Below are 54,462 nucleotides of genomic sequence, written 5' to 3'. Positions count from 1 at the left end.
CTCCGCCGACATGGGCGAACGGGAGCGCGAGTTGTGCTTGCCGAACGCGATGTCCGCCCAGCGGGGCAGCCCGAGGAAGTCGCAGACCGCGTCGAAGGAAGGGCGCGGGTCGGCGAAGAAGTCGTCGCTGTCGATGACGTGCATGCGGTCCCGGCCGACCAGCGCCTCCAGGCGCTCCAGCTGCTCGATGTAGCGGCCGCGGGCCAGGTACGCGTTGTGCTGGAGGTGCTCGCTGGCGTACGACGCGGAGCTGATCATCCGCTCCCGCTCGCCCGCCGTACGGGACTCCTCCAGCGCGAGCGCCCGCTCGAAGTCCGCCTCGGTCTCGTAGCCGCGGGCCAGCTCGTGCGAGTGCGCGGAGTAGGCGCGCTCCACCGGGTCACGCAGCAGCACCAGCAGCTTCACCGAGGGCAGGTCCCGGGCGATCCGTTGCCCGGCCAGCGGATGGAACATGTAGTACGGGCTGGACTCGCCGGTGATCCCGCGTACCCCGATCTGGGCCTTCACCGCCTCGGCCTTGCCGGTGGTGGGGAAGTGCCCGAGGTACCAGCTCATCCCCCGGTGGTAGTCCATGTCGAAGTAGTGCACGCCCTTGTGGTAGGCGGGCGGCAGCACACCGGGATGCTGCGACAGCGTCTTGAACAGCGAGGTGGTGCCGCAGCGCTGCGCCCCCACGATCAGGAATCCCGGCACCATCCGCGAACCGGCGGTCAGCCGGCCGACCGTCCGGCTCACCGACTTCACCGCGCGGAGCGCCTGCTCCTTGGCCAGCGTCACGTCCCCACTCCTCACTCTCACCCGGCCCGGCGGGCCAGGTGTTCCTCGACGGCGGGCAGCAGCCAGGTGTCGACGTGCCCCAGTCGCGCACCCGCCTCCGCCTGCCGGTCCCGCAGGTAGCGCGCCGCGAGCTCCACCAGGTAGAGCACGGCGACCAGATCGGCGCCCCCGCCGGTCTGGTCGAACGGCGCCAGGGTGGCCCCGGCGCCGGCGATCAGCGCTCGGGCCGCCTCGACCGGTTCCACCCCGTCGTGGCTCATCGCGCCCTGCACCGCCAGGTGCAGCGCGTCGTACCCGGCCGGCACGTCCGCCTCGAACCGCTCCCAGTCCCAGACCAGCACCCGGCCGTCGGCCAGCACGGCGCTGTTGCCGCCGTTCCAGTCACCGTGCCAGGCGCCGAAGGCCACCACCGGGTCGGCGTCCGCGACGGACTTCAGCGCCGCGCGCAGCCGCCCGGCCTCCGGCCGGGGTCCGAGCGCGTCCACCGCCTCGGTGAGCCGGGCCGCGTGCCCGCTGGCCGCCCAGGACTGCCGGCGTACGCCGAGACAGCCCGCGACCGCCACCATCGCGTCGCGTTCGGCCGCCTCCGCGGCGGCCGGGGTGGCCCGGGGCAGCCGCACCGGCAGCGCCTCCTGGACCAGCAGCGCGTGGCCGTGCCAGTCGCCGTGGTGGCGTACCCCGGCCAGCACCACCGGGCCGAGCGGCACCTCGGCGAGGCGGCGCAGCGCGTCCGCCTCGGCGTGCACCAGCGCGCGGGTCAGCGGGTCGACGCCGAGCTTGGCGTACCCGAGGGCCCGGCCGTCCGGGGCGAGCAGTTGCAGCACCGGCTTGCGGTTCGCCCGGGCCGGCCCGATGTGCAGGCTCACCAGCGCCGGCTCGCCGAGCACCTCGGTCAGGTGCGCGTCCAGCCCGCCGCCGTCGACCACCAGCCGGTCGCGGAACACCAGTGGGCCCAGCCCGAGCCGGAACGCCGTGGACAGCCCTTGCCGGACCAGCTTGGCCTTGCGGCCGACCGCCTCGGTGGAGTGCCGGACCGCGCTCGCCGCCGCCCGGCCCGAGCCGGTGGGCACGAGCAGCCGGGGGCGGGACGCCGAGGGCACCACCACCCAGCCGGCGCCGCCGCGGCGCAGGCTGGGCTCGGCCGGCGCGGGCCAGATCAGCCCGGCCAGTTCACCGAGGTACGCGGCACGGCCGTCGCCGTCCGGGGGTACGCGGAACACCATCAGCTGTCACCGGTCTTTTCCAGTCGGGCCCGTAGCCCGGCGATCGTGCCCTGGGGTGGCGCCGGCGCGAGGGACCGGCGTATCCGGTCGTTGCGGGCCAGCAGGGCGACAGTGATCAGGGCGTAGGCGAGTGTCGCTTCCATCGCACCGTAGGTGAACTGGAAGAAGAGCATGAGGATGAGGATGAGCGTGCCGGCGATGCCGATCGCGCTGTGGTCGCGGCGGTAGCGCCAGATGCAGTAGATGAAGAAGGCGTTGTAGCAGATCGCGCCGACCCAGCCCTGACCGACGAGCAGCGCCCAGACCTGGCCGTTGCTGCCCAGTTCCCGGTTGCCGCACTGCTTGCAGTCCTCGGACTTGCCGATGGCGATGGACCGGTTGCTGCCGATCAGCGCCCGGTTGCCGCCGTACCCGAGGATCGGCGAGTGGTTGGCCGCGGCGACCGCGCCCTGGGACAGCGTGGTCCGGATGTCGTCGCTGTGGCCGTTCTGGAGGCGTTCGTCGAAGGTGCGGCCGAGCGGTGTGGCGACGATCAGCACCCCGATCAGCCCGACCGCCAGGGCGAGCCCGCCGAGCACCACCATCCGGCCGCGCAGCGCGAGCCGCAGCGCGACGTAGGCGGCGGCGATGCCGAGACCGATCCAGAGGCCCCGGTTCAGCGAGTAGACGATCGGGAAGATCGCGGCCAGGGCGATCGCCACGCCCGCGGTACGGCGCATCGGCTTGCCCAGCACGACCCAGCCGACGATCAGCCAGACCAGCAGGATCGCGGTGTTCTGGCCCCACGAGTTCGTGTAGGTGAACGGCGCGGACGGGCGGGGCGAGCTGGCCTCCCCCTCGATCACCTGCTGCACCTGGGCGAACTTGATCTCCATGAGCGAGGTGACGTACGGGTGACCGGCGATCGACTGGGGCAGGACGAATCGCAGCGGCGCGACGAACGTGAGGTTCGGGAAGAGCGAGCCGATCCAGCCGCCGAGTACCACGACCACGCCCATGAACCCGAACAGGCGGACCATCCGGCGCTGGGACAGCTCCCGCTCCCGCAGGTTGTAGACGTAGAGCATGGTCACGGTCATGGCGACGTAGTTGGCGAGCCGGATGCCCCAGCCGATGTACTTGCCGCTGCCGCCGGGGGGCAGCGTGTTCGGCGCGGTGAGGTCGAGGGTGAGCACGGACAGGAACACCCAGAGCAGCAGGACCATCCAGATCCCGAAGCCGGGCGGCACCCGGATCGGGCCCCGCTTGCGCATCTGCACCACCATCGGCACCGCGAAGATGACGAAGACGAAGCTCGACACGCCGAGCACCCACCACAGCGGGTACAGCAGGAAGACCGAGATCAGCGGCCATGCCGTCGGCAGCCGCCACGACCAGCTCTCCGGCCGTACCGTCACCGGCCGCAGGCGGTTCCCGTCCGGCGGCGACACCGCTCCGACCGGAACCGTCCCGCGCGCGGTGCGGGGCGGGGTGGCGGTGCTCATTTCACGGTGACCTTGGCGGTGGTCGGCGCGTAGATCACCCACGCGTTGCCGGGCTGGGGGTGCAGGAGATCGCCGCCGGTGTCGGCGAGCGTGCAGACCATGCCCAGGCCGGGCTTGCGCCACCGGCCCTTCGCGCTGTTCGGCCCGGACACCGCCAGCACCGCGCCCTCACCGAAGACGTTCGCCGAGGGCAGCGAGCGCGGGGACGGGTTGCGGACGTCCAGCGTGCGGTACTCCATCGTCAGCACGATGACGGAGGCGGCGGTCACGGTGACCTTGCCGACCTTGCCGACCCAGACGGACTTGGCCTGGTCGTACCGCCAGACCATCGGCGGGCCGCCGGAGACGGTGACGGTGAGTTCGGTGGCCGGCGCGAGGTCGCGGGCGGCGAGCGCGTCGCCCTCGCCGGCGTGGTCGATCGGCGGGGTGGGCGGCTGGCCGCCCTTCGGGGCGGCCTTGAGCAGCGCGGCGGTCGACGTGTAGTCGCCGGAGAAGACCTTGCTGTCGTCGTCGGGCGTCACGCCGTCGAGGTCGGAGTTCTCGAACTGGGTGAGGAAGCCGGTGGGGCCGCCGTCGTAGCCGACGAACGGGCGCAGCACCGCGAGCGACCGGATGTCGACCGGCCGGATCTCGGTGACCGGGCCGATCTTGGTGGCGTCCTTGGAGTGGAACACGGCGGTCAGGTGCAGCGTGTCGGACTCGGCGAACTCGGCGTAGACCAGGTCGGCGGCGTCCAGGCCGGCCGGGGTGGTCGCGGGGCTCACCCGCAGCGGCACAGCGACCGCCTGGCGGGTGGCGGCGGCCGGGGTGCTCACCGGCGCGCCGGTCAGCGGGCCGGTGGGCAGGGTCGGCGAGGCACTGGCCGATGACGGCGAGGCGGTGACGTCGCCCGGGTCCACCACCTGGACCTTGCCCGGCTTGGGCTCGGGCTCGCTGCACCCGGTCCCGACGCCGAGGACGACGGCGGGGGCGATGGCGGCGCGGAGCATCTGCCGGCGGTTCACCCCAGGTCCTCGCCGGAGTCGAGCGCGTAGCTGCGGCCGTCGCCGTCACCCCGGGAGCGGTACGTGCCGCCGGTGCCGTTGAGCGGCACCGGCTTACCCGGCATGCCCTGGTTGCCGGGGTTCGGCGGCGGGGTGGCCTTGCCCGGTGCCGGCTTCGCTGGGGCGGGGCGGGACGACTGCATGCGCGGCAGCACCATCGTCGACTCGGCGGACGGGCCGGGGCTCGGCCGGGGCTTGGGCCGGTTGGCCGGTGCCACCGGGGTGCTCGGCGCGCCCGACGTGCCCGACGTGCTGCTCGCACCGCCCGAGGACGCCGGCCGGGCGGCGCCGGCCACCGGGGCGGGCAGGCGCGGGGCCAGCACGGCACCGATCACCGGCGCGTTCACCTGCTCGAACTGCTGCAGGGCGGCGGTGATCTCACCGCTGCGGGTCTTGCCCGCCTCGGCCACCATGATCACGGCGTCGACGTACCGGCCCAGGGCCTGGGCCTCCACGGCGAACGTGGGCTGCGCGGTCTCGATGATCACGTGGTCGAAGCGCGCGGACAGCTCGTGCATGATCTCCAGCAGACCGGCGACCGGCAGCTCGACCTCCGCGTCCAGGTCGCCCGGCACCAGCACCCGGAGCTGGCCCAGCCCCGGCACCGGCGCGAGCGCCTTGAGCGGGGGTACGTCGCGGCGCAGCACCGATGCCAGGTTGTGTCGGCCCTCGGCCACGCCGGTGATGGCGCCCACCGTCGAGTCGGGCTTGGTGGTGATCAGCGCGACCTGCTGGCCGGTACGGGCGTACGCGGCGGCGAGGTTGGCGGCGACGAATCCGGCGGCGGTGCCGGCCGAGGCGTCGCAGATCAGCAACTGGCGACCGCGCCCGCCCTGCGCCGGTTCGGGCACGGCGGACAGCAGCACGTTGCGCAGCCGGCCCAGCTCGCGGGAGACCCGGTGGGTGGCCGGCAGGACGGCCAGCGACGGCGCGCGCACCGGCAGTTCCAGCAGCAGCGGCAGGCCGACCCGGTCGGAGATGTCGCGACCGCGCCGGATCCGGGTGTCGAGCCGGTCCAGCACCAGCGCCAGCACGATGCCGAGCAGCAGGCCCGCGCCCATGCCGCTGGCGAGGTTGAGCGTGCGGTTCGGTGAGCTGGGCGAGTCGGGGAGACGGGCGTCGGAGATGATCTCGCCGGGGTCGGAGCCGGCCGAGACCAGCGGGCTGAGCCGGTTGTTCAGGCCGGTGATCTGGCTGGTGAGAAGGCTCCGTTCGGCCTCGGCCCGCTCCCGCTCGGGCGAGTTCGACGGCGACGCCGCAATCCGCCCGGCGACGGCACTGAGCTGCTTCTGCAGCTCGGCGATCTGCTGCTTGAGCGCGGTCGTCTCGTTCTCCAGCGCCTTCTGCGCGGTGGCCTTGCGCAGGTCCAGATACGCCTGGGCGAACGCGTGCGAGCCCGACTGGGCGCCCTCGGGGCTGTTCCCCTCGTACGCCACCTGGAGGATCTGGCTGTTCGGCGGTACCTTGACGGTCACCGACTTGACCAGCTGGTCGGCACCGGTGTCGACCTTCATCAGCGCCTTGGCCCGCTCGGCCACCACCAGCGAGCGGACCACCTGGGCCTCGGTGTCGAGGTTGACCTTGGCGTTGGGGTTGCTCTCCGCGCCCGAGCCGAGCGGGCGCACCAGCAGCGAGGTGGTCGAGGTGTAGCGCGCCTCCTGGATCTGGTTCAGCGCCAGCCCACCACCGAGACCGAGGGCCGCGGCGAGCAGCAGGATCCACCAGCGGCGGCGCAGCCAGCCCAGGTAGGCCATCAGGGCAAGACCGTCGGCGTCGCTCTCGGCCAAATGGGGTGAGGGCATCAGAGTCTGTCGCTCCCTTTCGACCGAGCCGGGCAGTCCACGGCACAGCTGGACCTGACCGTGGCCTTGAGTGTCCCCGATCCGAACGACGAGGGAAAGTCTGCTCACGTTCCGGTAAGCCTGCCCGGGTGTGGGCAGCCCGCGTAGAAATGGCCGATCGGCGCTGACCATTCGGCGGGTTTCCCGGTGTCGGGCCCGACCTGTCCCCGGATAAGCCGGCGTCGCCGACGGCTCTCGTGCGGAGCGGTGACGGAATCCTGACACATCTCACTTTCTTCCGGTGGCCCGCCCCGGCGGCGCGGGGCGAACCGGGCTGACCTGGACGGTGGCCGGCCGGTGGGCATCCCGGTGACGGGAATCGAGAGGTGAGCCGACCGGCGAGCCAGGATCCGTCCAATGGCCCCTTCAGTTGCCCATGGGCGCGCCAGTAGGTTGTCAGGACGCGTCCGAGGGGCATTCACAAAAATCCGGACGCGTCATCCGCGTACGGGAGGACTTTTGTGGTGAGCGGGTCAACCGAGGACTCGGGGCAGGTCCTGCTGGTGGGTTCCAGTGGCGGGCACCTGGCCCAGCTCCTGGCCCTGGAACCGTGGTACCGGGATCGGCGCCGCGCATGGGTAACCTTCGACACCCCGGACGCGCGCTCGCTGCTCGCCGGTGAGGACGTGGTCTGGGCGCACCACCCCACCACACGCAACGTCAAGAACCTGGTACGCAACGCGTTCCTCGCGCTGAAGGTGATCCGGCGGCGCCAGGTCGACGCCGTGGTCACCACCGGCGCCGGGGTCGCCCTGCCGTTCGTGGTGGCGGCCCGCATGCGCAAGATCCCGACGGTCTACATCGAGGTGTACGACCGGATCGACAGCGCGACGCTCACCGCCCGGCTCTGCCGTCCCTTCCTCTCCGCGATGCTCGTGCAGTGGGACGAGCAGCGCCGGATGTACCCGGAGGCAACCGTCGTGGGGAATCTGCTCTGATGGCGCACATTCCGCAGCAGCGGGACCGGCGTTCCGCGGCACCGTACGTGCTGGTCGTGGTCGGCACCGACGTGCACCGCTTCGACCGGCTGGTCGGCTGGCTGGAACGCTGGCACGCGGCGCGGCCCGAGGTCCGGCTGGTCCTCCAGTACGGCCACAGCCGCACCCCGGCCCTGCCCGAGGCCACCCCGTTCCTCGGCCACGAGGAACTCCAGCGGGCGATGGCCGAGGCGACGCTCGTGGTCAGCCACGGCGGCCCGGCCACCATCACCGAGGCGCGCCGCAACGGCCACCTGCCGATCGTGGTGCCCCGCGACCCGTCGCACGACGAGCACGTCGACAACCACCAGCAGCTGTTCTCCCGTCGTCTCGGCGCGGCCGGCATGGTGCGGCTGTGCGAGTCCGAGGCCGAGCTGCTCGCCGCGCTCGACGAGGGCCTGGCCGACCCGAACCGGTTCGTGCTGGCCGCCGACCCGAACCGCCCGGACCCGCGCGCCGAGGCGGTCGCCCGGGTCGGCGCGGTGATCGACGAGCTGGTGGCCCGGCGGGTACGACAACGAGCCGTCGGGCGTCGCGGATGAGCGCCCCGGATCCGGCGACGCCGCGGGTCCTCTTCGTCGGCGGCCTCGGCCGCAGCGGCTCCACGCTGCTGGAGCTGCTGCTGGCGCAGAGCGCCGACGTGTGTGCCGTCGGCGAGGTGGTGCACCTGTGGGAGCGGGCGCTCGGCGCCGACGAGCGGTGCGGCTGCGGTGAGCGGTTCACCGCCTGCCCGTTCTGGCGGCAGGTCGGCGACCAGGCGTTCGGCGGCTGGGCCGCTGTCGACCGGGACGACGTGCTGGCGCTCAAGGACCGCGTCGACCGGACCCGGCACATCCCCCGGCTCGCCAAGGAGGCGCTCCCGCCGGAGCAGCTGGCCGACGTGCGCCGCTACGCCGACCTGTACACCCGGATCTACCGGGCCGCGCTGTCGGTGACCGGCGCCCGGGTGGTGGTGGACTCCAGCAAGCACGCCTCGCTCGCCTTCGCCCTGCGCTGGGCCGAAGGGCTGGACCTGCGGGTACTGCACCTGGTCCGGGACAGCCGGGCAGTGGCGTACTCGTGGGGCAAGCAGGTGCGCCGCCCCGAGGTCGTCGACGGCGAGGACTTCATGCCGACCTTCTCGCCGTTCGAGGTGAGCAAGCTGTGGACCGCGCAGAACGCCGCGTTCCACCTGCTCGCCTCCCGGGCGAAGGTGCTGCGGCTGCGCTACGAGGACTTCACCGCCGACCCGGCCGGCACCGTACGCCGGGTGCGGGACTTCGCCGGCCTGCCGGACGACCCGGCGGCGCTGCGCATCCTGTCCGGCGCCGACGAGACCGGTGCGGCGCCCGAGCCGGCCGCGCCGTTCCGTGCGCACAGCGTCGCCGGCAACCCGCTGCGGTTCAGCGGCGGGCCGTTGACGGTGCGCCGGGACGAGGCGTGGCGGGACCGCCTGCCGCGCCGCAGCCGTGCCGTGGTCAGCCTGGCCACGCTTCCCCTGCGGGTCCGCTACGGCTATCTGGGCCAGCGGGGATCCGACGAGTCCGTGGAGAGAGCATGAGTGGGCCGAGCATCTCGGTCGTCGTACCGACGCGGGACCGTCCGGAGCTGCTGCGTGCGGCGCTCGACGCCATCCTCAGCCAGGCCCACCCGGGCCTGATCGAGGCGATCGTGGTCTACGACCAGTCCGAGCCGGACCGGTCGCTGGAGACCGACCGGGGTGACCGCCGGATCCGGGTGATCACGAATACCCGTACCGCAGGGCTGGCCGGCGCGCGCAACACCGGCATCGAGGCCGCCACCGGCGACTGGGTGGCGTTCTGCGACGACGACGACGAGTGGCTGCCCGGCAAGCTGGCCGCCCAGTTCGGGGCGCTCGACGCGCACCCGGACGGCGCGCTGGTGAGCTGCGGCATCCGGGTCAGCTACGACGACCGTACGGTGGACCGTTCGCTGGACCGCGCCCGGATCTCGCTGGAGGCGCTGTTGCGCGACCGGCTCACCGAGCTGCACCCGTCCACGTTCCTGATCCGCCGCGCCGCGCTGCTCGACGCGATCGGCCTGGTGGACGAGCAGATCCCGGGCAGCTACGCGGAGGACTACGAATTCCTGCTCCGCGCCGCCCGCTACGCCCCGCTGGTGAACGTGGAGAGCCCGTACGTACTGGTCCGCTGGCACAAGCGGTCCTACTTCGCGCAGCGCTGGGAGACCATCTCGACCGCGTTGCAGTGGCTGCTGCGCCGCTACCCGGAGTTCGCCACGGTGCCGCACGGCGAGGCGCGGGTGGCCGGTCAGATCGCCTTCGCGCAGGCCGCGATGGGCAACCGGCGCGACGCGGTCCGCTGGGCCCGGCGCACGCTGGCCCGCAACCCGAAGGAGCCGCGCGCCTACCTGGCGCTGGCGGTGGCGAGCCGGGCCGTGCAGGCCGACCGGGTGCTGCGCACGCTGCACAAGCGCGGCCGGGGCATCTGAGCCGTACGCGAGACGGGCGGGCGACCTCGGTCGCCCGCCCGTTCTCGTTCCGCTGTGATCAGGCCGTGCAGAAGGACTTCCACGCCTGGATGCTCGGCTGGTCGAGCAGCCGGAAGTCGCCCTGGCTGACCGTCTGGTTGTAGTACGCCACGAACTCCGGCCGCTGACCGTTGAGGAAGCTGGTCATCGACCGGATCCAGGCCGCCCGGCCGGTGCCCCCGTCACCGGGCACCAGGTCGCTGCCGGTCTCCGCGACGCCCCACGGCTTGCCCAGCGCCTTCGACTTGCTGATCATGGGGCCGTAGATCTCCTGCGGCGAGGCGTACCGCTTCCACTTCTTGCCCCAGTTGTAGCAGTCCCAGCCGAGCGCCTCGATCACGTCGCCACCCGGGTAGAACGCGTCGAAGCTGCGCCCGGACTTCGAGTCGAGCGTCCAGCACATCAGGATCAGCGTGTTGATCAGCTTCGGGTTGCCCGTCCGGTCGGCCAGGCCGGCGATCCGTTTCCACGCCGTCCGGTACGCCGTCGTGCTGAAGGCGCCGCGCTCGACGTCGTCCTCCGGCTCGTGGAAGTACGACCAGTAGACGTTGTGCTCGCGCGGGATCGAGGAGAACCAGGAGGTCAGGCGGGAGTCGAACTTGCCGGTGTTCACCTCCTGCGGTGACGCCTTGAAGGACACCACGACGGTCCGGTCCACCACGTCGGCCCGGCTGCCGGACCACGCCGGCGGCAGGCCGGGGAAGAAGATCCGGGCCATCCGCAGCTTGCCGAAGGTCTGGTCGGACCGGGCCAGCGCCTGGCCGAACGTCTCCCCGCTCTGCACACCGATCGAGGCGCCGGGCAGCGTCAGTCGCGTACCGCTGAAGGCCGGCCCGGCGTCCGCGGAGGCCGACGGACGCGCCGAGGGCTTGCCGCCGAGACCCTGGTCGGCGCTCGGCGACGCACCCGGGGTGCCGGGCGTGCCGGGGCCCATCGAGGTGGCCGGCCCGACCGAGCCGGGCGTCCCGCCGGCCTGCCGTTCCGCCGCGTCGGGTCGCAGCGTGGCCACCGCGACCCCGCTGCCGGCCACGGCCAGGACCAGTGCCGCCGCGAGGGCGACCCGCCAGCGACGACGGGAGCCGCCGGACGACGGCACGGGGGCCGGGGCGAGCGGCGGCGCGGGCGGCCGGCCCGGCCCGCCGGTGGCCGGTCCGTGCGGAACGTCCACCAGGGGCGGTCCGGTCAGGGTGGCGGTCGCCGTGGTGCCCGCACCCCAGCCCGCCTCGCCCGCCGGGCCGCCCGGCCCGAAGTCGCCCGCCGGTCCCCGGCCGGGCTCGTCGTGCGGCGCCCAGCCGGTGTGGCCGTCCGCCGGACCGGCCTGAGTGGCCCAGGCGTCGTCGTGCGGCTCACCCTGCGGCCAGGCGGCGTCGTTGTGGCCCGCCGGCCCGTGCTGCGGCCAGGGGCCGTCCTGCTGCGGCGCCCAGCCGTTCGTCGTGCCGGGAGCGGCGTCCCAGCCGGCCGGGTCGTGCCCGGGCCCGTCGTGGTGACCGGCGTCGGGCCGGTCACGCTCGGGCCAGGGCAGGTCACCGCCCGGCCGCGCCGGTGGTGGCGGCGGCGCGCTCTCGGCCTCCGGCCAGGGCAGCGAAGGGCCGCCCACCTGACGCGGAATGTCCTGACCCGGCCACAGGCCGGTCGGCTGCCCGAAGGCATTGTGCGGCTCTCGGTCGGCCGGCATGACCCTCCCTGGCTGTCGGCGGCCCGTGGTCGGGGCTCAGATCGCCACGCATACCTGCCCGACGATAACCCTCATCCACCTGGCCGTACGTACCGTGACACTCAGCCGAACGCCTCACCCTGGTCACCGGTGACGGTCGAAGCGGGCATCTCGACCCCGGTCCGGGCGATCGCGTCGAGCAACTGGTCGGCCAGTTCGGGCCGGCAGACCAGCAGATCGGGCAGCCGCGGGTCGGCCCGGTTGTAGCGCAGCGGCGAACCGTCGATCCGGGACGTGTGCATGCCCGCACCGCGCGCCACGGCGACCGGGGCGGCACTGTCCCACTCGTACTGACCGCCCGCGTGGACGTACGCGTCGACCTCGCCGGTCACCACCGCGCAGACCTTCACACCGGCCGAGCCCATCGGCACGGCGGTGGCGCCGAGCATCTCGACCAGCTCGCCCACGAACGCCGGCGGGCGGCTGCGGCTCACCGCGATCCGGATCGGCCCGTCGGACGCCTTCGGCTGCGGGCAGGTGGTGCCGAGCACGAGCGGCGTACCGTCCACCGTGGTCCGGGCCGGCATGCCCACCGCGCCGGCGACCAGGGCGCCGTCCGGGGCGGCGGAGCGCTGCCAGAGCGCCACGTGCACCGCCCAGTCGTCCCGCCCCTCCTCGGAGAACTCACGCGTGCCGTCCAGCGGGTCGATGATCCAGACCCGGTCCGCCTCGTGCCGGGGCGCGCGCTCGCCGTCCGCCCACGCGCGGCGCGAGTCGGCCTCCTCCTCGGAGAGCACCGCGTCGGCCGGCCGCAGCCGGGCCAGCGCCGCCGTCATCAGCTCGTGCGACGCCCGGTCGCCGGCGTCCTTGAGCGCCTTCGGGTCGGCGAAGCCCTGCCGGTCCCGCAGCGCGGTGAGCGCCCTGCCGGCCTCGGTCGCCAGCCACTGCGCGAACCGCTGGTCGTCGAGCCGTCCCGCCTCGTCCTCGGTCACGAGCCCCATCCCTTGTTCTCCCGGGTCTGCCGCGACCCGTCATCCTTCGGCGTCCGGTCGGACCGGCGCCAGCGTCCGTCGGATCGTAGACAGTCGCGAGGCGGTCTCGGATCCCCCGGAGGCACCGGTGGTCCGGCCGGCCGCCCGCATGTTGAACTTCGCGTGTATCGCGGTCGGACCCGCCGGGCCAGGCCCTAGGCTCTGCGCATGACCGCCGAGCAGCTGATCTCGTTCGCCCGTGGCGCGCCTTCGCTGGACATCGTCGATGTCGAGGGGCTCAAGGCCGCCGCCGTCCGCGCCTTCGACGCCGACCCCGCCGGGGTCACCGCGTACGGCACCTCCGTCGGCTACCCGCCCTTGCGGAAGTGGATCGCCGAGAAGCACGGTGTCGAGGCCGACCAGGTGCTGATCACCAACGGCTCGTTGCAGGCCGACGCGTTCCTCTTCGACCACCTGGTCCGCCGGGGCGACGCGGTGGTGGTCGAGCGTCCGACGTACGACCGCACGCTGCTCAACCTCAAGCAGATGGGCGGCGAGGTGCACGGCGTGACGATCCAGCCGGACGGCCTGGACACCGCCGAGCTGCGCAAGCTGCTGGAGTCCGGGGTGCGGCCGCGGCTGGCGCACGTGATCCCCAACTACCAGAACCCGGCCGGCGTGACCCTCTCCCTGGAGAAGCGCCGTGAGCTGCTGGACCTTGCCGCCGAGTACGACTTCACGATCTTCGAGGACGACCCGTACGCGGACATCCGGTTCCGGGGCGAGCCGCTGCCCTCGATGCTGTCGATGGACACCCGGGGCGTGGTGGTGCACGCCTCCAGCTTCACCAAGACGGTCTGCCCGGGCGTACGGGTCGGCTACCTGGTCGGCCCGGCCGAGCTGATCGCGGCGATCGCCAAGCGGGCCACCAACCTCTACATCTCGCCCGGCATGGTGGCCCAGGCGATCGTGCACCAGTTCTGCGTCTCCGGCGCGATCGAGGAGTCGATCCGGACGGTCCGTTCGGCGCTCGGTGAGCGGTCGGCGGTGCTGGCCGAGTCGCTGCGCCGGCACATCCCGGAGGCCCGGTTCGTGGAGCCGGACGGCGGCTACTTCCTCTGGGTGGAGCTGCCCGAGGACGTCGAGGTCGACCGCCTCGCCCCGGCCGCCGCCGAGCGCGGCGTGGCGGTGGTGAAGGGCAGCGACTTCATGGTCGACGGCGGCCGGCACGCGCTGCGCCTGGCGTACTCGGCGGTCACAGCGGACCGGATCGACGAGGGTGTGCGGCGTCTCGCCGAGGCGATGGCCGCCGTTCGCGGCTGATTTTCTGTCGGGTTTCTGACAAAAAGGCCCCGCTGGCCGGTTCGGCACTCCCGCCGGACCGGCCGGCACCCCCACAATGCTGCGAGTGCCGCTCACCTTCTGCCGGTGACCAGCCCGCACGCCGGACGACCGGCCGGGCCGGCGGCACGCCCAGCATCACTCCCGCCCCCAAGGGGTGCCGGGTGGGCCGTGTCGCCCCTCACCCCCCTGACGCGGCCCGGCCCGCCCGGCGCCGCCGCGTGACGCCCGTCGCAACCGCCCGTCCCCCGCGCCCGCGCCCGCGCTGCGCTTCCCGCCGGTCGGCGTAACCTGCAAGCCGCAGCTCTAGGGGAAGGGGGCGAGAGATGACGGACCGGGTGGCACGCGACCGAACCGCCGGCACCGACGGCAGCCGGGCACTGCGCCCCCGCGCCTGGTCGGCCCCGGTACGCGCGATGTCCCGCATCCTCAACGCCGACGGCTCCCCGCGTACGGCCCAGCCGGCCGGCCCGGAGCGCAGCGGCATCGTCGACTGCGGGCTGTACGTCGACGGCGAGCGCCGCCCCGGCCACCCCCGGTACGCCGAGGCCCTGGCCGCCGCCCGGCAGGAGCGGGACGGCTTCGTCTGGCTCGGTCTGCACGAGCCGGACCTGGCCGAGATGACCGAGATCGCCGCCACCTTCGGCCTGCACGAGCTGGCGGTGGAGGACGCGGTCAAGGCCCAGCAGCGCCCGAAGCTGGAACACTTCGGCGAGATCGTCTTCCTGGTGCTGCGTACCGCCCGCTACTGCGAGCACGCCGAGCTGACCGAGAACTCCGAGGTGGTGGAGACCGGTCAGGTGATGCTCTTCATCGGGCCGCACTTCGTGATCAGCGTGCGGCACGGCGACGCCTGCCGGCTGGCGCCGGTGCGCGCCGACCTGGAGGCGAAGCGGGACCTGCTGCGGCACGGCCCGTGGGCGGTCGCGTACGCGATCACCGACCGCGTGGTGGACCTCTACCTGGAGGTGGCCGACCGACTGGAGGACGACCTCGACGTGCTGGAGGCGGACGTCTTCGACCGGCAGAGCAGCGGGCGGATCCAGCGGATCTACCAGATGAAGCGGGAGTTGGTCGAGTTCAAGCGGGCGGTGGCGCCGTTGCAGCGCCCGCTGATGACGCTCACCTCGCAGGTCAACCGCGCGGTGCCGCAGGAGGTGCGGCGCTACTTCCGCGACGTGCAGGACCACCTCAGCCGCACGGTCGAGCAGGTGAACTCCTACGACGACCTGCTCAACTCGATCCTCCAGGCCCGGCTGGCCCAGGTCACCGTCGACCAGAACAACGACATGCGCAAGATCGCCGCCTGGGCCGCGATCGGTGCGGTGTGGACGGCGATCGCCGGCATCTACGGCATGAACTTCGACAACATGCCCGAGCTGAAATGGACGTACGGCTATCCGGGCGTCTGGGCGCTGATGCTCGCGGCGTCCTTCACGCTGTACCGCCTGTTCCGCCGCAACGGCTGGCTGTAGCCGTCCCGTACACGCGGAAGCGCCGGCCACGCGGGGTGTCCCGCGTGCCGGCGCTGATCCGACGGTACGAGGTCAGCGGCGACCGCCGGCCTTCGCGGCGTTCTTGCCGGCCTGCACGGCCTTGGTGATGTCGTCGGCCGGGCGGCCGGAGGCGTCCCGGGCGCCCTCGGCGACGGAGGGGACCTGGTCGTTCGGGTGGATCACCGGCTGGCTGCCGGAGGTGGCGGTCGACGCGCTGCTGCCCTTGGCCACCGCCGAGGAACCGGCGCCGGTCGGGCCGGCCTGCGTCACCTTCGCGCTCGCGTCCGGGGTCTCCACCACGATCGTGTCCACGTCCTCCCGCATCGGCTCCAGCTTGTCGTGACCGGTCGTGCCGAGCGTGCCCGTCGCGCCGAGCGTGCCGGTCGGGTCGTACTCGGCCCACTCCTGCTGCTCGCGGCGACGGCGCATGGCCATCGCACCGGCCAGGCCGGCGACGGTGCCGGCCACCAGCAGGCCCGCGGTCATGCCCCGCGACCTGCGCTGCTTCTTCTTTCCGGCCTTCATGTTCTTCGCCTTCTTCGTCATCGCGGACTGCTTCGCGGCCACCACCTTGCGGCCACTCGACGCCTTGCCGGCGGCCTCGACCCGGGCGTTACGCACGGCCAGCAGCACCGGCGCGAGCGCCGCGGCGGTCGACGCGAACCCGCTGGACGCGCGGTCCCGGACCAGGACCGCGGTGGGCGCGACGGCGACCCGGGCTGCCTGGACCCGCGGGCCGACAGTGGCGCCGGCCCCCTTCGCCGCGTGCGTGGCGGCCTGCCTCAGGTGACCGATGCCCTGGTTCAGCTCGACCCTCGCGAGCTGGCCCTGGGTCTTTCGCCGCCCGATTCCAAACACGGTCCCACCTCCTGGGAGTTGTTCCTTCGTCATCCTCCACCTTCGAATGCCTCCGCATGGCCAGATCGGGCACATGGGAGGATCCGCAAGGAACTGAACTACGAGTGAGGAGTACCCGTGGCCGAGGCTGTCTACGCCACCTTGCACACCAACGCCGGCCCGATCCGGCTGGAGCTCTTCCCGAACCACGCACCGAAGACCGTCCGCAACTTCGTGGAGCTGGCCGAGGGCACCCGGGAGTACATCGACCCGCGTACCGGTCAGCCGGGCAGCGGGCCGTACTACGACGGCACCGTCTCGCACCGCGTGATCAGCGGTTTCATGATTCAGATGGGCGACCCGACCGGCACCGGCCGCGGTGGCCCGGGCTACAAGTTCGCCGACGAGTTCCACCCCGAGCTGCGCTTCGACCGGCCGTACCTGCTGGCGATGGCGAACGCCGGGCCGGGCACCAACGGCTCGCAGTTCTTCATCACGGTGTCGCCCACGCCACACCTGAACAACCGGCACACCATCTTCGGCCAGGTGGCCGACGAGCAGTCCGCGAAGGTGGTCGACTCGATCGCCAACACCCCGACCGGCCCGAGCGACCGGCCGATCCAGGACGTGGTGATCGAGCGCGTCGAGATCGAGCACAAGCAGTCCTGAGCGGCACGCGGGTACCTTTGCTCGCATGACTGAGCGCTCCGGCCAGCCAGGCGACGCCACCGGGGGTCCGGTGCCGACCACTCCGGTCTGCTACCGGCACCCCGGCCGGGAGACTTACATCCGGTGCACCCGGTGCGACCGGCCGATCTGCACCGAGTGCATGCGGGACGCCTCCGTCGGCCACCAGTGCCCGGAGTGCGTCGCCGAGGGCCGCCGCAGCGTGCGGCCGGCGCGTACCGCCTTCGGTGGCGGTGCCGCCGGCCGCCAGGGCAACGTCACGAAGGCGCTGATCGCGCTGAACGTGGTGATGATGCTGCTGTCCATCCTCTCGGCCCGCAGCGGGACCGCCGTGGCCGGCGGTGGCCTGGGCGGCCTGATGGGCAACGGGACGCCGCTCACCGAGTGGGGGGCGGTGCTGGGCCTGGCGCGCTTCCCCGACGGGCACGTCGGCGGGGTGGCCGACGGCGAGTGGTACCGCCTGGTCACCGCCATGTTCCTGCACTACGGCGTGCTGCACCTGCTGCTGAACATGTGGGCGCTCTGGGTGCTCGGCCGGACGCTGGAGGCGGTGCTCGGGCCGCTGCGCTTCCTGGCGCTCTACCTGCTCGCCGGGCTGGGCGGCAACGTCGCCGCGTACGTCTTCACCGAGCCGAACCGGTTCACGGCCGGCGCCTCGACCGCCGTGTTCGGCCTGTTCGCCGCCGTCTTCGTGATCATGCGGCGGCTGGGCCGGGACACCTCGGCGATCGTGCCGATCCTGGTGATCAACCTGATCTTCACGTTCACCGTGCCGAGCATCTCGGTGGCCGGGCACCTCGGCGGTCTGGTGGCCGGCGCGCTGGTGGCGCTGGTCCTGGCGTACGCCCCACGGTCGCGGCGCACCCTGTTCCAGGTCGCGGGCTGCGCGATCGTGCTGGTCGCGCTGATCGGCCTGACGCTCGTCCGGTCCGCCGCGCTGCTCGGCTGAGCCTCAGCGCGCGGGGCGGGCCTCGTCCAGTGCCGCGGCCACCTCGTCCAGCGGGGCGTCCAGGTCGCGGCGGCCGAACAGGTGCAGCGACTCCCCGGCGTCGATCTCCAGCGTCTCGGCGGTGATCCCGCGCCGGCTGCGCCGGTCCAGGCGGATCGCCTCCACGGCGTCCCACGGCAGCCGGCGCCGCCCGGCGAACCCCCGCAGCACGGTGAGCCCGTCCGGGTCGACGGCGAGGCGGACCGGCGCGACCACGTCGCGCAGCGCCCAGGCGAGCAGACCGGCGGCGGCCAGTCCGGCGAGCGCCGGACGGACCGGGTCACCGCCGGCGAACACCAGCCCCAGGGCGACGAGCGCGAGCGCGCCCACCGCCTTGAGCACCGGCACCTCGCGCGGCACCCGCCACTGCCTGACCGGCGGCGACTGTGGATCCATCCGCCCAGCATGCCAGCCGCACCTGCCGGACGCCGGGGGAGGACGACCGGTCGGATCAGCACGTAGGATCGGGGCAAGCGAGGTTACCGGGGAGTAGACATGAGTGACGCGGTCATCGTCGGCGCGGTACGGACCCCGGTCGGGCGGCGCAAGGGCAGCCTCGCCGGAGTGCACCCGGTCGACCTCTCGGCGCACGTGCTGCGCGCGCTCGCCGAGCGCACCGGCATCGACCCGGGCCAGGTCGACGACGTCGTGTGGGGCTGTGTGTCGCAGGTCGGCGAGCAGTCCTGGAACGTGGCCCGCAACGCCGTGCTCGCCGCCGGCTGGCCGGAGTCGGTCCCGGGCACCACGCTCGACCGCCAGTGCGGCTCCAGCCAGCAGGCGCTGCACTTCGCCGCCGCGACGGTCCTCTCCGGCCAGGCCGACCTGGTCGTGGCCGGTGGCGTCGAGTCGATGACCCGGGTGCCGATGGGTTCCAGCGTCGCCGGCGGCATGCCGTTCAGCGCGGCGATCCTGGAGCGCTACCGCGGCGTCGAGGGCGTCGCGGAGGACTCTCCGCTGCCGTTCAACCAGGGCGTCGGGGCCGAGCTGATCGCGCAGCGGTGGCGCTTCTCGCGTACCCAGCTCGACGAGTTCGCGCTGGCTAGCCACGAGAAGGCGGCCGCCGCGCAGGACGCGGGCGCGTTCGAGGCCGAGCTGGCGCCGGTGGCGCTCGCCGACGGCGGCAAGTTCTCCGCCGACGAGGGCATCCGCCGCGACACCTCGCTGGCCAAGCTCGGCGAGCTGGCCACCCCGTTCCGCGCGGACGGCGTGGTCACCGCCGGGTCCGCGTCGCAGATCTCCGACGGCGCCGCCGCGCTCGCGGTCACCACCGCCGAGTGGGCCAGCCGGCACGGCCTGCGCCCGCTGGCCCGGGTGCACACCGCGGTGGTCGCCGCCGACGACCCGGTCTCCATGCTCACCGCGCCGATCCCGGCCACCGCGAAGGCGCTGCGCCGCGCGGGGCTGGGCATCGAGGAGATCGGGGTGTACGAGGTGAACGAGGCGTTCGCCCCGGTGCCGCTGGCGTGGCTGGCCGAGACCGAGGCGGACCCGGAGCGGCTCAACCCGCGGGGCGGGGCGATCGCGCTCGGTCACCCGCTCGGCGGCTCCGGCGCGCGGATCATGACCACGATGCTCCAGCACATGCGGGACAACGGCATCCGTTACGGCCTCCAGACCATGTGCGAGGGCGGCGGCATGGCCAACGCCACGATCGTCGAGCTGCTCTGATCCGACCGGCCGCCGGTGTCGCACCGCTGGTGCGACTTGCACGTGTGGAAGTTCCAGAAATCGGGCGTGACCCATATCACCCCTGGTCATCGGCTCGTTGGACCGGGCATGGACGTGTTCTCGCGAACGTTCCTTCCGGCCGCCGCCGAGACCGGCCTGGCGACCCAGACCGTCACCCGGCACATGCCGGTGTTCCGCCGATGCGTCGGCTCCGGCGACGCGACCATCCTGGTCACCCGGTGCAGCCGCCCGGACGACCCGGTGGGCGGCGACTACCTGATGCTCCTCACCCACCGGCGGCTGGTGGTCACCCGGCAGACCCGGGTGCTGCACCGGCTGCGCCTGCACCTCAACACCGAACTGCGCGAGCTGAGCAACGTGACGTGGAGCCCCGACGCCCGCGCGCACAGCGTGGAGCTGGCGGCCACCGCGATCGACGGGGTACGCGAGCGTTTCGTCCTGCGTACCCACCACCCGAAGCAGGTGTGGCAGCTCGACGCGTTGCTCAACCACGCCTTCCGGACCCGCCTGCGTACGCCCGCCGAGCGGGTGGTGGCGACCATCGGCGAGTCGCCGGCGGGCGCCCGGCCGACGGTGCTGCGGCCCGCCCCGGCCCGCTGACGTCCTCCTTACCTGATCCGAACATTCCCTGACCGGCCGGGCGGTCGCGGGTCGGTCATCATGAGCCGGTGACCACCGCCGCCCCGCCCGGGCTCGTCCTCGTGGTGGAGGACGAGCCGGCCATCGCCGACCTGGTCCGGCTCTACCTGACCCGGGACGGGTTTGGCGTACACCTGGAACGTGACGGCGAGGCCGGGCTGGCCGCCGCGCGGCGCCTGCGCCCGGTGGCCTGCGTGCTCGACATCGCGCTGCCCGGCCTGGCCGGCACCGAGATCTGCCGCCGCCTGCGCGCGGCGGGTGACTGGACGCCTGTCATCTTCCTCACCGCCCGCGACGACGAGGTGGACCGCGTCGTCGGGCTGGAACTGGGCGCTGACGACTACGTCACCAAGCCGTTCAGCCCGCGCGAACTGCTCGCCCGGCTGCGGGCGGTGCTGCGCCGCACCGCCGGCGTGCCCGCCGAGCAGCCCCGCACGCTCGGCGCCGTCACACTCGACCCGGCCCGGCGGACCGTGACGGCCGGCGGTACGCCGGTGCAGCTCACCTCCACCGAGTTCGACCTGCTCGCGCACCTGATGGCGCGTCCCGGCCGGGTGTTCACCAGGGAGGAGCTGCTGGCGGGCGTGTGGGGGTACGCGGCGCACGCCGGCACCCGGACCGTCGACGTGCACGTGGCGCAGGTGCGGGCCAAACTCGGCCCGGACAGCGTGATCCGCACCCATCGGGGCGTCGGGTACGCCGCCGATGCCTGAGCAGCCCACAGTGCCGATGCCGCCCACAGTGCCGACGCCGCCCACCGGTCCGCCCCGCAGCGGCCGCCGCCCCGGGCGGACGCTCACCGCGCGCGCCGTGCTCGCCACCTGCGCGGTGGCGCTGGTGTCGGTGCTCGTCACCGCGCTCGTCGCGGTGCCCCTCGCGGTACGCGGCGCGGAACGCAGGGACCAGGAGGCGCTCGCCGCCCAGGCCCGGCTCGCCGCCGACGTGCTCCGGGTGCGGCCGGTACGCCAGCGCGACGGCGCCGGGGACCGGCTCATCCGGCAACTGCGCCAGCAGCAGATCGACGTGTACGTGATCCGGGACGGCCGGGCCGACCGGCCGGGCCTGCCCCGGCCGCTGGTGACGCGGGTGGCCGGCGGCGAGAACGTCTCCGGCCGCCGGCTCGTCGAGGGGCAACGCCGGCTGGTCGAGGCGCGGTCGCTACCCGGCGGGGACGGGGTGGTGCTGACCCGGGCCCGTAGCGCCGCGCCCTGGCGGCAGGTGTTGCGCGGACTCTGGCTGCCGCTGCTCGCCGGACTCGCCGCCGGGGCGGCCGCCGGACTGCTGCTCGCCCGCCGGCTGGCCCGGCCGATCCGTACCGCCGCCACCGCCGCCGCCCGGCTGCGCGCCGGGGACCGGGCGGTCCGGGTGCCGGTCGAGCCGCCCGATGAGGTGGCTGACCTGGCGCACGCGCTCAACGGCCTGGCCGCCGCGCTCGCCACGAGCGAGGGGCGGCAGCGCGAGTTCCTGCTCTCCGTCTCGCACGAGTTGCGGACCCCGCTGACCGCCATCCGCGGCTATGCCGAGGCGCTGGCCGACGGCGTGATCGAGGCCGACGCCGTGCCGGCGACCGGCCGGACCGTGCTCGCCGAGGCCGAACACCTGGACCGGCTGGTCCGCGACCTGCTGGCGCTGGCCCGGTTGGAGGCTGTCGACTTCCCCCTGGAACCGGTGCCGGTCGACCTGGCCGGGCTCGCCGCCGACGCGGAGCGCGCCTGGTCCGGCCGGTGCGCGGCGCTCGGGGTGCCGTTCCGGCTGGAGACGCCGGGTGTGCCGGTGCCGGCGTACACCGATCCGGGCCGGATCCGGCAGGTGGTGGACGGGCTGCTGGAGAACGCGCTGCGGGTCGTGCCTCCGGGGGCGCCGGTCGTGCTCGCGGTCCGCACGGACGGTCCGGCGGGCGGCGGGGTGCTGGAGGTCCGCGACGGCGGACCCGGCTTCACCGACGACGACCTGCGGGTGGCGTTCGAGCGGGGCGCGCTGCACGAGCGGTACCGGGGGGTGCGCAAGGTGGGCAGCGGGCTGGGCCTGGCGCTCGCCGCCGGGCTGGTCCGCCGGTTCGGCGGGGACATCGCCGCGGGTCACGCCCCGGAGGGCGGGGCCGCCTTCACCGTCCGGGTGCCGGCGGATCCTTACGCGGCTCGAACATCGGCTTGACCGTCCCCTCGCGTCGGTGCGGAACGCTCGGGTCGTCACCGCGAGGAGAGGACCACAGATGAGACGTCAGCGAATCGTCACCGGCGCCACCGCACTGCTCGCCGCCGCGGCGCTCGGGCTCGCCGGGTGCGGCGTGAGCAGCCCCGGCGCGGCGCCGGACGACGCGGTCGAGGTGAGCGCCGCCCTGGGCGTGGACGGCCAGGCGCTCGCCGCGCTCGGCGTCGACGCCGACGAACTGGACGTGGATCCGGTCGCCGCCCCGGCACCCTCCGGCACGCCGCAGGCCGGGCCGGACGGCAAGGGCGAGCGGGCGAAGGACGGGCACAAGCGGCACCGCGCCCGGGTGCTGCTGCGGCGCAACACGCTGCACGGCGAGGCGGTGGTGCGGACCAGGGACGGCGGTACGAAGACCGTCGCGGTCCAGCGCGGCGAGGTGACCGCGATCGACGGCAGGTCGATGACCGTGAAGTCCACCGACGGCTTCACCGCGACGTGGACGTTCGGCGAGAAACTGCGGGTGGTCGAGCGGCGGACCACGATCCGATCGACCGACATCAAGATCGGTACGACGGTCGGGGTGGCCGGCGCGAAGGACGGCGACAAGAGCGTGGCCCGGCTCGTGGTGGTGCCACTTCGCCAGGAATAGGGTGCCTGGGCTGTCGTGACCTGAGCAATGTGCCAGGCTACGCTATGCCCCGACCTGCCATCGCCTCCGTGGAGATTCCGTGAAGCTCTCGATCCTCATGCCGGTCTACAACGAGGAAGAACGTATCGCGGATGCCCTGAAGCAGGCATTGGCAGTCGACTACCCCTGCGAGATCGAGCTCGTCGTCGTGGACGACGGCAGCCGGGACGGCACCGGTGAGATCCTCGGCCGCGTGGACGACGCCCGACTGCGGGTGATCACCCACCAGCGCAACGCCGGTAAGGGCGCGGCCATCAAGACGGCTGTCGACAGCGCCGAGGGCGAGTACATGGTCATCCTCGACGCCGACCTGGAGTACGACCCGCAGGACATCCCGCGCCTGCTGGAGCCGGTGCTCGACGGCCGGGCGACTGTCGTCTACGGCAATCGGACCTTCGGGAGCCACAGCTCGTACAGCTTCTGGTACGTGATGGGCAACAAGGGCGTCACGCTCGCCGCGAACGTGCTCTACAACTCCTACATCGGCGACCTGGAGACCTGCTTCAAGCTGATGCCGCTGGAGCTGTACCGCTCGCTCCAGGTCCGCTCCCGGGGCTTCGGCATGGAGGCGGAGGTCACCGGCAAGCTGCTGCGCCGCCGCATCCGCCCGTACGAGGTGCCGATCAGCTACCGCGCCCGGGGTCGCGAGGAGGGCAAGAAGATCACCTGGAAGGACGGCGTCGAGGCGATCTGGATCCTGGCCCGCGAGCGCGCCCGCCGCCGCCCGGCCGGTCCCGCCGCCGCGCACTGAGCCTGAATCGACGGAACCCCGCGACCCCGGCACGAACCGAGGTCGCGGGGTTCCGCCGTGTCCGGCCCGCTCAGGTGAGGAACGCGTCGACCGAGCGGCGCAGCCCGGCGGCGTCCAGGCCGTGCCAGCGCTCGTGGTCCTCGGCGCTGCCGTAGCGGCGCAGGTCCTTGCGGCCCACCCCGAGCGCGAGCAGCCGGTGCGGCCGGTCGGCCAGCGCCTCCGACACCACCCGCGCCGACGTGCCCGCCAGGTACGGCTCGACCAGGATCACCTCGGTCCCGGCGAGCGCCCGCAGCCCGGCCGTGTCGAACGGTCGCGGCCGGTGGGTGTAGGCCACAGTGACCGGCCGGTCGGCCGTCGCCGCCACCGCCGCGTCCAGCACCGGACCGACCGCGACGAGCAGCGGAGCGCCCGGCCCGGCGTCGCGCACCACGTGCAGATCACCCGCCCGCGGGTACGCCTGCGCGTTGGTCCGGACGGACAACCGCAGGTACGCCGAGTCCTGCCCGCACACCACGTCGCGCAGCAGCGGCCGGACCTCGTCCGGGTGCCCCGGCACGTGCACTGTCCAGCCGTCCAGCGTGTCCAGCAGTGCCACGTCCGCCGGCCCGAGGTGGGTGCGTCCCGCCGCCGCCCGGTCGTACGAGCCGCCGATGCCGACGAGCACCGCGCCGACGTCCTGGTGGTCGAGGTCCAGCTTGATCTGCTCGTACGCCCGCTCGACCAGGAACGGGGCGTAGCTGTGCACGACCGGCCGCTGCCCGGTCAGCGCCAGCCCACCGGCCACCCCGATCATCAACTGTTCCCGGATGCCCACGTTGATCACCCGGTCCGGGTACCGGGCGGCGGCCGGCTCGAACGCGGCGGCGGAGATGTCGGCGAGCACGACTGTCGTCCGCGGATCGACGAGCACCTCCTCGGTGCTGGTGACGAATGCGTCCCGCATGGTGCTGGTCATGCTCACTCCCCGTCCGTGACGACCGCGACGACGACGTGCGGCCGGTGATCGTCGTGCCCGGTGAGGGCGGCGTGCAGGGCGTCGTGGTCGCGCCCGTCGACTGTGGCGGCGCTCCACCCGTTCACCGTGAACCGGCTCGCCGCGCCGCCCGGCCAGCCGTATGTGGCCGAGCGGTTGTCCAGCACGATCGCTGTCAGGTTGCCCAGCCCGGTCGCGCCCGCGTACGCGATCGCCTCGTGGTTGGAGCCCTCGTCCAGTTCGGCGTCGCCGAGCAGCACGTACACCCGGGGGCCGGTGCGGCCCTGGGCCCGCAGCCCGAGCGCGGTGCCCACGCCCAGCCCGAGCCCGTGGCCCAGTGAACCGGAACCGATCTCCACCCCCGGCACCAGCGTCCGGTCCGGGTGGTCGCCGAGCCGGCTCGCCGGGCCGCCCTGGTCGTCCAGCCACTCGGCCGGCAGGAAACCGCGGGCGGCGAGCAGCGCGTAGTACCCGGCGACCGCGTGGCCCTTGGAGAGCAGGAAGCGGTCCCGGTCCGGGTCGGCAACGGTGGCCGGGGTGATCCGGAGCACCCGGTCGTAGAGCACCTGGAGCACGTCGAGCGTCGAGTACACGTTGGCGCCGAACTCGCGGCCGGCGCGCACCCGGTCCAGGAGCGCGCCCAGGTCGGTGGCGGTGGTCGTCGTCATACCGATAGCCTCGGACTTGAAGCGAACTTCAACTCAAGGCCGTGTGATGCACGAAGCAACACTGACCATCGGGCAACTCGCCGACCGCAGTGGTGTCGCCCCTTCGGCGCTGCGCTACTACGAGCGGCTCGGCCTGATCCACGCCGCCCGCACCGGCGGGAACCAGCGCCGCTACGCCCGTACCGAGCTGCGCCGGGTCGCGTTCATCCGGATCTCCCAGCAGGTGGGTGTGTCGCTGGAGGAGATCCGGGCGGCGCTCGACTCGCTGCCGTCGGGGCGTACCCCCACGCCCGACGACTGGGCCGCGCTGTCCCGCGCCTGGCGGGACCGGCTGGACGAGCGGATCCGGCTGCTCGGCAAGCTCCGCGACGACCTGGACGGCTGCATCGGCTGCGGCTGCCTGTCCTTGCAGCGCTGCACGCTCTACAACCCGGAGGACTCGCTCGCCGCCGAGGGCCCCGGCCCGCGCCTCATGCTCCCGCGCCCCGGCCAGGGCTGACCCCTACCGGACCAGCAGCACCTTGCCCAGGTGGTCGTTGGTCTCCACCAGGCGGTGCGCGGCGGCGGCGTCGGCCATGTCCACCCGGGCGTGCACCACCGGCCGGATCCGGCCCGCCTCCACCAGGGGCCACACCTGCTCGCGTACGCCCCGGACGATCGCCGCCTTCCCCTCCACCGGGCGGGACCGCAGCGCGGTCGCGTGCACTGCTGCGCGCTTCGCCAGCAGCATCCCCAGGTCGAGTTCGCCCTTGCGCCCGCCCTGCATGCCGATCACCACGAGCCGCCCGCCGGTCGCCAGCGCCGCCACGTTCCGGGGCAGGTAGGACGCGCCCATGATGTCCAGGATCACGTCGGCGCCCCGGCCGTCGGTGACCCGGCGTACCTCGTCGACGAAGTCCTGCTCGCGGTAGTCGATCGTGTGCGCGGCGCCCAGCTCACGCAGCCGGTCGTGCTTGGCCGAGCGCGCGGTCACCACCACAGTCGCGCCGAGCGCCACGCCGAACTGGATCGCGAACGTGCCGATCCCGCTGCCGCCGCCGTGCACCAGCAGCGTGTCCCCCTCGGCCAGCCGGGCCAGGTCCACCACGTTCGACCAGACCGTGCACGCCACCTCCGGCAGCGCAGCCGCGTCGACCAGGTCCACCCCGGCCGGCACCGGCAGCAACTGCCCGGCCGGCACCGCGACCTGCTCGGCGTAGCCGCCGCCGGCGAGCAGCGCGCAGACCTCCTGGCCCACCGACCAGCCGGTCACGCCGGGACCGAGCGCACGCACCGTCCCCGAACACTCCAGACCGGGGTACGCGGACGCGCCCGGCGGCGGCGGGTAGTGCCCCTGCCGCTGCAACAGGTCGGCCCGGTTCACAGCGCTGGCCCGCACCTCCACGATCACCTCGCCGGGACCGGGCTCCGGATCCGGTACGTGGGTCCAGACGAGCGCCTCGGGTCCGCCGGGTTCCGTGATCGTGACTGCGCGCATGACTCAGTCTTACCCGATCTTTCCGTCGGTCCACGCGCGGGCGAGGATCTCCGTCACCGTCTCCTCCGGTGTCTGGCCGGATGTGTCCAGCCAGAGCCCGATCCGGGGGTGTCGGCGCGGAACCCGGCATCGGGTCCGCCACCGGCCAGTCGCCGTACCCCTTCTTCGACCGGTCCCGCTCGCGGGCGGCGACCACCTCGGGGCGCGGCGCGAGCACCACCACGGCCAGTGGCCGGTGCCGGATCCGGCCGATCATGGCCGGCAGGTCCGCTGACGATCATGCGGCGGAACACGTCGCCGCGCAGGTGCACCGCACGGGGCAGTCGCCGCGCCAGCCATTCGGCCACTGTGGACCTGTCGGCTGCCATGATTCCGCTGATCAGCACCACTGCCGGGCTCTCCCGCACGCACACATTCGCGCAAGGGAGGTGGGACGGCGGCTTGCCCGGTACGGGGTTCGTGGCAGACTGGTCCCCGGTCGCGCACCCCTCGGGGGCGTGCCGGGAGGGTTCGCCTAGTGGCCGATGGCGCTGGTCTTGAAAACCGGTAAGGCAGCGATGTCTTCGTGGGTTCGAATCCCACACCCTCCGCCAGTAGCTGATCGCCCTTCACGCAGCTCAGCCCATCCTCCAAGGCGGGCGTTGTCCGCTGGCGGGGCATCGTGGGGGGAGAAGCCGTAACAGGAGATGCTCCTTCTCCTGGGGCGCCGAGCACCAAACCGTCGATCTGCAACCGCGAACGGCACGGCAGGGCGGCCGAGGAGGAACGGCGGGGCGGCGGAACAGCGGGAGCGTCGGGCCGGTCGTAGGCTGCGGGGTGCGGCGACGGCGGGAGGCCCTGGTGGCGGAGACGACGACTGTGGCTGAGGTGACGGCCGAGCTGGCCGCGCTCGACGATCCGAAGATCCGTGCGGTGAACGAGCGCCACGGTGACGATCACGGGGTCAACCTGGGCAAGCTGCGGGCGATCGCGAAGCGGCTGAAGACGCAGCAGGAGCTGGCCCGCGAGCTGTGGGCGACCGGCGACAGCGCGGCCCGGCTGCTCGCGATGCTGATCTGCCGGCCGAAGGCGTACGGGCGGGACGAGCTGGACGCCATGCTGCGCGAGGCGCGTACGCCGAAGGTGCACGACTGGCTCGTGAACTATGTGGTGAAGAAGAGCCCGCACGCCGAGCCACTGCGCCTGGCCTGGTCGGCCGACAGGGATCCGGTGGTGGCGAGCGCCGGCTGGGCGCTGACCACCGAGCGGGTGGCACGGAATCCGGACGGGCTGGACCTGGCCGGCCTGCTCGACGTGATCGAGGCGGAGATGGCGGGCGCGCCGGAGCGCCTCCAGTGGGCGATGAACCACTGCCTGGCGCAGATCGGGATCGAGCACCCTGCGTACCGGGACCGCGCGATCGGGATCGGCGAGCGGCTCGGGGTGCTCAAGGACTATCCGACGCCGCCGGGATGCACGTCGCCGTACGCGCCGGTCTGGATCAACGAGATGGTGCGCCGACAGGACGGTGGCGCGGACAACGGGGTATGAAGGGGCGCAGGACATTCGCGTACCCGGAAGGACCGTTTCGATGACCCTGGAACGACCGATCGCCCCGGACCCGTACGAGCTGCTGCCGACGGTGCCGTCGTTCGACCTGACCAGCGACGACGTGCACAACGGCGAGCCGATGGACGCGCGGTACGCGCACGGCAGCACCGGCGGCGAGAACGTCTCACCCCAGCTGTCCTGGTCGGGCTTCCCGGCCGAGACCAAGAGCTTCGTGGTCACGTGCTTCGACCCGGACGCCCCGACCGGCAGCGGCTTCTGGCACTGGGTGCTGGTGAACGTGCCGGTCTCCGTCACCGAGCTGCCCACCGGCGTGCGTGAGGCCGACCTGGGTGGCGCGTTCAGCGTCCGCAACGACTACGGCGACACCGGCTACGGCGGTGCGGCGCCGCCGGCCGGGGACCGCCCGCACCGGTACGTGTTCGCGGTGCACGCGGTGGACGTGGACCGCCTCGACATCCCGGCCGGGGCCAGCCCGGCCTTCGTCGGCTTCAACCTGGCGTTCCACACCCTGGCCCGGGCGGTCATCCGCCCGACGTACCAGATCAAGGAGTGAGGTGTAAGGAAGGGCCCCTTGTTAACAGACGTCTGTTAACAAGGGGCCCTTCCTTACACGCGGGCGACGGCGAAGACGGACTGGCCGAACGGCGGCCGGACGCGCTGCTCGGCGGCCTTGGTGACTGGCAGCACGAGGGTGTCGTAGACCTTCACCATCGGGCCCTCCTTCGGCATCAGCCGGAAGACCTTGGTGGCCATGAAGTAGCCGATCAGGCCGAGCGCGTTGGCGTAGTGGATCCGCTCGACGGTGAGGCCCGCCTCGGTCATCGCCGCGGCGAGCGTCTTCTTCGTGTAGCGACGGACGTGGCCGGTGGCGATGTCGGCGGGGCTCATGGCGAACTGGAACGCCGGCACGATGATGACCACGGCGCCGCCGGGGCGGACCAGGTCCCGCATGCTGCGCAGCGCGCCCACGTGGTCGTCGATGTGCTCCAGCACGTTGTAGGAGACGGCCGCGCTGTAGTCGCCGCGCTCGTGGTGCGGGAGCAGCATCTGCCGGACCTCGACGCCCGGGTGGTCGGACAGCCGCTCCTTGAGCTGGATCAGCCGGTCCGGGTCGGCCTCGGTGGCGGTGATCCGGGGTGCGTACGCGGCCCAGGCGGAGGCGTAGTCGCCGAGGCCGCTGCCGATCTCGATCGGGTTGTCACCGAGGTAGGGCACCGCCAGCTCGACGAACCACTGCCGGTGGTTGACAGCCGTCGCCAGGCCTTCGAGCACCTCGGACTGGACGCGCTGATCCCCAGTGATTTCTGCCATGCGTCGATTCCTCACGATATGACTGACCCGCGCCTGGACCGTCAGAGTCAACCATCTGGATGGCTGAGGGGGAAATCGGGGGACGGAGGGGGCCGAATTGTGATCCGGAGGGGTGCCTGTTCGGCGGTCGGCGAACTCGGCACATAGTACGTGATTCCCCGGAACATTGCACGTGCCCGTCATACCCTGACTACGCTCTGAAATGTCATGACTACTCCGGAAAGCGACGCGAGTGCGGCCAAATCGGGGCGGGGCGGGCGGATCGACGCGCTCGCCGTGCTCAGCTTCGTGCTGCTCGCGTTCTGGGTCACCGCCCGGCTCTGGGTCGATCCGCGCAATGGCGTCCGGGACAATCGGACAGATCAGGCGCAATTCGAATGGATGATGGCGCATGGTGCTCGCGTCGTCACTGACTTCGCCTATCCGTTCACCTCGGACCGGATGAATGTGCCGGATGTCGTCAATCTCATGGCTAATACGTCCGTATTATCCGTTTCATTGCCGCTGACCCCGATAACGCTCTGGGCAGGCCCGCGCTGGTCCTTTCTGATTTTCCTCACTCTCGGGCTCGCCGCCACCGGCGTGTCCTGGTATTTCCTGCTCTCCCGAGTTGTCGTGAAGTCCCGCGGTCCGGCCTGGCTGGGTGCCGCCTTCTGCGCGTTCGCGCCGGCGATGATCTCGCACGCCAACTCGCACCCCAACATCGTCAGCCAGTACGTGGTGCCGCTGATCATCTGGCGGACGCTGCGCCTGGCCGAACCCGGCCGGTGGCTGCGCAACGGCGTCCTGCTCGGCCTGGTGATCGTCTGGCAGGCGTTCCTCAACCTGGAGATCCTGCTGATGACCGCCATCGGGCTCGGCGTGGTGGTGCTCGCGCTGGCGCTCGGCCGTCCCGCGCTGCGCTCGGCGGCCCGCCCGTTCGCCGCCGGGCTCGGGGTCGCCGCGACGGTCGCCGGGGCGCTGCTCGCGTACCCGCTCTGGGTGCAGTTCTTCGGCCCCGGCGCGTACAGCGGGCTCTCCACGCTGATCCGGGGCTACTCCACCGACCTCGCCGCGTACGTGGCCTGGTCGCGGGAGTCGGTGGCGGGCGACGCCCGGGGCAGCGAACCGCTCGTGAAGAACGCCACCGAGGAGAACGCGTTCTTCGGCTGGCCGCTGGTGATTCTGGTGATCGCGTTGGTCTGGTGGCTGCGCCGCAACGCCGTGGTGCTCGGGCTGGCAGCGGTCGGGCTCGTGTTCGTACTCTTCTCGCTCGGCCGGGAGATCCGCTACGACGGGCGGGACACCGGCATCCCCGGCCCCTGGGCCGCGCTGGAGAACCTGCCGGTCCTGCACTCGGTGGTGCCCACCCGCTGGTCGCTCGCGCTCACCCCGATCATCGGCGTGCTGCTCGCGTTCGGTGCCGACCGGGCCCGGCGGCTCGCCGTACGGCACCCGGACGCGCGCGACCAGATCCGGTTCGCCACCGTCACAGTGCTCGCCATGGCGCTGCTGCCGATCCTGCCCACCCCGCTGCCCGCGAAGCGCCTCGACCCGACCCCGGCGTTCGTCACCTCCGGCGCCTGGCGTCCCTACGTCGCCGGCGGGCGGAGCATCGTCACGCTGCCGCTGCCCGACACCACGTACGCGGTCCCGCTGCGCTGGTCCGCCGAGACCCGGCTGGACATGCCGCTGGCCCGCGGCTACTTCCTCTATCCGGACACCCGCCCAGGTGGGGACCGGATCGCCCTCTTCACCGCGCCGCCGCGTCCCACCAGCACGTTCTTCGAGACGGTACGGCGCACCGACGCGGTCCCGCCGATCACGCCGCAGGACCGGGTGGCCGCCGTGGACGACCTGCGCTACTGGCGGGCCGGCGCGGTGATCCTCGACCCCCGGCTGCCGCAGGCCGACGCGCTGCGCCGGGCGATGACGGAGCTGAGCGGGATCACGCCGAGGCGTACCGGCGGGGTGTGGTTGTGGGACGTCCGGCCGCTGGTCGAGTGAGCGGTCAGCCCTGGCGGACGCAGCAGCCCTGGCACACCTTGGGCCGGGGCAGCGTGAACGCCAGGCAGCAGGTGCGCCGCTGCACAGTCGGCTCGCCGGCCGGGCCGGGCACCAGTTCGACCAGGTCGCTCAGGTCGAGCGCGTCGAGCAGCGTGCCGACGGCCGCCGTGGCCGAGCCGGGCAGCGCGTCCGACGCGCGCAGGATGCCGTGGGCGATGCCGGAGGCCACCGAGCCGAGCAGCGTACGGGTGCCGATCCGGACCTCGCCCTGGATGGCGCCGATCAGCGGGGCGAAGTGGGCGTCGAGCAGGGACGCGCGCAGCGCGCCGAGCAGCGCCGCCTCGTCCGTCACCACCCGTACGCCCGGAGCGCCGGCGAGGGCCAGCGGGTCGCTCGGCAGCACCGCCACCGGAGTGGAGGCACGCAGTCCCAAGGTGAGGAGCTGGTGGTGGTCCTCGAAGTGCACGAGCACGTCGGCCGGGTCGAGCAGCGGCACCCGGCGGGCGGACGCCCAGCCGAGCACGGCGGGCAGCGCGGTCCAGTAGCTGTAGGACTTCCAGGCCAGCGCGGCGCACGCGTGCGGGGTGCCGCCCCAGCGGCGGCCGGCGGCGGTCAGGAACTCGGACAGCAGCGTGCCGTCGATCAGCCGGGTGGCCGGGGACCAGCGGTCCAGCTCGTCGTGGACCAGCAGGCCGGGTGCGAGCCCGGGCAGGTCGTCGGTGCCGAACATGGCGCGCAGGGTCGCTGTCACAGGGGCGAGCGGGGTGGCGGCGTCGCGCCCCGGCATCACCGCAGTCACCTGGCCGTCCCCTGTCCTGTCGCCCTGCGGTCGGCGCGTGCCGTCGACCCAAGCTAAGGCTAGCCTAACCACCCTCCCGGCGGGAGGGGAAGTGGTGCCGCGGTATCGCGGGGAGGTCCCCGTCACTCCGCGGCCGTCGCGTACTACCCGGCCTCGGAGACGGAAAACGCCGCCGGAGAACCGGCGGCAGACGGCGTAAGGATCGACGTACGCCGCTGAAAAGTCAAGGTGAGTGTCGAATACGAGGCAGTTTCCGTACACGTTCGGCCACTCAACGTGAAAATGGTCTTCCCGCGTACGAGGAAGCTGATGACGACCTCACCGATCGAGCGTGCCGCGGACTCGTTCGCGGCCGAACTCGCCCGGCACCGGACCGGCCGAGGGCTGTCCAAGAAGCAACTGGCCACGATGATGGGCTTCGACCCGTCCTACGTCAGTCACGTCGAAGGGCGCCGGCACCGGCCCACCGAGGACTTCGCCCGTCGGGCCGAGGCCGTCCTGGAGGCCAGCGGCGCGATCTGGCAGCGCTTCCGGGAGTACGACGAACTGCGGCACGGCCGGACCGGCACTGCGCACCGCGACCCACCCGTGCCCGGCCAGTGGCTGCCCCCGGGGACCGGCCTCGTGGTGGAACGGGAGATGGCCACGCTCACCCACACCGGGGACGGCTACCACTGCGCGATCCGGCGGGAGCTGTACAACGCGGGCACCGAACCGGTCACCCGCTACCTGGTCCGGGTCGCCGTCGACCGCTACCCCAACGACCCGGGCCGCTCCAACCGGCACCACCGGGAACACCCGCTGACCTTCGCCGAGCTGCAGCTCACCGCGTACCGGGACGACGGCAACGGACGCGAGCCGATGCACTGGCGGGCCAAACACGACCGGGACGCGTTCAAGGAGATCTGGCTGCTGTTCGAGAACGACGAGGGACGCTTCCCGCTCTACCCCGGCGACCGGGTCACCATCGAGTACGCGTACCGCGTCGGCCGGGACAAGTGGGGCCCCTGGTTCCAGCGGGCCGTACGCCTGCCCACCCGGCACCTGGCGGTGCGGCTCGACCTGCCCGCCGACCTCGACCCGAAGGTGTGGGGCGCGGAGACCTCGCTGTCGGCGGAGGAGGGGCCGCTGCGTACCCCGATCCAGCGTTCGGCGGACGGCGGCCGGGTGGTCTTCGACTGGGGGACCGACGACCCGCCGCTGAACGCCCGCTACCGGATGCAGTGGCGGTTCCGCAGCCCCGAGCCGGACGCCGAACCGGACAGCGCGCCCACCGGCGGCGCCCGGGTACGGGCCAGCGACCGGATGCGCGCAGTGGGCATCGTGCAGCGCGGCGACGACCTGCTGCGGCAGCGGGCCCGCCAGTTCGACCTGCCGGCCGACGAACAGCACGCCCGGCAGGTGATCGACCGGCTCGCCGCGATGCTGGTCCGCCTGGACGAGCTGCACCCGTTCAGCAAGGGCGTCGGCCTCGCCGCGCCCCAGCTCGGCATCGGCTGGTCAGCGGCGCTCGTGCGCCCGGCCGACCGGGCGGCCGACCCGGTGGTGCTGCTCAACCCCCGGGTGGTGGACGCCGCCACCGAGACCGACGAGCAGTACGAGGGCTGCCTGTCCTTCTTCGACCACCGCGGCCTGGTGCCCCGGCCGCTGCGCATCGACGTGGAACACGCCCTGTGGGACGGCAGCCGGGTGATCACGTCCTACGAGTACGCGATGGCGCGGCTGGTCGCACACGAGATCGACCACCTGGAGGGGCGGCTCTACGTCGACCGGATGGCACCCGGCGTGCCGCTCGTGCCCGTGGAGGAGTACCGCGAGACCGGCACCCCCTGGCGTTACTGAGAAACGGGGGGCCGGGTCGCGTGCCCCAGGGGGCGGGGGCACGCGACCCGGCTCGGGGGGAGCAAGGTTCAGAGGTTGCCGAACGTGTCGTACCGGACGTGGTCGGGCGGGACGTCGTCGGCGGCGAGCGCCCGCAGGGTGGCCCGGACCATGGCGGCCGAGCCGGAGACATAGCAGTCGTGCGTGGTCCACGGGCCGTACCGGGTGACCACCTCGGAGACGTCACCGAGTTCGCCGCCGAAGTCCGGGTCCTCGCTGCACGCCGGCGTCACCGACAACCACGGGTGGGACGCGACGAGGTCCTCCAGGCCGGGCAGCCCGTACAGCTCGTCCGGGCGGCGCGCGCCGTAGAAGACGTGCACCCAGCGGGTCCGGTTGACCCGGGTCAGCTCCTCCACCAGCGCCTTGATCGGCGCCAGGCCGACCCCGCCGGCCACGCAGAGGACGTCCCGGGTGGACTCCGGGTCCAGCGTCATCGAACCCATCGGCGCGGCCACCCGCAGCAGGTCACCCGGCTTGGTACGGCGCACCAGCGCGCCGGACACCCAACCGGCCGCACCCGGTGGCGTCCGGACGTGGAACTCCAGCACGTTCTCCTCGTTCGGCGCGTTCGCCACCGAGTACGTCCGCCACACCCGCGGGTGGTAGCGCGGCACCTCCACGCTCACGTACTGGCCGGCCCGCCACGGCAGCGGATCCTGGAGCGCGCGGACGGTCAGCACCGCCGTGTCCGGGCCGTGCCGCTCGTGCGTCAGCACCTCGGCGTGCCAGTACGGCGGGTTCTCGTCCGCCTCCGCGCCGGCCAGCATCCGCTCGCTGATGCCCGCGTACGCCTCCCGCCACGCCTGGTCGTACTCCAGGTTCCAGCCGTCCCCGGCGGTGCTGCGCAGCGCGTCGAGCAGCGCGACGCCCATCGTCGCGTAGTGCTCGGACGCCACGTGGTACTTGCGGTGGTCGCGGCCCAGCGCGCGCAGGTACTCGTCGAAGCTCTCCGGGTCGCCCACCGTCTGGGTCGCAGTGACGATGGCCTCCAGGATGCGGTCCCCCTGGCCGTTCATCTGCACCGGGAAGAGTTTGCGCAGCTCCGGGTCGAGGAGGAACAGCCGGGCGTAGAAGTGACCGCTGAGCCGCTCCCGGTGCTCCTCGACCAGGGTCCAGCTCTCCTTCAGCAGCCGCGCGAAGTTCTCCACAGGGGCACGCTCCTTCTCCGTACGGGCGGATCGGCCCGCATAGAATGTCCACGGAGCGTGTACGTCGGTCGCACAGGCTGTGCGACCGTCCGGCCCGGTCGCCGAAGTGCTTTCATGGTCCGGTGACGGTTGACGAGCTGGCCCGCCCGGTCTCCCGCCGGATGCTGGGCACCGAGACGCTGCTCGTGCTCGGTCTGTCCCTCGGCCAGTCGGCCGTGTACGCGCTCGTCTCGCTCATCGCGAAGCTGACCGCGACCGGCGGACTGTCCAAGCAGACCGCCGCGCTGAACACCTCCGCGTCGGCCCGGCCGTACCTCGATCTCACGTACCAACTGCTCGGGATCGTCTTCGCGCTGCTGCCGGTACTGCTCGCCGTACACCTGCTGGCGCGCGACCCCGGCGACCCGGCACGGACGCTCGGCGTCGACTTCCGCCGGCCCGCCTCCGACCTGGCCCGGGGCGCGGGCCTGACCGCGCTCATCGGCCTGCCCGGGCTGGCGCTGTTCTGGGCGGCGGCGCAGCTCGGGCTCAACGCCACGCTGGTCCCGGCCGCGCTGCCGGACCTCTGGTGGACGGTGCCGGTGCTGATCCTCGCCGCCGTGCAGAACGCCGTGCTGGAGGAGGTGATCGTGGTCGGTTACCTGATCACCCGGCTGCGGCAGCTCAACTGGCGGATCGGCGCGGTGCTCGCCACGAGCGCGCTGCTGCGCGGCTCGTACCACCTCTACCAGGGCTTCGGCGCGTTCGTCGGCAACGCCGTCATGGGCGTGATCTTCGGGCTGTTCTACCTGCGTACCCGCCGGGTCGCCCCGCTGATCGTCGCGCACACGCTGCTCGACATCTTCGCGTTCGTCGGCTACGCGATGCTGCCGAAGTCCTGGTTCGACTGGCTCTGACCGCGCCGGCTCGCCGAACCGGTGTCGATCACGCCCGATACCGGGCGACCGCCCGCGCGGCCACCCGCCCGGCCGTCGCCGTACCGCCGGTCGCGGCCGCCAACGCCGCCGCGCCCGGCAGCAACCGGGCGGCCAACCGCAGCCCGAGCCAGCCACCCGCCTGCGCGGCCACCGGCGTCGCCAGCCGCCAGGCCGCCTCCACCACGCGCCCCCACGGACCCTCCGCCGGAGCATCAGCCGCCCGAGCCGCCGCCAGCGCCGCCCGCGCGGTGCCGTCGTCCGGGTGCACCAACGTGAGCACCAGCAGCTCGGCCGCCCGATCCGGATGCGCCGGATCCCGCCCGTACGCCGCTGCCAGATGCAGCACCAGGTTCGCCTGCGTCCACAGCACAGTCGCCAGCTCCGCGACCGGCGCGAACAGCCCGGCGCCCGCCGCGAGCGCCCCACCCGTACCGGCCATCCGCACGAACCGCCGCGTCGCCAGCCGGGCCACCCCGTCGGCGTCCGCGTCCGGGTAGGCCCGCCGGACCTGCTCCACCCAGGACGCGGCCCGCGGCCCGAGCGCGTCGACCGCCGCCAGGGCCAGCAGCTCCGGCGCGAACCCGGGGTGGTCGCGCAGCTGCGGCCCCACCGCCCGCCAGCCCTCCACCGGGGTACGCGCGACGTCGGGTTGTGCGGGTGCCCGCTCGACGACCGTGCCGTGCGTCGGCTCGTCGGACTGCTCCGCGTGGGGTGTCGTGGTGTCGGCGGCGGCTGGACTCGCCGTTGCCGGGATCGCCATCGCCGCCGCTGGGGCGGCCTTCGTGGTCCGGCGGGTCCGTCCGGGCGAAGGTGCGGTGACGGGACGCTCCGCCGTGACCGGCTCGGTGCCGTCGGGCTGCCGTTCGGTGGGTGTGGGCTCCGTCGTGCTGATCGCCGTCTCCTGCTTCGGAGGCGACGCCTTCCGAGTGGCCTTCTTGACCGCCGGCGCAGCCTTCTTCACAACTGGGGCCGCTTTCTTCGCGACCGGGGCGGCCTTCTTGGCGGCGGGAGCGCGGCGCGCCCGTTTCGGTGTTTCCTCCCCGGCCGGTGGGGAGACCGGCCCGGCCGGAGGCTCGGTGGCTTGCTGCTGCTCTGCTGTGACGGGCCTCTCATCGGCCGGGAGCGTGCCCTCCCCGGCGCTCGGCGACGGCTCTGCGGCAGTCGTACCCGAGGGAGTCGTGGACGTCCCCGAGGCGATCTGCTCTTTCGGCGGCGTACCCGGGCCGTCGACAGAAGCCTTCGGAGCGGCGTGCTCGCCGGGCGTACCCGGATCGGCCGGCGAAGGGTCGGCGGCCGGGCGCGGGCGCGGCGCCGGCGGTGCGTCGGCGGCCGGCGTCGGCGGCTGGAAGACGACAGTGGGCGCCGCCCGGCGCGGACGCCGGGGCGGCGGTGTGTCGCTCGTCGCGTTCTCCGCGGCGGGCTCCGGTGTCGGTGGGTTGAACGTCGGTCGTGGGGAGCGGCTCCGCCGGGCCTTGGGGGCGGGCTCGCGACGGGGCGGATCGCTCGGCGGCTGCTCCTGCATATCGATGGAGCGTAGCCGTGGGCGTGATCTGGCACACGACGAAAACGCGGTCGGAGCGGCCGGTCCGATAGTCGCTTTGCCCCGGGCGGGTACGGACCTGTATCCTCGGGCGCGGTGACCTCGTGGGTCACCAGGGAGACTTCGCCTAGTCTGGTCTATGGCGCCGCACTGCTAATGCGGTTGGGGTCTTAAAGCCCCTCCCGGGTTCGAATCCCGGAGTCTCCGCGCGAAAGCCGGTTGTGTAGACTGGCTGAGCACCAGGCGCCCGTAGCTCAACGGATAGAGCATCTGACTACGGATCAGAAGGTTAGGGGTTCGAGTCCCTTCGGGCGCACAGCAGGTCAGGGGCCGTTTCGGGAAACCGGGGTGGCCCCTTTCTCGTGCGGTACAGCAGCAAAGTACAGCAGCGGTCATGCCGATTCCGTGCCGTTCATCCGGTCGCCCAGGCGCTTCAACGCCTCACGGGTCTGCTTCGAGCTGACCCGGGTGTAGATCTCCATCGTGACCTTGAAATCAGCGTGCCGCAGGATCTGCATCGCCACTCTTGGGTGAACGTCGAGATCGGCCAGGATGCTCGCGCAGGTACGCCGGGCGCCGTGTGGAGTGATCTCTCGCAGGCCGTAGCGGCGGATCCGAGCTTCCCAGGCCCGGTTGAAGTTCCGCGGCTCGATCGGCGTGCCGAACCGGGTAGTGAACACCAGAGACGACTTCTGCCACACCTCACCGGCAGCCTTCCGCTCCGCCGCCTGTTCCGCGCGTCGGATGGCCAGGGCGGTCCGACAGATCTCGGGCAACGGCATCGAGGCGTCGGATTCCGCCGTCTTGGTCTCGCGGCGCACGAGCTGCCCGCCGATGCGCTGGAGCTGCCAGGAGACGTTGAGCTCGCCGGCCGCCTGGTCGATGTCGTCCCACGCGAGGCCAAGCAGTTCCCCGCGGCGCAGCCCGAGCACGAGCAGCAGCACCCACGCGGCGTACATCGGATCGCTGTCTGCCCGCGCAGCTTCCAGGAACCGGCGTGCCTCGTCGCTGTCCCACGCCGTGCCCGGCCTTTTCCGAGTGGCACGCAGCTTGACCAACGCCGCCACGTTCTTGCTGACCAGCTCTTCCGTTACGGCCTGCGAGAGGGCAGCTCGCAGCGTCGCCCGCAGCCCTTTGATCGCACTGTCGGACGGGACGGCGTTGCAGCAGGCACCGAGCGCGCAACAGCGTCGTTTGGCCGGTGGCCTGGCGGCGTCCTTGCCCTGGGCGCAGCACTGGCACGTCCGGGCAACCTTGTTGATCCAGGTCTGCACGTCCTTGACCTGCAAACGGTCGAGCCGCTTCGCCCCGATACCCGGCACGATGTAGAGCCGGGTGAAGCCCTCGTAAGAGACGTAGGTAGCTGGCGCGAGGTTCGGCTTCACGATCTCTTCCAGCCAGTACCCGAGGTAGCGAGCGAGCGTCGGCACGCGCGTAGCCACCGGTCCAGCCTTGGCCTGATGATGCAGCTTCAACCACTTCTCGTGGACGATCTCGCGGGTCTGCCCGTAGACGTACTTGCGATCGCGTTTGCCGTCCGGCTTGTCGACCCAGACGTACGCGGCGTAGCCGTTGCGGTAGGGAAAGATCGAGCCTTCACCGTTGGCGCGGGTGCGTCCGGGCATCAGGCCGCCTCCTGCCGCTCGACCTGCTCGCGGATGTACTCGTCAACCCACTCCGGCAGGATCCGGCGGTACTTGCCGTCCTTCACCGACCGCAGCTCACCGGTAGCGATCTTCATCTTGACCTTCGACAGGCCGAAGCCGAGCAGAGCGGCGACCTCGGCGGGCGAGTACCACTTCGGGGCCAAGGGCTGAGTCCTCATGTCGTCCTTTCCGTCAGGCGGGCTGGTGGGCGGGCAGGGCAGAATCGGGTGAGGCTCGGTCTCTCGCAGCGAGGAGGGCGGCTTTCCATTGGGCGCGTTGGGACAGGGCTTTGAGGAGTCGGTGTTGCAGGGGTGGTAGGTCGGGGTCGTCGGGGCGGGCGAGTTCCCAGGCGTATGCGGGTGGGTCGTCCTGGTCGACGGCGTCGGCGTCGTTGGCGTCGTTGGCGCCGACGGTGATGCCGAGGAGGTTGCGGACCCAGGCGCGGGCGTCGGCGCGGTGGTCGGCGAGGGTTTTTCCGGACCAGTCGCGGGAGACGAGGATGCGTCGGCCGCCGATGCCGAGGGTGGCGCGTTGGTGGACTTTGCCTTTGCAGCGGCCGGCTTGCAGGCGCCCGTGGGCCTTTTTCGGCTGGATGCCGTAGAGCAGCCAGTTCGCGCACCGCTCATTGCACGGCGTCACCCGCAGTTCGTGCCACAGCCGGTCCAGGTGATCACGCTGCCGGTCGGTATCGGGCTTGTGGCAGTCAGCCGCGGACTTGGTGATGTACTTCGTGATGTAGCCGATGGTGCGGTTCGCGTGCACCGTGCCCGGGGTGACGCCCTCGGCGTGGACCTGCGATCCGAAGCGGACCACGTGCGCCGGTTGCGCGTCGGGGTCGGTGTCGATGAGGTCCAGGGCGTCAGCCCACGAGCGCAGCGGTTCCCGACTGTCGGGGTCGATCCACTCCGCGCGGTCGGCGTCCCACACGGGTGGCCGGTCGAGGGTGTAGACGGGTTCGTCGGCGGGCGGCCACCAGACTTGGTGGTAGGTGGCGGCGGCGACCTGCCGCAGCACTGTGCGCGGGATGGTGCCGCGGATGGCGAAGTGGGCGTGGGGGGCGAGCCTGCGTTGGGGCTCGACGCAGCCGGCGTACTGGACGTTCCAGCCGACGCAGCGGCGCAGGTTCTGCCAGAACCGGTCCAGGAGCCGGGCGAAGTGCACCGCATCCCACGCCGCGCGCCGGTAGTCGTAGGTGTCGGGGTTAACGGGGGTGCCGTCGGGCAGCACCCGGCCGTAGGTGTCCAGGGTGAGTGACAGCCACATGGACGGGCGGTGTTCGGTGCCGTCGGGTGCGGTGTAGACCTTTCCGACCGTGCGCGGCTCGACCTTCTTCCGCGGCAGGTCGGGGGCGTCTTGGCGGCGGCGGGTGGAGCGCTTGCGGCGGCCGTGGTTGTCGTCGTCCTGGTCGTGGGGTGGGGCGACGGTGCCGCGGAGTCCTTCGGCGGCGATGGCTTCCTCGACCTCCCCGATCGCCTCATCGATGGCGGGCACCTGGTCGAACTGTGCCGCGCGTTGGGCCTCATCGCGGGCGAACTCCAGGTGAGCCCGCAGCAGGATCAACTCGCGTTGCGCGTCGGTGGCCGGGTTCGGGCCGGGTGCGGGTTCGTCGGTGCGGTGCCAGCCCTCCCGGATCTGCGTCTGCCGTAGCCGGCGGGCGCGTTTCGCGCACGGCTCGCACTTGTCTTCGCGGGTGGACCCGCAAGGCAGGTCTACGACTTCGGTGTGTCCGGTGTGCAGGTCGGTGCGGCGCAGGGTGACCGGGTGCAGGCAGACGCCGTACTCGGCGGCCATCTCCGTGACGATCTTCCGCGACATCGGTAGCGCGAGACGAGCTGCACGGGTTCCGGGAGCCGGCACGACGGCGGCTGGAGCGGCCACGGGGTCGGTGGGTGGGGTGGGGTCGGGGGTGAGGCCGGGCAGGGTCGGGGCGGTCATCGGGTCACCTCCGAGGGGCGGGCAGCGGGGTGGAGTCGGCGGGGGTGTGGCTGGCAGGATCGGGGTGTCACCTCAACAGGCGCGGCGGGGCGCCCGAGGCGTGAGCCGAACCGGTGGGGGAAAGAGGCGGTGCAGGTGGCAGCCGCACGCGTGGCGCGCGATTGGCGTCCTGAATGAACACCACCGGACCCGTCATACAGAGCCCTCATGACGTGTTCACCTCCGGAAGCTCGAACAGGACAGCGGGTGCAGGGCCGATCGGGGTGGTGCGGGGTGGGCCGGCGTGGCTGGCCCAGCGGCGGGCGGCGGGTTCGTGGCGGGTGCAGGCGGTCTCGGCGCGGTAGCGGCCGGTGCCGGGCTGGCCGGCTTCGATGAGGGCGGTGGCCCACCTACGGCAGCGCGCGCAGTAGACGGGCCGTCCCGTGGCGGTCAGTGGCGGCATCCCGAGCAGTGCAGCCCGCCGCAGGTGGCCTTACGGCGCAGCAGCAACACGGCGAGGACGAGCAGGACCAGGACCACGCCGACGACGGCGGGCGCGTTGCGCTGCACGGTGTGCGCGAGCTGGGCGGCGAGGTAGCCGATCCCGGCCAGCGTCCCGAGGGCCGTGGTGGTGATGGCGGTGGCGGCGATGACCCGGCCGCGGCGCAGCCGACGCACGGGCGGTGGGGTGGTGCGGGCGGTGTCGAGGAACCGCACGGTGACCGTGACCCGGCCGTCAGCGTGCTGGTGGGGGCGGTCGGCGAACATCAGCCGCCCCGACTCCCTGAGCACGGCGAGCGCGGCGGCGACCTCGGCCGGGGTGCCGACGATCCGGCGGGTCAGCGTGGTGGGACGGGTCCGGTGGGCGAGAGCGGTGCGGGCAGTGGACGGCATCACGGGTTCTCCCTGCTCTGGCTCGATGGGGTGCTGCGGCGCGGTCGGTGTGAGTCGGCCGCGCCGCAGCAGTGGTCGGGTTAGCGGCGGGGGCGGGCGCCGTGGGGCTTGGCGAGGTTGCGCATGTCGGTGTGCCGCCAGTAGGGGTCCTTCACGTCGACGTACTCGATCGGGCCGTTGCACACGGCACACGTGTCCGTCACCGGCGGGTGCTTGGGCTGGGTCATCGGGTCACCTCGGAGACGATGTGGCCGTTGCGCGGGGCCTGGACGACCGACGACACGAGCGCCGACCGCACCGGGGCGACAGCCGCGGCCGGGGCCGGAGTCGGAGTCGGAGGCGTGAAGACCGGCGCCGGGGCAGTCGGGACGTCAACGGGCTCGGCGTCGACGGGCTCCCGCACCGGTGCCGGGGCCGGGGTCGGCTTGACCGGGGTGGGCGCGGGGGTCGGCTTCACCGCGGCGGGTGCGGGGGTGGGGGTGCCGGTGAAGACGAGCTTGGTCAGGGCCATGAACGCCAGCGCGGGCAGCGCGGACAGCAGCCACCCGGACGGGCTGGCGTCGGCGACGGCCAGTTGGGCGGCGAGGGAGAAGGACGCGAAGGCGAGCATGAGGAACACCGGGTAGCTGATGGGTTGGCGGTGGCGTCGGCGTCGGCGGATGTCGAGCAGGCAGGCGACGGGTACGAGGTCGGACAGGACGGCGTTGGCCCAGCCGAAGGCGTCGGGGGTGCCGGGCGGGACGTGGCGCATGGTCCAGTCGTGGACGTGGGAGAACGACGCCCACCCGGCGGTTGCGGCGACGATGAGGAGGATGAGGACCAGGGCGACGGCTTCCAGCCGGTCGGCGTTCAGGTAGCGGCGCATCGGGTCACCTCCTGCTCCGCGGGCGGGGTGGGGGTGGGGTGGAGCCAGGCGTGCAGGTTGCGCAGGTAGACGGCGCCGTAGATGAAGCAGGAGGCGAGGAAGCCCCACTGGCGGGTGGTGATGGCGTAGGCCAGCCACAGTCCTTGGGCGGCGAGGCCGACGGCCCAGCCGGTCCAGGAGCGCTTACCGGCGAGGTAGAGGCCGGTGACGCCGACGGCCATGAGCAGCCACGACCAGATCTGCGGGTTCACGCCGCCCACCCCCACGCTTCGGCGTCTTCGGCGGCGATCTCCGCGTGCTGGCGCAGCGCGGCGGCGATCACGTCGACGGCGTCGGGGTCGGGGGCGCAGTAGGGGCAGGACTGGTCCGGGTCGACGTGCAGCAGGTCGAGGCAGGTCCGGCGGATCGGCCGGCGGTTGAGACGACGGGTACGCATCACGGACTCCAAGCAGGCGGGTTAGCGGGTGGTGGGGTTGACGTGCACGCGGATCCACTCCGGCGGCTCACCCGTGGACGCGACTGCTTCGGAGAGGCAGCGCCACAGTGCCCACGCCTCCGACGGCGTCAGGTACATCCGGCGACGACCGGCACCCACGGCGATGTACAGGTCGGCGTCCGGGGTGACCCGGACCGTGACCGGCACCGACGCCTTGTCGACGTGCGGGGCGCGCAGCCGGTAGAAGCGGCGCGGTTCCGGGGTCTGCTGGTCGGGTTCGTCGGCGTAGGGCATCCGCACCGCAGCGCCGTCGGGGATCTCGTGGTGGGTCATCGGGGGTCACTCCCGTTGCTGGTGTTGAGGTCCAGGGCGTTGAGCAGTGACGGCGGCAGCAGCGGCGCAGCCTGCTTCGGCGTTGGCCGGTAGGTGTGCCGCCCGTTGCCGGTGCTGGCGCGGGGCTTGGGCGCCGTGGGCTGGACGACGGGCTCGGGCTGCGTCTCCGGCGGGGCCGGGAACGTGGCGGCCAGGTCGCGGATCACGTCATCGGCCAGGTAGGAGAACCGGACCCGAGCCGGTTCGGGCTGCCCGTCCAGCAGCACGTAGGCCACGCCCTTGCCCGACAGCGGGATCTGATCCGCCAGGGCTCCCCGCTCGCGGGCACCGTCACCGAGCAGCAGATCGACGTGGCCCCGCTCGGTCAGGCCCAGGGCGATGCGGGTCGGGAACAGATCCCGCACGGAGACGACTTCCTTGCGGGGGTCCTGGGTGGCGGCGACGACCAGGACGCCGAGCCCGGCACCTTGCGACAGCAGCAGCCCGAGCGCCTGCGTGATCCGGGTCCGGATCTCGGAGTCGGGCAGGTAGGCCAGGAGCGCGGCGATCTCGTCGATGACGACGACGATCAGCGGCTCATCGACCGTCGGGGTGTGGACGCGGGCTTTGCCGCGCAGGATCTGCTGACGGGCGCGCATCCGGGCTACGGCGTCTTCGAGCAGGTCGGCCATGCGGGACCAGTCGTCATCGACGTAGCGGGAGAACAGCGGCCGGCCGATCGCCAGTTCCATGCCGCCCTTGGGGTCGATCGCCCACACCCGCACCAACCCCGACCGGATACCGGCGGCCAGGGCGCGGAGCAGGGACCAGATGACCGAGCCCTTACCCATCCGGGTCGCCCCGCCGATGAGTACGTGAGTGGCCAGGAGCCGGAAGCAGTAGACGGCCAGGTCTTCGCGCAGGCCGAGCGGGAGGGCGGTGAAGTCCGGGCGGGCGGGCACGGGCAGCGGGGCGACGATGCGGGTCAGCGGGTCACGGCGGATGAACACCAGCCACACGTGCCGGGGCCGGTCGCGGAACCGCACCCGGTCGATCAGCCGCAGCACGACCGCGAGACGTCCGGTGCGGTGCGGGGTGGGGTGGCGGCGGGTGGAGAACACCCGGCAGTGCCGCGTGCCGAACGAGTACGCCAGATCCCGGGCCGCCTTGTGCCACACCTCGGGGTTCTGACCCTTCGGCATCCGCAGCACCAGCTCGTCCGTGGCGTAGGAGCAGCGCACCGACAACAGCTCCGGCACGACTTCGCCGCCGTCGTATTTCTTCACCAGCCCGCACAGCGACATCACCTCGTGCCACTGCCGCCGATACACCCACAGCCGCCGCCAGATGGACACGGCCCGCAGGGCGATCAGGCGGTGGAAGGAGTCCCGGCCGCGCCACCACCAGAAGCCGCCGGCCGCGGTGAGGACGACGGCGACCAGGAGGTGAGGCCACCAGCCGTGCGCCCGGTAGGTGTCGACGGCGAGCAGGACCAGGGCCACGGCAGGCCAGGCCCGCCAACGGCGCACCACGAACACCGCGAGCCGGACCACGGCCCGCAGGAGACGGAACAGCAGGAACAGAGCGGTGACGGTCCAGAGCAGCGGCCACGGCGCGGTGATCTGGAACCGGCGGAAGTTGACCAGCGGCGCCCGCACCATCACGCCACCGCCTTGCGGTCGGCGGAACGCTGCTCGGTCCACGTCTCCGCGCAGACCTTGTGCACCGGCTTGGCCGCCGGACTCCGGCAGATCGCGGGCTTACCGCAGATGACACACGGGACCGGATCGCCAGCACCGGCAGTGCGCGTCCAGTCCAGGACAACAGGCATGATGAACCTGCCCTTCCAGGCCGAGAGGGTTTGAGAGGGCAGCGGGGCGGTCGAGCTTTCCTAGGGCCAGGACCGCCCCGCGCCACCAACAGGAATCAGGCCGCCGTCACGGCCGACAGGGACTCACGCGCGTCGGCCAGCACACCGGCCAACCGGTCGATCTCGGTGCCCGGCAGGAACAAGGTCACGTCACCACCGACCCCGCCGATCTGCACCGCGACCCGACCCTGCGTCGGGTACAGCGAGAACGACAGTTCCGTCTCCGGCTTCACGTGCACGTTCGCCGTCATGTGCAGGCCAGCCATCACGCGGCCTTCCCGCGCGTCTCGGCCAGGGTCTTCGGCGCCACCAGACCGGTGGCCCGGTAGGAGAACGCCAGCCGACCGTTGCTGCCCACGTACGGGGTGACCGTCAGCCCCTCGAACTCCACCGGCTGGAACGGACCCACCGGCGGCACCGGCTGGTGATCGGCCAGGATCTTGATCGCGACCTCACGCGACCGCGAGCCGAGCTCCGGGTCCATGTCCATCACCCGGCACTGCCACACCCGCTGACCGGTCACCTTGTCCTTCGCCGGCGTCCGCTGACGAGTCGCCTCGTTGAAGTCCTGCGCCTCCGCAATCGAGTCCGGCACGAACACCGCGCCATGCGGAAAGACCGCCTCGAACGGAACCGAGAACCGAGTACCACCACGAAGAGCCACGGATTCCTCCTTCAGCGCAATGCGCTTTCTGCTCAGCCGGACCCATCCGGTAGAGCTTGTGCACCAGGCTTGACCTGCCTGGCTAGCCAAGTGGCATGCACCGAGGTTAGGCCGCCTTGGCTAGCCAGGTCAAGAGTTGGAGTCGGGGTTTCCTAGCTTGGCTAGCCAGCAGGTAGCCTTGACGGGTGACCGAAGACCTGGACTACCTGGGTGAACTCGACCCCGATGACCCGAAGCAGGCGTCACAGCAGATCGCAAACAAGCTCCGGGCCGCGATCCTTACGCGCCGACTGGCGCCGGGCGACAAGTTGCCGTCGCAACCTGAACTTGCTTCCCGCTACGGGGTGGCACGGGAGACCATCAAACGAGCGCTAGAGGTGCTCCGCTCAGAACGCCTCATCATCACCCGGCAAGGCAGCGGCGCTTTCGTTCGCGCCCAGACGCAACGGGCAGTGGAGCTACGACCCCACATCGAAGCAGCGTTCGAGCGAGCCCACGTCACCATCGACTTCGCCGGCTTTTCTGGCGAGACCCTGCGAGACGCCCTGGCCGAGGTGCTGGACAAGGTCCGCGTTGGTCGCCTCGCCCCGGAGACGATCGCAGTACGTGTGCTCGTCTCCGACATGTCAGTCCCCATGGCGCTACCCGCCAGGGCTGAGACACAGTCTGACGATCCGGCCGTCCGGGAACGAGCTGACCGCATCACCCGCAGGGCTGTCGACGGCATTGTTGATCAGGTTACGGAGCTAGGCGACCTGGGCTTGATTCGTTCGGCCACGGTCGAGGTGCGGATGCATCGAGGTTCACCGCAGTTCAAGCTCTACGTCCTCAACGGTGAAGAGGTGTTCTTCGGCTTCTACCCCGCCGTCGAACGGACCGTCACCATCAAGGGCGAGCCCACCGCCATCTACGACCTCATGGGCAAGGACGTCCCGCTCTTCCACTACGCCGTCACCGACGACGACACATCGCACGGCACTCAGTTCGTGGAAGCGTCCCGCCAGTGGTTCGACTCACTGTGGTCGACCATCGCCTATCGGCACGAAGGGTGACCGCCAGCCTGGAGCAGCTGTGCCGGGATGTCCGCGCATTGCTGCTCGACTTCGACGGGCCGGTATGCAGCATCTTCGCCAACTACCCGGCACCACAGGTTGCGAGGGAGCTCCTGGACCTACTAGTGAGCCAGGGCTTGGCGCTCACGAACGAGCTAGCCGAAGAATCGGACCCGCTGGAGGTGCTGAGGCACACCGGCAGCTCGACGGATCAGGAGTTGACCCGACTCGTCGAAGACGCCTTGATCGCAGCTGAGGTGAAGGCGGCATCGACGGCGGAACCGACCGCCTACGGGCGAGAGGTCATCGTGGCCGCGCGCCAGCTGCAGCTGCCAATCGCGGTGGTCAGCAACAACTCGCCCCAGGCGGTGGACGCCTACTTGAGAGAGCACCGACTGAGCCAACATGTCGCCAAGACTGTTGGCCGGGCATACGCCGATCCCTTGCGTATGAAGCCGAACCCGACGCCCATTGTTGACGCGGCGGCATCCCTTGGAGTCGTTCCGGCGCTGTGTGTGTTGGTCGGCGACTCGCTCTCCGACATCGAGGGAGCGAAAGCCGCAGGCACTCGTGTGATTGGGTACGCGAACAAGCCCGCAAAGGTGGCGGCGTTCCAAGAGGCGGGTGTGGACGCGGTGGTTACGTCGATGCGGCAAATCGCGCAGGCCCTCATGCAGGTCGAGGATCTTTGATCTTTCCTGGTTGCTTCGTATCGTCGGCAGATGATGACCATGGGGGAGGAACCGCACGGATGGCGACCGCACCGAGTCCGGGCAGCGACAAGGCCGGCGCGGGGATGGCCCTGGGTGCTTGTGGCACTCGTGGGGCTTGCCTGCGTCGGCCTTGTTGCTGTGCCCGCGTCCTGGGCGGTGCGGAAGCAGCTAGAAGCGGAGCGCGGTGAGGCGACGCCGGAAGCGGCGGCCACGCTTTGGCTCCTGAAACTCAGTGCCGGTGACGAGCTGGGGCTGTCGCGGGTGCTAGCCGGCCCCCGTCACGACGAGCTCCGCCGGCAGTGGCGCGACTACCGCGCCGAGATAACCAGCACAGCCCGGCCGCCATCGAAGTTGGAGAGCGTGGGGCCGATGACCATCGAGCATCAGGGCAACGGCCGGGCGACGGTGGTGCAGCAGGTACGCGCGGTGTGGTGGGACGGCCCGCAGATCCTCGCTGGCGCGGAGCACCCGTGGCGGTGGAAGCTGCGCAAGGACGACGGCGGTTGGCGCGTGTGGTCGGTAGAGCTGCCTCGGTGGTGCGGGACGCATGTACGAGCTGACGTCTGCCAGCCCGTAGGCGACAGTCTGGACTGAGCAGTGCGGGGAGGGTGGAAGCCCGAGCCGATCGTTTGGTGAGAACCGGTGGTGTCGTTGCGGGAAAAGTTGGCAGGCGACCATGCACGGAACGGACGAGGCAGTCACCGTTACGCACGAGGTGAGCCACAGCGGATCCCGAGGCGACATCGGAAGACGACGGCACAGGGATAGCGTTCTGCGCGCCGGGCCAGTCGACTTGGGGGCGCAGTCCGTGATCTGTTGCCGAATTGGCCTGTACTAGATCAAGCGCGCTCCGCGCGGCGCGGGCCGGGGCGCGGCAAACGGCTCCTGCGGAGCCGCCGCCCCGGCGCAAGGGCGCCGGGGCGGAAAATCAACCGGCCCGAACCCCACGCCCCGCCCCGCGCGTCACACCTGGGTCAGTGAAGTGACCCGGTGACGAGTCCCGAAGGACGGCCAGGGCCAGGCGCACACGCTTCCACCCGATGCCGACGATCCGAGTCAGCACGAGATCCGGCAGGCTAACCGCGGCGGACGAAGTTGCCGAACGGTTCCGCACGGGCGCCCAGGCCCAGGGTGGGGAAGGGGTGGAGGTGGGCGTGAGGGTGTTGGGGTGGGGGGGAGTGCGGGGATAGAGCTGTGCCTCCGGCGGGGGCCAGACGACTCCGAGATGGAGTTGCCGAACGGTTCCGGTCGGAGAGTGGTTGAGGTGGGATGCCATCCCGCCAGCCACCGACCCAGGCAAGCCGAGCAGACCAGGGCCAGGGTGACAAGGTCGTACGTCCAGTAGGGCGCTCCACCTTGTCACCCTGGCCCTGGTCCGCTCCACGGTGTGTGGGTCGGCGGCAGACGAGATGGCAGTAGGGGTAGCGAGAGGGCTGTGCGCGAGCCGGGGGCGGGGGGCAGATCGCACGATGACCTCTATCGCAACTCCACCGCACTTGCTGTATAAGATCTCTATGGCAACTGAGTTCGATGACAGCGACTACCCGCCGGAAGCCTATACGGCAGACGGAGTTCCTTGGTGGCGTGTGGAAACGGAACCGGGAAAGAAACGAGGCCTGGGGGCCGAGCAGAAGATCACAGCGTACCTGCGCTTCTGCGTCGGGAAGGGCGGTATTTTTACAATCCGTCAACTCCGCCAGGCGTTGGGCAGTGAAACGATTCCGGACGATGCAGAGCACCTGAACCGTCGCATGCGGGAATTGCGTACTCGGGATGGCTGGATCATCAACTCGCAGAAGGATGAGGCGGCGCTCGATCAGGATCAGTATCGGATCGTGAAGATCGGATGGTATCTCGGTTCAGGGCTGGTGCGCCCGAAGAAGGATGCCCCCTCTGACATGATCCGGCGGCGGATGCTGGAGCGCGATAATCACACCTGCGTCATCTGCGGCATCCCCTCAGGCGAGCCGTACCCTGATATGCCTGGCAAAAGGGCGCGTATGACGTGGGGCCATCGCGTCCCCGGCAAGCGCCTGGGCAGGGACACGACGCTTGACGACGTGCAGACGGAGTGCGCAAGGTGCAATGAGACGGCTCGCGACGAGTTGTTCGACCCGGTCACACTGCCGGAGGTCCTGCCGACGATCCGAAACCTGCCGCGCAGGGAGAAGGCGCTCCTGTTGCAGTGGCTTAGGGACGGGCGGCGGCCGACGAACTTGCTCGATCAAGCCTATGCGAACGCGCGCAGGCTTTCTGAACAGGAACGCGCTGAACTGGTAAGCCGCCTGACTACCATGGTGGAGCACTAAGTCTCATTGTGGCCGCCCTGCTTGACGAGTGAAAATTCGGTAGGGCGGCCAGCGATGGTGTCAACTGATCCGGGCCCGGTGCTTCAAGAAGAGGTCGTGTCGATCGTGGTCATCCTGACCGACAAAGGCCCGGAAGTTGCCGAGCTTGTAACCTGTCTTGTTGCCGATGATGCGGACGTCGACGTCAAAATCGCGGCTTAGGAGGCTAAGCCGCCGCTCCAGCTCTGCGGCGTCCTGGATGCCGGCATCCTTCATTAGACGCTCGGGCGAGACGTAGTCGTTCGCTGAGCGGAGCACCTTGTATACCGGGTCGTGCTCGGTGCTGTTCAGCTCCCGAGGCGTTCCCTCACGCTTCAACGCTCGCATGATTGCTTCTCCGACGGCATGCGCCACCGGCGGCGGGAAGGCGTTGCCAATCTGGCGATACCGGCTGGTCTTCCGGCCAGTAAAATGCCAGGCGTATTCGTCCGACCAGCCTTGAATTCTCGCGACCATTTCGCAGGTCAGCTTCGGTCGGAAATCGAGGGGGGCTTCGGAGCTGGGGGACTCATCCGCCACTCCTAGCGCGTCTACACCTAGCTCGGCCCAGGCGCGCTTCGCGCGGGTCGGCCCTAGGTCCGCCCCTCCGTGCTTCTTTGATCCACCGACGATCGTCGGCGCCACCTTATTCGCCCTCTCCGCCCAGGCTTGAGCCCCCCTCCATCCTCGCTCCGCCATCAGTTCAACCAGCGTGTCTCCCACAGTCGGTGGTGCACCCTGAGGCTCGGGCCAGTGGAAGTAAGGCGCATCCTCAGTTTTGAGCGCAACAAGGATGAACCGGGGACGCAGCTGAGGGACGCCGTAGTCAGAAGCCTGCAACAGCCGCCAGTCCGCAACGTAACCAAGCTGCGCGAGACGGTCGAGGACGTGCTGACGGTAGCCGGCGAAGCGGGGCATGCTCAGGCCTCGCACGTTCTCCAGCAGGAGCGCCTGCGGCTGAACTACCGCGACCTGCTCCACAGCCCACGCGAAGAGATCCCGCTCGTCGTTCGCGCCGAGTTGCTTGCCAGCGATCGAGAACGGGGGGCACGGCACTCCACCCGCGAGCAGGGATACCCCTTGGTGATCCGCGGGGCGCCAGACTTCTTCGTCCGCCACGTCGCCCTGCGCGATCTTCCAGCTCGGCCGATTCTCCTCAAGCGTCTTGCAGGCGTTGCTGTCGAGCTCTACAGCGAGAGCATGCTCGAATCCTGCCTTCTCAAGGCCCAGCGCCTGCCCACCTGCCCCGGCGCAGATCTCGATCACTTCGAACGTGTTCATCGGTGCTCCTCTCGATCTGCGCCGCCCGGGGGCACTCGGATATCTTGCCTCACACTTGGCGCATTGCTATGGACGGTGTGATGGTTAAGACCATGTCGCAGGGGGAGAGCGTCCAGGCGGCGTCCGAACCTGGGCGCCTGCCCTACCCGAGGGCGTCCGACGAGGGTCGCTCGCGCAACATGCGAGCCAACCGAAGGTCGGACACGAAGCCGGAGGTTCTGCTCCGCCGCCAGCTGCACCGGCTCGGTTACCGGTACCGCAAAGACCACCGGCTCGACCTGTCGGCAGGCATCCGGGTGCGGCCCGACATCGTCTTCACCCGGCGCAAGGTAGCCGTCTTCGTAGATGGGTGCTTCTGGCACGTTTGTCCAGAACACGGCCGAGAGCCGACCCGGAATGAGTGGTACTGGACCCCGAAGCTGCGGCGAAATGTCGAGCGAGACCGTCTGGCGGACGAAGCCCTGGCCATTGCCGGCTGGCAGGTAGTGCGCGTCTGGGAGCACGAGGACACCGAGTCGGCCGTCGCGAAAGTACGTGCTGCAGTCGAACATGCGTCCGATCATGCGGCACGGCACTGACATCGCCCACGCAAGGCCGGGGTAGCGCCGACCGAAGTACAGCAGCGAAGTACAGCAACCGACCGACCCGCAGCACCGCGCGAGGGACCGCCATGCGCCGGTCGACGGCGCGGGCGACCAAACCGGACTCCATCGCCCGGAGCTACGGATCAGAAGGTTAGGGTTCGAGTCCCTTCGGGCGCACAGTACAGGGAGAAGCCCCCGACCAGCCGAAATGGCGAGGTCGGGGGCTTTCTCGTATCCGTCCTCGGCGGGTTCGGCGCGGCTGTGGGAGCCACGGTGGGATCCACTGGCCCCTCGCTGATGCGCGACGGTGAACAGCCGGGCGCGGGCCTCGTCGAGGGATTCCGGCACGTCGTCCAGGTACGTACTTCCGGAAAACTTCCGGAAAATCGTTGACGTGTTCGAAACGCCGCTGCAATACTCCGAGCGCCGGCAATGTCAATCTCTGTCGATTAAAGCCATGCGTCGTCAGGTGTCACCCGTCCCGAGGAGGACCTGCGCATGTACGCCAGCATCGGCGGCTTCCGCCGCCCGTCCACCCCCCGAACATCGCGTCTCACCGTCCGGTTGGCAGTGCTCGCCTCCACCGTGGCGCTGAGTGCCGCCGGTCTCGCGGTCGCCGCCACTCCGTCCAGCGCCGCCGTCTGCAACGGGTACGTCGGCCTCACCTTCGATGACGGGCCGACCGGCAGCACCAGCGCACTGCTGTCCGTGCTGCGCGCGAACGGCGTACGGGCGACCATGTTCAACGTCGGGCAGAACGTGCAGAGCAACCCGTCCGCCGCGCGGGCCCAGGTCGACGCGGGCATGTGGGTGGCCAACCACAGTTGGAACCACGCGCACATGACCTCGATGAGCCAGAGCCAGATGCAGTCGGACCTCTCCCAGACCAACTCGGCGATCCAGTCGGCGACCGGCGTGCGGCCGCAGTTGTTCCGCCCGCCCTACGGGGAGACCAACTCGACCCTCCAGTCGGTCGCCTCGTCGCTCGGCCTGCGCCAGGTGATCTGGGACGTCGACTCCCAGGACTGGAACGGCGCCAGCGTCGGCCAGATCGTCTCCAACGCCAGCCGCCTCCAGGCCGGCCAGGTGATCCTGATGCACGACGGCATTCAGAACACCCGCGACGCGATTCCGCAGATCATGGCCAACCTGAGCAGCCGCAACCTCTGTCCGGGCATGATCTCACCGAGCACCGGCCGAGCGGTGGCCCCGGACGGCACTCCGCCGCCGACCACTCCGCCGCCGACCGGCACGCCGACCACTCCGCCTCCCAGCGGCGGGTGCACAGCGACGGCGACGACCCCCAACGTCTGGGGTGACCGGTACAACACCTCGGTGACGGTTCAGGGGGCCGGCAACTGGACCGTGGTCGTGGCTCTGACCCCGCCGCAGCGGGTCTCCACCACCTGGAACGGCTCCCCCAGTTGGGACAGCACCGGTTACGTGATGACTATGCGGTCCAACGGCAGCGGCAACACCTTCGGCTTCACCACGATGATGAACGGCAACAGCGGCGCCAGACCCCAGATCCGATCCTGCACCACGGGCTGATCCCGGTGGCCTGCCCAGGCCACCGAAAACGGCTCAGGTGGGTGTGGCCGACCAGGTGCCCCTACGGTGAACTCCAGCTGACCCTGGACCGTAGGGGCACCCCGGCGCTCACTGCGCGATCGCTGTCGCCTCCAACTCCACCAGCACGTCGGGCTCGAACAGGTGGTCGACGCCGATCAGCGACGCCGGCGGAAGCGGCTGCGGGAGCCCGAGCTCCTCGGCGACCGACTCGACCCCGGCCATGAACGGCCCGATCTTCTCGGGCGTCCAGTCGGTGACGTAGAAGGTCAACCGGACCACGTCCTCGAACGACGAGTCTGCGCCGGCGAGGGCGCGGCCGGTGTTGCGCAGCACCTGTGCGACCTGACC

58 protein-coding genes and 3 tRNA genes (2 of these 61 running past the window's edge) are annotated in these 54,462 nt (G+C 71.6%); 29 read left to right on the top strand and 32 right to left on the bottom strand.

Annotated elements, in window-relative coordinates; translation table 11 throughout:
- The 5 genes in view from ML5_RS30555 to ML5_RS30535 are tightly spaced (at most 17 nt apart) and all read right to left on the bottom strand, a layout consistent with a single transcriptional unit that may run on beyond the window.
- On the bottom strand, positions 1 to 777 hold the 5' portion of the coding sequence (locus ML5_RS30555; RefSeq protein ID WP_013477472.1) for a sulfotransferase. The gene continues 87 nt to the left of window position 1, outside the view; the window shows 777 of its 864 coding nt (coding positions 1-777); its start codon is at positions 775 to 777; the stop codon falls past the left edge of the window.
- Between the two features lie 17 nt (positions 778 to 794).
- Positions 795 to 2,000, bottom strand: a complete 1,206-nt coding sequence (locus tag ML5_RS30550; protein ID WP_013289273.1) for a hypothetical protein — start codon at positions 1,998 to 2,000, stop codon at positions 795 to 797.
- Positions 2,000 to 3,484 (bottom strand): O-antigen ligase, encoded by a 1,485-nt coding sequence (locus ML5_RS30545; RefSeq protein ID WP_013289272.1) that lies wholly within the window; start codon positions 3,482 to 3,484, stop codon positions 2,000 to 2,002. Before ML5_RS30545 ends, ML5_RS30550 begins: the two co-directional genes overlap by 1 nt.
- Positions 3,481 to 4,488, bottom strand: a complete 1,008-nt coding sequence (locus tag ML5_RS30540; protein ID WP_013289271.1) for a DUF3048 domain-containing protein — start codon at positions 4,486 to 4,488, stop codon at positions 3,481 to 3,483. The genes ML5_RS30545 and ML5_RS30540 overlap by 4 nt, the downstream gene beginning before the upstream one ends.
- Positions 4,485 to 6,329, bottom strand: coding sequence for a Wzz/FepE/Etk N-terminal domain-containing protein (locus ML5_RS30535; RefSeq protein WP_013477471.1), 1,845 nt, complete (start codon positions 6,327 to 6,329; stop codon positions 4,485 to 4,487). The genes ML5_RS30540 and ML5_RS30535 overlap by 4 nt, the downstream gene beginning before the upstream one ends.
- A 500-nt stretch (positions 6,330 to 6,829) precedes the next feature.
- Between ML5_RS30535 and ML5_RS30530 the strand changes: the two genes are divergently transcribed.
- Genes ML5_RS30530 through ML5_RS30515 form a run of 4 tightly spaced genes read left to right on the top strand, consistent with a single transcriptional unit; the run spans position 6,830 to position 9,796 of the window.
- Positions 6,830 to 7,306 carry a polysaccharide biosynthesis protein gene (locus ML5_RS30530; RefSeq protein ID WP_013289269.1) on the top strand — a complete coding sequence of 159 codons (477 nt, stop codon included), beginning with the start codon at positions 6,830 to 6,832 and terminating at the stop codon, positions 7,304 to 7,306.
- Complete coding sequence (locus ML5_RS30525; protein WP_013289268.1) at positions 7,306 to 7,887, top strand: glycosyltransferase; 582 nt, start codon at positions 7,306 to 7,308, stop codon at positions 7,885 to 7,887. Before ML5_RS30530 ends, ML5_RS30525 begins: the two co-directional genes overlap by 1 nt.
- The gene (locus tag ML5_RS30520; RefSeq protein ID WP_013477470.1) at positions 7,884 to 8,885 is read left to right on the top strand and encodes a sulfotransferase; all 1,002 of its coding nucleotides are present in this window, start codon (positions 7,884 to 7,886) and stop codon (positions 8,883 to 8,885) included. The genes ML5_RS30525 and ML5_RS30520 overlap by 4 nt, the downstream gene beginning before the upstream one ends.
- On the top strand, positions 8,882 to 9,796 hold the full coding sequence (locus tag ML5_RS30515) for a glycosyltransferase family 2 protein (RefSeq protein ID WP_013289266.1): 915 nt from the start codon (positions 8,882 to 8,884) through the stop codon (positions 9,794 to 9,796). Before ML5_RS30520 ends, ML5_RS30515 begins: the two co-directional genes overlap by 4 nt.
- 58 nt (positions 9,797 to 9,854) lie before the next feature.
- Here the strand turns inward: ML5_RS30515 and ML5_RS30510 are convergent, their stop codons facing one another.
- Both ML5_RS30510 and ML5_RS30505 read right to left on the bottom strand, forming a co-directional pair.
- Positions 9,855 to 11,510, bottom strand: coding sequence for a hypothetical protein (locus tag ML5_RS30510; protein WP_013477469.1), 1,656 nt, complete (start codon positions 11,508 to 11,510; stop codon positions 9,855 to 9,857).
- Positions 11,511 to 11,611: 101 nt separating this feature from the next.
- The gene (locus ML5_RS30505; RefSeq protein ID WP_013477468.1) at positions 11,612 to 12,490 is read right to left on the bottom strand and encodes a 3'(2'),5'-bisphosphate nucleotidase CysQ; all 879 of its coding nucleotides are present in this window, start codon (positions 12,488 to 12,490) and stop codon (positions 11,612 to 11,614) included.
- A 198-nt stretch (positions 12,491 to 12,688) separates the two neighbouring features.
- On the opposite strand from ML5_RS30505, the gene ML5_RS30500 reads away from it, so the two are divergent.
- Together ML5_RS30500 and corA are read left to right on the top strand one after the other, a co-directional pair.
- On the top strand, positions 12,689 to 13,783 hold the full coding sequence (locus tag ML5_RS30500) for a PLP-dependent aminotransferase family protein (protein WP_013289263.1): 1,095 nt from the start codon (positions 12,689 to 12,691) through the stop codon (positions 13,781 to 13,783).
- A gap of 344 nt (positions 13,784 to 14,127) precedes the next feature.
- Complete coding sequence (corA, locus tag ML5_RS30495) at positions 14,128 to 15,276, top strand: magnesium/cobalt transporter CorA (RefSeq protein WP_013289262.1); 1,149 nt, start codon at positions 14,128 to 14,130, stop codon at positions 15,274 to 15,276.
- A 72-nt stretch (positions 15,277 to 15,348) separates the two neighbouring features.
- Here corA and ML5_RS30490 read toward each other — a convergent pair whose 3' ends face one another.
- The gene (locus ML5_RS30490) at positions 15,349 to 16,188 is read right to left on the bottom strand and encodes a hypothetical protein (RefSeq protein WP_013477467.1); all 840 of its coding nucleotides are present in this window, start codon (positions 16,186 to 16,188) and stop codon (positions 15,349 to 15,351) included.
- Between the two features lie 84 nt (positions 16,189 to 16,272).
- Between ML5_RS30490 and ML5_RS30485 the strand changes: the two genes are divergently transcribed.
- Both ML5_RS30485 and ML5_RS30480 read left to right on the top strand, forming a co-directional pair.
- Positions 16,273 to 16,803 (top strand): peptidylprolyl isomerase, encoded by a 531-nt coding sequence (locus tag ML5_RS30485; RefSeq protein WP_013289260.1) that lies wholly within the window; start codon positions 16,273 to 16,275, stop codon positions 16,801 to 16,803.
- 25 nt (positions 16,804 to 16,828) lie between these two features.
- Complete coding sequence (locus tag ML5_RS30480) at positions 16,829 to 17,770, top strand: rhomboid family intramembrane serine protease (protein ID WP_047890493.1); 942 nt, start codon at positions 16,829 to 16,831, stop codon at positions 17,768 to 17,770.
- A 3-nt stretch (positions 17,771 to 17,773) separates the two neighbouring features.
- Here ML5_RS30480 and ML5_RS30475 read toward each other — a convergent pair whose 3' ends face one another.
- On the bottom strand, positions 17,774 to 18,205 hold the full coding sequence (locus ML5_RS30475; protein ID WP_030272641.1) for a PH domain-containing protein: 432 nt from the start codon (positions 18,203 to 18,205) through the stop codon (positions 17,774 to 17,776).
- A gap of 99 nt (positions 18,206 to 18,304) precedes the next feature.
- On the opposite strand from ML5_RS30475, the gene ML5_RS30470 reads away from it, so the two are divergent.
- From ML5_RS30470 to ML5_RS30445, 6 genes are all read left to right on the top strand, one after another.
- Complete coding sequence (locus ML5_RS30470) at positions 18,305 to 19,477, top strand: acetyl-CoA C-acyltransferase (RefSeq protein ID WP_013477464.1); 1,173 nt, start codon at positions 18,305 to 18,307, stop codon at positions 19,475 to 19,477.
- Between the two features lie 108 nt (positions 19,478 to 19,585).
- Positions 19,586 to 20,098 (top strand): hypothetical protein, encoded by a 513-nt coding sequence (locus ML5_RS30465; protein ID WP_013289256.1) that lies wholly within the window; start codon positions 19,586 to 19,588, stop codon positions 20,096 to 20,098.
- A gap of 68 nt (positions 20,099 to 20,166) precedes the next feature.
- Entirely contained in the window at positions 20,167 to 20,850 is a 684-nt protein-coding gene (locus ML5_RS30460) for a response regulator transcription factor (RefSeq protein ID WP_013289255.1), read from the top strand.
- Positions 20,843 to 22,291 (top strand): sensor histidine kinase KdpD, encoded by a 1,449-nt coding sequence (locus ML5_RS30455; RefSeq protein WP_013477463.1) that lies wholly within the window; start codon positions 20,843 to 20,845, stop codon positions 22,289 to 22,291. The genes ML5_RS30460 and ML5_RS30455 overlap by 8 nt, the downstream gene beginning before the upstream one ends.
- A gap of 58 nt (positions 22,292 to 22,349) precedes the next feature.
- Entirely contained in the window at positions 22,350 to 22,937 is a 588-nt protein-coding gene (locus tag ML5_RS30450) for a hypothetical protein (protein ID WP_013477462.1), read from the top strand.
- 79 nt (positions 22,938 to 23,016) lie between these two features.
- Positions 23,017 to 23,727 carry a glycosyltransferase family 2 protein gene (locus ML5_RS30445; RefSeq protein ID WP_013477461.1) on the top strand — a complete coding sequence of 237 codons (711 nt, stop codon included), beginning with the start codon at positions 23,017 to 23,019 and terminating at the stop codon, positions 23,725 to 23,727.
- 70 nt (positions 23,728 to 23,797) lie between these two features.
- Here the strand turns inward: ML5_RS30445 and ML5_RS30440 are convergent, their stop codons facing one another.
- Both ML5_RS30440 and ML5_RS30435 read right to left on the bottom strand, forming a co-directional pair.
- Positions 23,798 to 24,673: a transketolase family protein gene (locus ML5_RS30440; RefSeq protein ID WP_041784680.1), complete on the bottom strand. Its 876-nt coding sequence runs from the start codon at positions 24,671 to 24,673 to the stop codon at positions 23,798 to 23,800.
- 14 nt (positions 24,674 to 24,687) lie between these two features.
- Positions 24,688 to 25,371: a transketolase gene (locus ML5_RS30435; protein ID WP_013477459.1), complete on the bottom strand. Its 684-nt coding sequence runs from the start codon at positions 25,369 to 25,371 to the stop codon at positions 24,688 to 24,690.
- Positions 25,372 to 25,417: 46 nt separating this feature from the next.
- Between ML5_RS30435 and soxR the strand changes: the two genes are divergently transcribed.
- Positions 25,418 to 25,870, top strand: a complete 453-nt coding sequence (gene soxR / locus ML5_RS30430) for a redox-sensitive transcriptional activator SoxR (RefSeq protein ID WP_013289249.1) — start codon at positions 25,418 to 25,420, stop codon at positions 25,868 to 25,870.
- A gap of 3 nt (positions 25,871 to 25,873) precedes the next feature.
- Here the strand turns inward: soxR and ML5_RS30425 are convergent, their stop codons facing one another.
- Positions 25,874 to 26,848 (bottom strand): NAD(P)H-quinone oxidoreductase, encoded by a 975-nt coding sequence (locus ML5_RS30425; RefSeq protein ID WP_013477458.1) that lies wholly within the window; start codon positions 26,846 to 26,848, stop codon positions 25,874 to 25,876.
- Positions 26,849 to 27,351: 503 nt separating this feature from the next.
- Between ML5_RS30425 and ML5_RS30420 the strand changes: the two genes are divergently transcribed.
- The 3 genes from ML5_RS30420 (at position 27,352) to ML5_RS30410 (ending at position 28,952) form a co-directional block, all read left to right on the top strand.
- Positions 27,352 to 27,441, top strand: a tRNA-Ser gene (locus tag ML5_RS30420).
- A gap of 247 nt (positions 27,442 to 27,688) precedes the next feature.
- Positions 27,689 to 28,378 (top strand): DNA alkylation repair protein, encoded by a 690-nt coding sequence (locus ML5_RS30415; protein ID WP_013477457.1) that lies wholly within the window; start codon positions 27,689 to 27,691, stop codon positions 28,376 to 28,378.
- A gap of 40 nt (positions 28,379 to 28,418) precedes the next feature.
- Positions 28,419 to 28,952, top strand: a complete 534-nt coding sequence (locus ML5_RS30410) for a YbhB/YbcL family Raf kinase inhibitor-like protein (protein ID WP_013477456.1) — start codon at positions 28,419 to 28,421, stop codon at positions 28,950 to 28,952.
- A 53-nt stretch (positions 28,953 to 29,005) separates the two neighbouring features.
- Here ML5_RS30410 and ML5_RS30405 read toward each other — a convergent pair whose 3' ends face one another.
- The gene (locus tag ML5_RS30405) at positions 29,006 to 29,710 is read right to left on the bottom strand and encodes a class I SAM-dependent methyltransferase (RefSeq protein WP_013289245.1); all 705 of its coding nucleotides are present in this window, start codon (positions 29,708 to 29,710) and stop codon (positions 29,006 to 29,008) included.
- Between the two features lie 207 nt (positions 29,711 to 29,917).
- On the opposite strand from ML5_RS30405, the gene ML5_RS30400 reads away from it, so the two are divergent.
- Entirely contained in the window at positions 29,918 to 31,696 is a 1,779-nt protein-coding gene (locus tag ML5_RS30400; RefSeq protein ID WP_013477455.1) for a hypothetical protein, read from the top strand.
- 4 nt (positions 31,697 to 31,700) lie between these two features.
- Here the strand turns inward: ML5_RS30400 and ML5_RS30395 are convergent, their stop codons facing one another.
- Complete coding sequence (locus ML5_RS30395; protein ID WP_013477454.1) at positions 31,701 to 32,483, bottom strand: hypothetical protein; 783 nt, start codon at positions 32,481 to 32,483, stop codon at positions 31,701 to 31,703.
- Positions 32,484 to 32,804: 321 nt separating this feature from the next.
- On the opposite strand from ML5_RS30395, the gene ML5_RS30390 reads away from it, so the two are divergent.
- Positions 32,805 to 34,337, top strand: a complete 1,533-nt coding sequence (locus tag ML5_RS30390) for a peptide deformylase (RefSeq protein WP_013289242.1) — start codon at positions 32,805 to 32,807, stop codon at positions 34,335 to 34,337.
- Between the two features lie 68 nt (positions 34,338 to 34,405).
- On the opposite strand, the gene ML5_RS30385 is transcribed toward ML5_RS30390, so the two are convergent.
- On the bottom strand, positions 34,406 to 35,527 hold the full coding sequence (locus tag ML5_RS30385; protein ID WP_013477453.1) for a globin domain-containing protein: 1,122 nt from the start codon (positions 35,525 to 35,527) through the stop codon (positions 34,406 to 34,408).
- A 122-nt stretch (positions 35,528 to 35,649) separates the two neighbouring features.
- Between ML5_RS30385 and ML5_RS30380 the strand changes: the two genes are divergently transcribed.
- A complete protein-coding gene (locus ML5_RS30380) occupies positions 35,650 to 36,423 on the top strand; it encodes a CPBP family intramembrane glutamic endopeptidase (protein WP_013477452.1) in 774 nt (257 codons plus the stop codon).
- 28 nt (positions 36,424 to 36,451) lie between these two features.
- On the opposite strand, the gene ML5_RS30375 is transcribed toward ML5_RS30380, so the two are convergent.
- On the bottom strand, positions 36,452 to 37,204 hold the full coding sequence (locus ML5_RS30375) for a hypothetical protein (RefSeq protein ID WP_236619336.1): 753 nt from the start codon (positions 37,202 to 37,204) through the stop codon (positions 36,452 to 36,454).
- Positions 37,205 to 38,100: 896 nt separating this feature from the next.
- Here ML5_RS30375 and ML5_RS30370 point away from each other — a divergent pair.
- Both ML5_RS30370 and ML5_RS30365 read left to right on the top strand, forming a co-directional pair.
- Positions 38,101 to 38,191: transfer RNA gene (locus ML5_RS30370), tRNA-Ser, on the top strand.
- A 36-nt stretch (positions 38,192 to 38,227) separates the two neighbouring features.
- Positions 38,228 to 38,300: transfer RNA gene (locus ML5_RS30365), tRNA-Arg, on the top strand.
- Positions 38,301 to 38,376: 76 nt separating this feature from the next.
- On the opposite strand, the gene xerC is transcribed toward ML5_RS30365, so the two are convergent.
- From xerC to ML5_RS30305, 14 genes are all read right to left on the bottom strand, one after another.
- Positions 38,377 to 39,609 carry a tyrosine recombinase XerC gene (xerC, locus tag ML5_RS30360; protein WP_013477450.1) on the bottom strand — a complete coding sequence of 411 codons (1,233 nt, stop codon included), beginning with the start codon at positions 39,607 to 39,609 and terminating at the stop codon, positions 38,377 to 38,379.
- Entirely contained in the window at positions 39,609 to 39,809 is a 201-nt protein-coding gene (locus ML5_RS30355; protein WP_013477449.1) for an excisionase family DNA-binding protein, read from the bottom strand. The genes xerC and ML5_RS30355 overlap by 1 nt, the downstream gene beginning before the upstream one ends.
- Positions 39,810 to 39,822: 13 nt before the next feature.
- Positions 39,823 to 41,565 (bottom strand): replication initiator, encoded by a 1,743-nt coding sequence (locus tag ML5_RS30350; RefSeq protein WP_013477448.1) that lies wholly within the window; start codon positions 41,563 to 41,565, stop codon positions 39,823 to 39,825.
- 205 nt (positions 41,566 to 41,770) lie between these two features.
- Positions 41,771 to 42,007 carry a hypothetical protein gene (locus ML5_RS30345; RefSeq protein WP_041784370.1) on the bottom strand — a complete coding sequence of 79 codons (237 nt, stop codon included), beginning with the start codon at positions 42,005 to 42,007 and terminating at the stop codon, positions 41,771 to 41,773.
- Entirely contained in the window at positions 41,995 to 42,438 is a 444-nt protein-coding gene (locus tag ML5_RS30340; protein ID WP_013477447.1) for a hypothetical protein, read from the bottom strand. The genes ML5_RS30345 and ML5_RS30340 overlap by 13 nt, the downstream gene beginning before the upstream one ends.
- Positions 42,439 to 42,518: 80 nt before the next feature.
- A complete protein-coding gene (locus ML5_RS32510; RefSeq protein ID WP_013477446.1) occupies positions 42,519 to 42,665 on the bottom strand; it encodes a hypothetical protein in 147 nt (48 codons plus the stop codon).
- On the bottom strand, positions 42,662 to 43,303 hold the full coding sequence (locus ML5_RS30335) for a hypothetical protein (protein WP_013477445.1): 642 nt from the start codon (positions 43,301 to 43,303) through the stop codon (positions 42,662 to 42,664). Before ML5_RS30335 ends, ML5_RS32510 begins: the two co-directional genes overlap by 4 nt.
- Positions 43,288 to 43,554 carry a hypothetical protein gene (locus tag ML5_RS30330; protein ID WP_013477444.1) on the bottom strand — a complete coding sequence of 89 codons (267 nt, stop codon included), beginning with the start codon at positions 43,552 to 43,554 and terminating at the stop codon, positions 43,288 to 43,290. The genes ML5_RS30335 and ML5_RS30330 overlap by 16 nt, the downstream gene beginning before the upstream one ends.
- Complete coding sequence (locus tag ML5_RS30325) at positions 43,551 to 43,739, bottom strand: hypothetical protein (RefSeq protein WP_013477443.1); 189 nt, start codon at positions 43,737 to 43,739, stop codon at positions 43,551 to 43,553. Before ML5_RS30325 ends, ML5_RS30330 begins: the two co-directional genes overlap by 4 nt.
- Before the next feature lie 21 nt (positions 43,740 to 43,760).
- Positions 43,761 to 44,072 (bottom strand): hypothetical protein, encoded by a 312-nt coding sequence (locus tag ML5_RS30320; protein WP_013477442.1) that lies wholly within the window; start codon positions 44,070 to 44,072, stop codon positions 43,761 to 43,763.
- The gene (locus tag ML5_RS30315) at positions 44,069 to 45,712 is read right to left on the bottom strand and encodes an FtsK/SpoIIIE domain-containing protein (protein WP_013477441.1); all 1,644 of its coding nucleotides are present in this window, start codon (positions 45,710 to 45,712) and stop codon (positions 44,069 to 44,071) included. Before ML5_RS30315 ends, ML5_RS30320 begins: the two co-directional genes overlap by 4 nt.
- Positions 45,712 to 45,882: a hypothetical protein gene (locus tag ML5_RS32505; RefSeq protein ID WP_168168229.1), complete on the bottom strand. Its 171-nt coding sequence runs from the start codon at positions 45,880 to 45,882 to the stop codon at positions 45,712 to 45,714. Before ML5_RS32505 ends, ML5_RS30315 begins: the two co-directional genes overlap by 1 nt.
- Positions 45,883 to 45,977: 95 nt before the next feature.
- Entirely contained in the window at positions 45,978 to 46,187 is a 210-nt protein-coding gene (locus ML5_RS30310) for a hypothetical protein (protein ID WP_013477440.1), read from the bottom strand.
- Positions 46,187 to 46,585 carry a hypothetical protein gene (locus tag ML5_RS30305; RefSeq protein ID WP_013477439.1) on the bottom strand — a complete coding sequence of 133 codons (399 nt, stop codon included), beginning with the start codon at positions 46,583 to 46,585 and terminating at the stop codon, positions 46,187 to 46,189. Before ML5_RS30305 ends, ML5_RS30310 begins: the two co-directional genes overlap by 1 nt.
- A gap of 185 nt (positions 46,586 to 46,770) precedes the next feature.
- Between ML5_RS30305 and ML5_RS30300 the strand changes: the two genes are divergently transcribed.
- The 4 genes from ML5_RS30300 to ML5_RS30285 all read left to right on the top strand — a co-directional run bounded on the left by ML5_RS30300 (position 46,771) and on the right by ML5_RS30285 (position 50,659).
- Positions 46,771 to 47,637: a GntR family transcriptional regulator gene (locus tag ML5_RS30300; protein WP_013283236.1), complete on the top strand. Its 867-nt coding sequence runs from the start codon at positions 46,771 to 46,773 to the stop codon at positions 47,635 to 47,637.
- On the top strand, positions 47,634 to 48,329 hold the full coding sequence (locus tag ML5_RS30295) for an HAD family hydrolase (protein ID WP_013477438.1): 696 nt from the start codon (positions 47,634 to 47,636) through the stop codon (positions 48,327 to 48,329). Before ML5_RS30300 ends, ML5_RS30295 begins: the two co-directional genes overlap by 4 nt.
- Positions 48,330 to 48,719: 390 nt before the next feature.
- Positions 48,720 to 48,944 (top strand): hypothetical protein, encoded by a 225-nt coding sequence (locus ML5_RS32225; RefSeq protein ID WP_143766974.1) that lies wholly within the window; start codon positions 48,720 to 48,722, stop codon positions 48,942 to 48,944.
- A gap of 920 nt (positions 48,945 to 49,864) precedes the next feature.
- A complete protein-coding gene (locus ML5_RS30285; protein ID WP_236619335.1) occupies positions 49,865 to 50,659 on the top strand; it encodes an HNH endonuclease in 795 nt (264 codons plus the stop codon).
- A 60-nt stretch (positions 50,660 to 50,719) separates the two neighbouring features.
- On the opposite strand, the gene ML5_RS30280 is transcribed toward ML5_RS30285, so the two are convergent.
- Positions 50,720 to 51,958, bottom strand: a complete 1,239-nt coding sequence (locus ML5_RS30280; RefSeq protein WP_013477435.1) for a DNA cytosine methyltransferase — start codon at positions 51,956 to 51,958, stop codon at positions 50,720 to 50,722.
- Positions 51,959 to 52,026: 68 nt separating this feature from the next.
- Here ML5_RS30280 and ML5_RS30275 point away from each other — a divergent pair, with 68 nt between their 5' ends.
- Together ML5_RS30275 and ML5_RS30270 are read left to right on the top strand one after the other, a co-directional pair.
- Positions 52,027 to 52,536 carry a very short patch repair endonuclease gene (locus tag ML5_RS30275; protein ID WP_236619334.1) on the top strand — a complete coding sequence of 170 codons (510 nt, stop codon included), beginning with the start codon at positions 52,027 to 52,029 and terminating at the stop codon, positions 52,534 to 52,536.
- Between the two features lie 504 nt (positions 52,537 to 53,040).
- Entirely contained in the window at positions 53,041 to 54,093 is a 1,053-nt protein-coding gene (locus tag ML5_RS30270; protein WP_013477433.1) for a polysaccharide deacetylase family protein, read from the top strand.
- Between the two features lie 108 nt (positions 54,094 to 54,201).
- Here the strand turns inward: ML5_RS30270 and ML5_RS30265 are convergent, their stop codons facing one another.
- Positions 54,202 to 54,462: the 3' portion of a RidA family protein gene (locus ML5_RS30265; RefSeq protein WP_013477432.1), read on the bottom strand. Its footprint extends 150 nt past the window's final position; 261 of the gene's 411 nt are visible here — the last part of the coding sequence; the start codon falls outside the window, past its right edge — the gene reads right to left on this strand; the stop codon is at positions 54,202 to 54,204.

The organism is Micromonospora sp. L5 (assembly GCF_000177655.2).
GTDB lineage: Bacteria > Actinomycetota > Actinomycetes > Mycobacteriales > Micromonosporaceae > Micromonospora > Micromonospora aurantiaca.
The sequence above is the reverse complement of the archived record's forward strand: the minus strand, read 5'-3'. Positions and strand labels throughout refer to the sequence as shown.

Coding starts and splice junctions, on each gene's coding strand:
- ML5_RS30550 (WP_013289273.1), bottom strand. CDS start 2,000: ATGGTGTTCCGCGTACCCCCGGACGGCGACGGCCGTGCCGCGTACCTC.
- ML5_RS30545 (WP_013289272.1), bottom strand. CDS start 3,484: ATGAGCACCGCCACCCCGCCCCGCACCGCGCGCGGGACGGTTCCGGTC.
- ML5_RS30535 (WP_013477471.1), bottom strand. CDS start 6,329: ATGCCCTCACCCCATTTGGCCGAGAGCGACGCCGACGGTCTTGCCCTG.
- ML5_RS30525 (WP_013289268.1), top strand. CDS start 7,306: ATGGCGCACATTCCGCAGCAGCGGGACCGGCGTTCCGCGGCACCGTAC.
- ML5_RS30520 (WP_013477470.1), top strand. CDS start 7,884: ATGAGCGCCCCGGATCCGGCGACGCCGCGGGTCCTCTTCGTCGGCGGC.
- ML5_RS30515 (WP_013289266.1), top strand. CDS start 8,882: ATGAGTGGGCCGAGCATCTCGGTCGTCGTACCGACGCGGGACCGTCCG.
- ML5_RS30510 (WP_013477469.1), bottom strand. CDS start 11,510: ATGCCGGCCGACCGAGAGCCGCACAATGCCTTCGGGCAGCCGACCGGC.
- ML5_RS30505 (WP_013477468.1), bottom strand. CDS start 12,490: ATGGGGCTCGTGACCGAGGACGAGGCGGGACGGCTCGACGACCAGCGG.
- ML5_RS30500 (WP_013289263.1), top strand. CDS start 12,689: ATGACCGCCGAGCAGCTGATCTCGTTCGCCCGTGGCGCGCCTTCGCTG.
- corA (WP_013289262.1), top strand. CDS start 14,128: ATGACGGACCGGGTGGCACGCGACCGAACCGCCGGCACCGACGGCAGC.
- ML5_RS30490 (WP_013477467.1), bottom strand. CDS start 16,188: ATGACGAAGGAACAACTCCCAGGAGGTGGGACCGTGTTTGGAATCGGG.
- ML5_RS30480 (WP_047890493.1), top strand. CDS start 16,829: ATGACTGAGCGCTCCGGCCAGCCAGGCGACGCCACCGGGGGTCCGGTG.
- ML5_RS30475 (WP_030272641.1), bottom strand. CDS start 18,205: ATGGATCCACAGTCGCCGCCGGTCAGGCAGTGGCGGGTGCCGCGCGAG.
- ML5_RS30470 (WP_013477464.1), top strand. CDS start 18,305: ATGAGTGACGCGGTCATCGTCGGCGCGGTACGGACCCCGGTCGGGCGG.
- ML5_RS30465 (WP_013289256.1), top strand. CDS start 19,586: ATGGACGTGTTCTCGCGAACGTTCCTTCCGGCCGCCGCCGAGACCGGC.
- ML5_RS30455 (WP_013477463.1), top strand. CDS start 20,843: ATGCCTGAGCAGCCCACAGTGCCGATGCCGCCCACAGTGCCGACGCCG.
- ML5_RS30450 (WP_013477462.1), top strand. CDS start 22,350: ATGAGACGTCAGCGAATCGTCACCGGCGCCACCGCACTGCTCGCCGCC.
- ML5_RS30440 (WP_041784680.1), bottom strand. CDS start 24,673: ATGCGGGACGCATTCGTCACCAGCACCGAGGAGGTGCTCGTCGATCCG.
- ML5_RS30435 (WP_013477459.1), bottom strand. CDS start 25,371: ATGACGACGACCACCGCCACCGACCTGGGCGCGCTCCTGGACCGGGTG.
- soxR (WP_013289249.1), top strand. CDS start 25,418: ATGCACGAAGCAACACTGACCATCGGGCAACTCGCCGACCGCAGTGGT.
- ML5_RS30425 (WP_013477458.1), bottom strand. CDS start 26,848: ATGCGCGCAGTCACGATCACGGAACCCGGCGGACCCGAGGCGCTCGTC.
- ML5_RS30410 (WP_013477456.1), top strand. CDS start 28,419: ATGACCCTGGAACGACCGATCGCCCCGGACCCGTACGAGCTGCTGCCG.
- ML5_RS30405 (WP_013289245.1), bottom strand. CDS start 29,710: ATGGCAGAAATCACTGGGGATCAGCGCGTCCAGTCCGAGGTGCTCGAA.
- ML5_RS30400 (WP_013477455.1), top strand. CDS start 29,918: ATGACTACTCCGGAAAGCGACGCGAGTGCGGCCAAATCGGGGCGGGGC.
- ML5_RS30395 (WP_013477454.1), bottom strand. CDS start 32,483: ATGCCGGGGCGCGACGCCGCCACCCCGCTCGCCCCTGTGACAGCGACC.
- ML5_RS30390 (WP_013289242.1), top strand. CDS start 32,805: ATGACGACCTCACCGATCGAGCGTGCCGCGGACTCGTTCGCGGCCGAA.
- ML5_RS30375 (WP_236619336.1), bottom strand. CDS start 37,204: ATGGCGATCCCGGCAACGGCGAGTCCAGCCGCCGCCGACACCACGACA.
- xerC (WP_013477450.1), bottom strand. CDS start 39,609: ATGCCCGGACGCACCCGCGCCAACGGTGAAGGCTCGATCTTTCCCTAC.
- ML5_RS30355 (WP_013477449.1), bottom strand. CDS start 39,809: ATGAGGACTCAGCCCTTGGCCCCGAAGTGGTACTCGCCCGCCGAGGTC.
- ML5_RS30350 (WP_013477448.1), bottom strand. CDS start 41,565: ATGACCGCCCCGACCCTGCCCGGCCTCACCCCCGACCCCACCCCACCC.
- ML5_RS30345 (WP_041784370.1), bottom strand. CDS start 42,007: ATGCCGCCACTGACCGCCACGGGACGGCCCGTCTACTGCGCGCGCTGC.
- ML5_RS30340 (WP_013477447.1), bottom strand. CDS start 42,438: ATGCCGTCCACTGCCCGCACCGCTCTCGCCCACCGGACCCGTCCCACC.
- ML5_RS32510 (WP_013477446.1), bottom strand. CDS start 42,665: ATGACCCAGCCCAAGCACCCGCCGGTGACGGACACGTGTGCCGTGTGC.
- ML5_RS30335 (WP_013477445.1), bottom strand. CDS start 43,303: ATGCGCCGCTACCTGAACGCCGACCGGCTGGAAGCCGTCGCCCTGGTC.
- ML5_RS30325 (WP_013477443.1), bottom strand. CDS start 43,739: ATGCGTACCCGTCGTCTCAACCGCCGGCCGATCCGCCGGACCTGCCTC.
- ML5_RS30320 (WP_013477442.1), bottom strand. CDS start 44,072: ATGACCCACCACGAGATCCCCGACGGCGCTGCGGTGCGGATGCCCTAC.
- ML5_RS30315 (WP_013477441.1), bottom strand. CDS start 45,712: ATGGTGCGGGCGCCGCTGGTCAACTTCCGCCGGTTCCAGATCACCGCG.
- ML5_RS32505 (WP_168168229.1), bottom strand. CDS start 45,882: ATGCCTGTTGTCCTGGACTGGACGCGCACTGCCGGTGCTGGCGATCCG.
- ML5_RS30310 (WP_013477440.1), bottom strand. CDS start 46,187: ATGGCTGGCCTGCACATGACGGCGAACGTGCACGTGAAGCCGGAGACG.
- ML5_RS32225 (WP_143766974.1), top strand. CDS start 48,720: ATGACCATCGAGCATCAGGGCAACGGCCGGGCGACGGTGGTGCAGCAG.
- ML5_RS30285 (WP_236619335.1), top strand. CDS start 49,865: ATGGCAACTGAGTTCGATGACAGCGACTACCCGCCGGAAGCCTATACG.
- ML5_RS30280 (WP_013477435.1), bottom strand. CDS start 51,958: ATGAACACGTTCGAAGTGATCGAGATCTGCGCCGGGGCAGGTGGGCAG.
- ML5_RS30275 (WP_236619334.1), top strand. CDS start 52,027: ATGGACGGTGTGATGGTTAAGACCATGTCGCAGGGGGAGAGCGTCCAG.
- ML5_RS30270 (WP_013477433.1), top strand. CDS start 53,041: ATGTACGCCAGCATCGGCGGCTTCCGCCGCCCGTCCACCCCCCGAACA.